The following is a 57,671-nucleotide window of genomic DNA, read 5'->3' on the forward strand; positions in this document are numbered from 1 at the left end:
ACCGCCAACATCGGTGGTGCTGCCCTCGGTTCTCGCACCGCCACGGAGGGGTTTACGGCGCTTCGCCCCAGATATTCGATCATGGCAGGAATGCGGACCTGGCCTGTCGTTCAGCGAGGCCCGCATCGCAGGTGGCTCACGCATGTTCAGTGCTGAGCAGGTTCCCACCACACCAGGTTGGCGGCCACCTGAGCGACGGGCTCGATGATCTCCCACCCCTCGACGATCAGCCCGTCGCCAATCCGCCAGATGTCGACGACCGCGATCTCCGGTCCCGCGTCGGGAAGCCACCGCCGCGAGTACACCACGACGTGATCACCGTCGGCCAGCACCTGATGAATCTCGACCTGAATGCCGGCGAGCGGCACCAGCGCGGCGTCGACGGCGGCGAGCCACTCCGACTTGGTCGAGGTGGTCGTGCCCGGTCGGTGGTGGATGAAGTCGTCGCTGAGGAACGGTGCGAGCGCGTCGACGTCGCCGGTCTCGATCAGTCCTGCCAGCGCCCGTTGGACGATGCTCTTGTTCTCGGTGGTCATGAACGCAGTGTTTCCGCGGCCGCTTCGGTTGTCGATGACATCGGACTTCATGGCGTCCGGCTCGAAGATGAGTACGCTCCATGATCGTGTACACGGTGGGGGAACTCCTGCGGCAGTGGCGTCAGCGCCGAGGGCTCAGCCAACTTGACCTCGCGATTGCCGCGGACGTCTCGGCTCGTCACGTCAGCCTGGTCGAGACCGGCAAGTCCAGGCCGAGCGCCGATATGATCCTCCGGCTCGCGGAGCAGCTCCACGTTCCGCTGCGTGATCGCAACCGGCTCCTGCTCGCCGCCGGCTTCGCACCTCGGCACGATGAGCGTCCACTCGACGACGACGCACTGTCGGCGGCCTTCGACGCGGTCCGGCGGGTGCTTCGCGCGCACGAGCCGTACCCGGCGCTGGTATTCGATCGCCGGTGGAACATCGTGATGACCAATCGCGCCGTCGACCCGTTCTTCGCGCGGGTTGCGCCCGACCTGTTACGGCCGCCGGTCAACCTGGTGCGGCTGGGACTGGATCCGCGCGGGTTCGCGCCCATGGTCGTCAACCTGGCCGACGTGCGAGCGGTGTTCCGCAACCGGATCACGCGCCAGCTCGCCATCGCACCCGACCCCGAGCTCACCGCGCTCTACGAAGAACTGCTCGCGCCCGAACCCACGGGTCCGTCGAGCGAGCGGATCGAGTCAGACGTCGTGATCCCGATGATCCTTCGCATCGGCGGACGGGAGCTGCGGCTGTTCTCGACCATCACCACGTTCGGCACCCCGATGGACATCACGCTGGACGAGGTCGCGATCGAGTCCTACTACCCGGCGGACGCGGAGAGTGCCGCCTACTTCACGGAATAGCGCACTGTCCTGCCGCAGATAAAAGCGCGGTGGTGACGGCCAGCCTGCTCACGAGGCACTTACCCCAGCGGTTCGGGCACCGCTACATCCGGTTTTACGTTGCCCAACTCAGCGCTATTGGTGGGGCGGGCGGGACTCGAACCCGCGACCGAGGGATTATGAGATCAAAATGGACGATCCGTCGACCTGGGCATGTGGTGGTCTAGCAGCGGAAACGCCTCTCGACATCTCTCACCACTCCCCCGCTGTCCGTCGCCCTCTTGCGGACCAGATGCGGACTGCGCCGCCTGGACTCCACCCCCAGGCGATCGTAGGCTCGTTTCGTGGTGTCAGTGATCGAGACGGTGAGGCTTGTTATCGTTGTCGCGATCCTGCTGCCCCTCCTGGTGCTCATGGTGATCGCTCTGTTGAAGCCACGAAGCTCCCGGTCCGACGACGGGCCCCCTGATTTGCTTCACCCTCCGCCGGACGGAGGCGCTGGCGACGATGCAGGTGGCGGTGGGAACTAGTTTCAAGCGGCCCGCGAAGGCAGATCGTCAGTTTGGAAGAGCGTGCTCAACTGGTCGTGATGCCCGAAACGCCTGCACCCAGGGGCCTACCCGTTTGCCTCTCGCGCCCGCTCGTGCCCGATGGGTGCCATGGCTACTGGCCCACCGATGGCCCGTGAGTCCAGGCGTCACCTGGCTTGGAACCGACCAGTCAGGCGATACGCGGCGTGCATTTCCAGGACAACTCGGGTCTGTGCTTGCAGCGGGCCGGGTGGCGTTGCGGGGTCAGCGAAAGCCACTTCGAGCACCTCCGTGCTCTCCGGCTCGATCACGCCTGACCATCGTCGCGCTTCAAAGCACATGGCGAAGCAGTGCATCCGGTCCCCGTTGGGATAGGTGATGACGTGAGCATCCGGCTCAGATAGGCAACCGAAGGCGGCGAGATCGGAGCTGTCGACTATGAGTCCGGTCTCCTCTCGGACCTCATCGATCGCGGTACCGACGAAGCTTCCTCCTGGCTCGGCGGCCCCTGCCGGTATCTCCCACAAACCAGAATCACGACGTCGCTGGAACAAGACGTGCTCAGCCGCGTCGAGGAGAACGACCTGAGCTCCGGGCATGAGCAGCAGTCGAGACCCGACCAACTGTCGAAGTTGCCAGGTGTAGGAACCGACATAACCCATCCGGTGATCAAACCAGAAGCGTGGCGTTGCCGCGCTAACCACGGAGCGGCGGATCTCCTCGTCGGGCAGTCGTAGACCGTCCAGCATCCCCGGACGGGGTCCAGGTGGAGCGCCAGTCTCGCGGTGGCCGAGGGCGCGAACGTCAAGGCGGTGCAGCGGATGCTCGGGCACGCCTCGGCGGCCATGACGCTGGACGTGTACGCGGACCTGTTCGAAGACGACCTGGACCAGGTGGCGGACCGCCTCGACCAGGCGGCAGGTCGTGCTGCTGCGGACTCAGTGCGGACTGAGGGCGTCGGTCCAGACCTCGATGCGGTGCGTCCGGGTCCCCGACAGCATGGCTGACCAGGGCTTTTGCTTGGTGGGGCGGGCGGGACTCGAACCCGCGACCGAGGGATTATGAGTCCCCTGCTCTAACCGGCTGAGCTACCGCCCCGACACCGCGCCGGATCTTATCCCGCCCGGCGGTCAGCGGCCAGCACCGAGCCGGCCGGCGCCCACGCCTCAACCGCACGATGGGCAACAGGAATATAACAGCGCGCTGCCGCCTGTCCGGGGCCGCCGGGCAGCAGCCTGTCACCCGGCGCGCAGTTCCGCCAGGACGGCCCCGGCGGCGCGCCAGCCGCTGGCCAGCGCGCCCTGGATGGACGGGCTGTCCCGGTGGTCACCGGCCACGAACAGGCCCTCCCCGAGCGCCACCGGCTTGCGCAGCCGCCCCTGCGGTGGGAGCGCGGCGGGTAGCGCGTCCGGAACGGCCACGGTGGTGAGGTGCGTCCAGTCGGCGGTGGACCGGCCGTACAGCCGGGTCAACTCGGCCCGTACGGTCGGCTCGGGCGGGGCACTCGGGCCGACCACGGAGGTGGCCACCAGGTGCCGGCCGGTCGGCGCGTACGTCGGGGCGGCGTTGCTGAGCACCACGGTGTTGGTGACGATCTCCCGCCGGTCGCCGTCGACGAGCAGGATCGGCTCGGTCAGCGGTGGCTCGGGCGCGCTGTGGTAGTAGGTGGTGTAGCTGTGCATCCGTACCGTCGCCAGGGTCGGCAGCAGCGCGGACGCGGCGGGCGGGTCGACGGCGACCACGACGGCCCGGCAGCGGATGTCGCCGGTCTGGGTGCGGACCCGGCGGGGTGCGACCTCGGTGACAGGGCTGTCCAGGTCGATCAGGTCGGCCGGCAGCGGATCGGCGACGGCACTGGGCAGCGCCGCCATCCCCTCGGCGGGCAGGCCGATCCGGCCGCGGGCGAAGGACCGCAGCACCATCGCCAGCACGTGACTGGAGGTTGCCAGCTCCCGGTCGATGAACACGCCCGACAGGAACGGCCGCAGCAGTTCCTCGATGATCGCGTCGGAGAGGCCGGCCCGGCGCAGCGCCGTCTCGGCGCTGGTCTCCGGCGCGGTGAGCAGCCGGGATGCGGGCAGGGTGGCGCAGCCGGCGGCGAGCGTGGCGAAGCGCACCCGGTCGAGCAGGGAGCCGACGCCGGCCAACGCGGTGCGCGGCCCGCCGGTCGGTACGCGCAGCGGGTTGACCAGCCGCAGCAGGTCGTCACCCTTGCGCACCAGCACCCCGGGGGTGAAGTACCCGAGGTTGAGCCGCTTGGTGTCCAGCAGCGTGCCGAGCCGAGGGTAGGCGGTGTTGAGCACCTGGAAGCCGCGGTCGATCAGGTAGCCGTCGACGATGTCGGTGGCGACCCGGCCGCCGAGTCGGCCGCCGGCCTCCAGCAGCCGCCAGGGCACGCCGGCGCGGTGCAGGCGGCGGGCGGTGGCGAGGCCGGCCAGACCGCCGCCGACGATGACGACGTCGGTCTCAGCCAGCATCGCGCGCCTCCCGCTCACCGTTGGCCCGGGACAACCGGCCCGGCCACCAGACCTTCGGCCCGATGTCGTACGCGAGCGCGGGCACCAGCAGCGACCGGACGATGATGGTGTCGATCAGCACCCCGACGGCGACCGCGGTGCCCAGCTCGACCAGTACCACCAGCGGCAGGACGGCCAGCGCGGAGAAGGTGGCGGCGAGCACGATGCCGGCGGAGGTGATCACCCCGCCGGTGACCGCGAGGCCGGCCAGCACCCCGGCCCGGGTGCCACGTCTGACCGACTCCTCCCGGACCCGGCTCATCAGGAAGATGTTGTAGTCGATGCCGAGGGCGACCAGGAAGACGAACGCGAAGAGCGGGAAGGACGTGTCCACCCCGGGGAAGTCGAAGGCGTAGCGGAACAGCAGCGCGCAGAGGCCGAGGGTGGCCGCGAAGCTGAGCAGCACGGTGGCGATCAGCAGCAGCGGGGCGAGGAGCGCGCGCAGCAGCAGCGCCAGGATGACCGCGATGACCACCAGCACCACCGGGATGATGACGCTCTGGTCGCGCTTGGCGGCGTCGGAGGTGTCCACGTTGATCGCGGTGAAGCCGCCGACCACCGCGTCCGCGCCGGGCACCTGGTGTACGGCCGCCCGCAGCTCGCGGATGGTCCGCTCGGCGCCGTCGCTGTCGGGTGGGTCGGCCAGGGTCGCCTCCAGTTGGACCCGCCCGTCGACGACCTTCGGTGCGGTGGTCGGGTCGGGCGGGCCGGTCTGCTGGACGGCGCTGACCGGGCGGACCGCGGCGACGCCGGGCACGCCCTGCGCCACCTGAGCCACCTGCCGGGCGGTCTGCTCGGTGGCGAAGATGGTGGCCGGGCTGCCGGTGCCGGCCGGGTAGTGCCGGGAGATCACCTCCTGGCCGTCCACCGAGTCGGTGCGCTGGGTGAACAGGTCGGACTGGCCGAGGGTGGTGGCGCCGAGCTGGGTGAGGCCGAGCGTGAGGAGGGCCAGTACGGCGGCGGTGATCAGCCAGACCGGTCGGGCGTGCCGGGCGACGAAGCCGGCGATCCGGCTCCAGATGCCGTGCTCGGCGCGCGGGTCGGCCTGGTCGGCCCGGGGCCGCCGGGGCCAGAACGCCCATCGGCCGCCGAGCACCAGCAACGCGGGCAGGAAGGTGAGCATCACCAGCAGGGTGGCGGCGATGCCGATGGCGGCGACCGGGCCGAGCGCCCGGTTGGAGTTGAGGCTGGACAGCAGCAGGCAGAGCAGGCTGACGATGACCGTTCCGCCGGAGGCGATGATGGCCGGCGCGGCGCCCTTCCACGCCGTACGCATGGCCTCCCAAGGGTGGTCGTGCCGGTGCAGCTCCTCCCGGTAGCGGGCGATCAGCAGCAGCGCGTAGTCGGTGCCGGCGCCGAAGACCAGCACGGTGAGGATGCCCTGGGCCTGCCCGTTGAGCTTGACCACGTCGGCGTCGGCGAGCAGGTAGACGAAGACCGAGGCCAGCGCGTACGACATGCCGGCGGCCAGCAGCGGGAAGATCCAGAGCACCGGGCTGCGATAGACGATCAGCAGGATGATCAGCACCACGACCAGGGTGACCAGCAGCAGTGGCCCGTCGATGGCGGAGAACACCTCGATCAGGTCGGCGAGCAGGCCGGCTGGTCCGGCGACGTCCACGGTGAGCCCGTCCCGGTCACCACCGGTGATGTCGCGCAGTCGCTCGACGACGGTTTCGATCTCCTCGCCCGCGGCGTCGTCCACCGGCACGACGACCTGGAGCGCCTGGCCGTCCTCGCTGGGGATCGGTGGGGACAGCGGGGTGACCACGCCGGGCACCTGGGCGAAGAGGGCGGCGTCGGCGCTCACCCGCTGCCGGTCCGCGTCGGTGATGCCGGAGGTCCGCTCGTAGACGACCAGCGCCGGCACGGTCTGCCGGTCGACGAACTCGCCGCCGAGGTCCTGGGCGCGGGTCGCCTCGGCGTCGGTGGGCAGGAAGGCGGCGTTGTCGTTGGTGGCGACCTCGCTGAGGCGCCCGGAGTACGGCCCAGCCACGCCGCCGATCACCAGCCAGGCCAGCACGACCGCCACCGCGATCAGCGTGACCCGGCCGAAGCCCCCTCGTCCGGACATCCGCACCCATCCAGGATTCGACGCATCAATCGACGCAGCGGGATTCTAGGTCGACATCGACCATCCTGCCGGGCTAAACCGTCGCAGGAGGGTGAAACCGGATCGAACCGGGACGCAACGTGCTGACGGGTGCGCGGAGTACGAACACGAAGACGCCCGTCGGCGTACTTGCCGACGGGCGCTGAGTGGAGAAGCTCCCCCGATTGGACTCGAACCAATAACCTGCCGGTTAACAGCCGGCTGCTCTGCCAATTGAGCTACAGGGGACCGAACACCGCCCGACCCCGGATCTCTCCGACGCCGTGCGACGGGACAAGAGTACAGGACATCCCCCGGTGGTGGGCCAGTGGGTTCCGCCCCCGGCCACCCTTGATCAAGGCGTCCAGGTCAGCGTCGCGAGCCATCGACAATTCGGGTAAATCGTCATCCCGGCACAAGCAGGCTTGAGCGGAGAGCAGGATGGGTAGTTAGCTGCGGACAGAGGACGCAGGCGCGAATTCGTCGCTCCCGACGGGGCAACTCGCTGGGGCGACAGCGCGTCAGGTACGGAAGGAGCCGCCATGCGCGGAAAGATCATGTTCCTTGGCGGGCTGGCTGCGGGATTCGTCCTGGGCGCTCGTGCCGGCCGGGAAAAGTACGAAGAGCTCGTGGTCCAGGGCCGCAAGGTGCTCGACCACCCGACCGTCCAGGAGGCGGCCGGGGTCGCGCAGGCCCAGGCCAACCGGCTCTACAGCGAGGGCAAGGACAAGCTCGGCCAGACGAAGCTGGGCGAGAAGCTGGGCACGGGCAACGGCAGCACCGGCAAGCAGGAGCTGACCGCCGCCGACGACGCGTTCGCCGGCACGCCCGCCACCGTGGGCGCCAAGGCGGGCTCCGGCTCGTCGGGCACCAGCAGCACGGTCGGCACGACCTCCGGGTCGCCGTCGGCCACCACCCCCCGCACGAAGCCGTCCGGCTCGGGCACCAACGCCAGCACGCTCTGACCACCGCACGTCAACGGGCCGGTCGCCGCAGGGCGACCGGCCCGTGGTCTGTCCGGGTGCGGGTGACCGCCCACCCGGGGAGCGGTCAGTCCTTGCTGCTGAACGCCGCGTCGAAGGCGGCCGTTGGGGCGTCGAAGGCGAGCCGACGGACGAACTGCAACGCCTCCGGGGCACCGACCAGTCGGTCCATCCCGGCGTCTTCCCACTCGATGGAGATCGGGCCGGTGTAGCCGATCGCGTTCAACGCCCGGAAGCAGTCCTCCCAGGGCACGTCGCCGTGCCCGGTGGAGACGAAGTCCCAGCCGCGGCGCAGGTCCGCCCAGGGCAGGTGGGAGGCGAGTCGGCCACGCCGGCCGTCCCCCGTGCGCACCTTGGCGTCCTTGCAGTCGACGTGGTAGATCCGGTCGGCGAAGTCGAAGATGAAGTTCACCGGGTCCAGCTCCTGCCAGACGAAGTGCGACGGGTCCCAGTTCAGCCCGAACGCGGGACGGTTGCCGATCGCCTCCAGGGCCCGCTTGGTCGTCCAGTAGTCGTACGCGATCTCGCTGGGGTGCACCTCGTGCGCGAACCGCACCCCCACCTCGTCGAACACGTCGAGGATCGGGTTCCACCGGTCGGCGAAGTCCTGGTAGCCGCGCTCGATCATCGACGGCGGCACCGGCGGGAACATCGCCAGGGTGTGCCAGATCGACGAGCCGGTGAAGCCGACGACCGTCTTCACCCCGAGCTTCGCCGCCGCCCGCGCGGTGTCCTTGATTTCCTCTGCGGCCCGCTGGCGGACCCCCTCGGGCTCCCCGTCGCCCCAGATCCGGCCGGGCAGGATGTCCTGGTGCCGCTCGTCGATCGGGTGGTCGCAGACCGCCTGACCGACCAGGTGGTTGGAGATCGCGAAGACCTCAAGGTTGTGCTTGGCAAGGGTCTCCCGCTTGCGCTCGACGTACGAGTCGTCGGCGAGCGCCTTGTCGACCTCGAAGTGGTCGCCCCAGCAGGCGATCTCCAGACCGTTGTAGCCCCACTCGGAGGCGAGCCGGCAGACCTCCTCGAACGGCAGGTCGGCCCACTGGCCGGTGAAGAGCGTGATGGGTCGCGCCATTGTCCTTCTCCCCTGTTGTGATGGGGATTCCATGTGCGGACCGGGGCGAGGATGACCGGTCAGACCGGTACGCGGCTGCGGGACGGAACACCGGTGGATGCGGAACGCACCTGGGCCCGGCGGGTTGCGCCTCCCACCGGGTCACCGGCCACCGTCACGGTCGCCGCCCCCACCCTATTTCCGCCGCCCCCATCGCGAAAGCCCACCGCCCGGGGTAGTTCGGGCGGGTTCCGGCGGACGCGCCGCGTCGCGGTGATGCTCGTCGATCCGGGTCAGGACCAGCGCGGGCCGCGCCGGACCGGCGGGCGGCTGCGGCCCCGCCACCGGTTCATCACTCCGCTACCTCTTCGGGCGCGGGTAGGACCGCACGGACGGTGAAGCCGCCGCCGGGGCGCGGGCCGGCGGAGAAGGTGCCGCCGATCCGCTCGGCGCGCCTGCGAATACCGAGCAGGCCGCGGCCGGGTTCGGAGGTGTCACCGCCCACCGGTCCGGGTCCGGCGCCGTCGTCGCGTACCTCGATGGTGATGCCCTTGGCGTCGTAGCGCAGCCGGACCGCTACCGGCCCGCCCGGGGCGTGCCGGCGCGCGTTGGTCAGCGCCTCCTCGATGATCCGGTACGCCGCCACGTCGACCGCGTCGGGGAGCGGCCGGGGCGGCCCGGCCAGGGTCCAGCGCACCGGCTGACCTGCGGCGAAACCCTCCACCAACGCGTCGAGGCGGTTCAGGCTGGGTGCCGGGCCGCCTGACTCGTCGGGCTCCTCAGCCCGGCGCAGCGCCCCGCGCAGCCGGTGCCCCTGCACCCGCGCCATCCGGCGCCACCGCGCGAAACGCCCCATGCCGGTCAAGGTACGGCAGCCGGTTGTGAGCCGGCCCGCGGAGTCCGTGGCCGCGCCCGGCGCGGCGTCCGCCGGCCCGACCCTCGGGGCTCGCCGGTCAAGGTTCGCCGGTCGCGGCGGTGACCGGCCCGCCGGGCGGGGCACGCCCGGCGGGCCGGATCAGCGGGGTCGGATCAGCGAGGGATCAGGGCAGGGTCCACTTCTGGTTGGCCGCGCCGTTGCAGGTCCAGAGGTGCACGATCGTGCTGTCCGCGGAGTTGTTTCCGGAGACGTCGAGGCACTTGGCCGACGACGCGTTGCGCAGGCTGCCATCGGCCTGGGCGGCCCAGTTCTGCGCGCCGGTGCCGTTGCAGGTCCACAGCTGGATCTTGGTGCCATCGGCGGTGCCGCTGCCGGACACGTCGAGGCACTTACCGAGCGCCTTGACCGTCGAGTTCGGCGTCACGGTCCAGGTCTGCGCGGTACTGCCGTTGCAGGTGTAGATCTGGATCTGGGTGCCGTCGGCGGTGCCGCCGGAACGCACGTCCAGGCACTTACCGCCCAGGCCCTTGATCGGGCCGACCCCGGGGGTGCCGCCCCCGCCGCCCCTGACCAGGGTGAAGTCGTCCACGTCGAAGAGCCCTGTGCCACTACCGGTGAAGGTGAGGTAGAGGTTCTGGGCGCCGGACGGGACGCCGGACAGTGCGGTGGTGACGTTCGCGAAGGTAGTCCAGCTTCCGGTGTTCGGCACCGCGACCGAGCCGAGCACCGGACCGGTGGCCGAGCCGGTACGCACCTGGATGGTGCCGCCCGCACCGCCGGAGACGACCCGGGACGTGAACGAGGTGACGCCGGTCAGGTTCACACCGTTGTACGCGGACCAGTCGCCCGGGTCGATGTAGCCGATGGTCTGGCCGCCGTTGGCGCCCGCCTTGGTGAACGGGGTGACCCCGTTGGCCGAGCTGAACGCCTCGGCCTGGATGGTGGTGTTCCCGGTCGGCGGTGGCGTGGTGCCCAACTCCTTGATCCGGATGTTGCGGAACGAGGCATCGTCGCCGGTGCCGTGGTTCTGGATGCCGATGTGGCCGGCCAGCGAACGGACCGGGTTGGTGTTGGTGAAATCGTTGATCTTCACGCCGTTGAGGAAGATCTGCAGCCGCTCGCCCTCGACCAGCAGCTCGTAGGTGTTCCACTCCCCCGCCGCGTTGAGCGCCGCGTCACGGGCCGCGATGTCCGCGGACTTGAAGGTGTAGACCGACCCGGTGGTGCGATCGGCCGCGTCGGTGGCGTCGATCTGGATCTCGTAGCCGTTGTCCACTGCCGACCACGGGTCACTGGACGGTGGGAAGCCGATGAACACGCCCGAGTTATCGTCGCCGGCCAGCTTCCAGTCCAGCTTCAGCGAGTAGTTGGTGAACTGCTTGGCGTTGTACCAGAGCATCCCCATGCCACCCACCGAGGTGAGGGTGGCGTCGGAGTTGGTGAAGTTGCCCGGGCCGGCCTGCGACCAGCCGCTGGTCGAGCCGTTGTAGAGCGGGGTGTAGCCGGTCTCGGGCCGGCAGTCGGCCTTGCTCCGACCGGCCGCGTACCGGATGCCGCCGAGCAGGTGGGCCCGGAACGCGGGCTCCGCGTACGACGACTGGGTGTGCCCGCCGCCGGTGTAGAAGGACCGGCCGCCGTTGTAGCTCTTGCACCAGGAGTGCGGGTGGTCCGCGCCCATCCCGCCACCGGAGTACGACGACTCGTCCAGGGTGGCCAGCACGTGGGCGGTGGACCGGGCGTTGGTCCGGTAGTTGTACCACTCGTCGGTGCGGGTCCAGGTCTGCGGCAGGTGCGCGGTGGCCGCGTGCCCCCGGTCCTCCACCTTGACGTTGGCCTGCTGGATGGCCGGGTGCGAGGCGAACCACGCGCCGACCAGGTTGCCGTAGAACGGCCAGTCGTACTCGGTGTCGGCTGCGGCGTGCACACCCACGTACCCGCGACCCGACCCGATGTACGACTCGAAGACGGTCTGCTGGCTGGCGTTGAGCACGTCGCCGGTGGTGTTGAGGAAGACCACCGCCTCGTACTGGTTGAGGTTGGCGGTGGTGAACGCCGCGGCGTCCTCAGTGGCGGTGACGGTGAAGTTGTTCGCCGCGCCCAGGTCCCGGATGGTCTGGATGCCGACCGGGATCGCGTCGTGGCGGAAGCCGGCGGTCTTGGAGAAGACCAGCACGTCGTAGGGGGCGTCGGCGGCGCTGGCCGGGGTGGCCGGGGTGGTACAGGCGATGACGGCGAGGACGGCGGTGGCCGCGCCGAGGACGGGTCGCAGGAGTCTGCGCATGTCGCTCTCCTAAGAACGGTTAGGAGGGGTCCCTTGCACCACACTAGGCGTTGACAAGGGGCCCCTCCTGTCAACTCAGGGCAGGGTCCACTTCTGGTTCGCGGCGGCGGTGCAGGTCCAGAGGTGCACGGCGGTGCTGTCCGCCGAGTTGTTTCCGGAGACGTCGAGGCACTTGCCGGACTGCGTGTTGCGCACCGTGCCGTCGGCCTGCGCGGCCCAGTTCTGCGCACCGGTCCCGTTGCAGGTCCAGAGCTGGATCTTGGTGCCGTCGGCCGAACCGCCGCCCGAGACGTCGAGGCACTTACCCAATGCCTTGATCGTCGAGTTCGGCGTGACCGTCCAGGTCTGCGCCGTACTGCCGTTGCAGGTGTAGATCTGGATCTGGGTGCCGTCGGCGGTGGCGCCGGAGCGCACGTCCAGGCACTTGCCGGCCAGGCCCTTGATCGGACCGGCCCCGCCGGCGGGTGGTGCCCCGGTGGTGAAGGTGAACGCGTCCACGTCATAGAGCGCGCCGGTGCCCGACCCGGCGAACGTCAGGTAGAGCGTGGTGGTGCCGGTCGGCGGGTTGGTGATCGCCCCCGTCACCGTGGTGAAGGTTTCCCAGCCCCCGGTGACCGGGACGGTGGCCGAGCCGAGCACCGTGCCGGTGGCCGAGCCGGCCCGGACCTGGAGCGTGCCGCCGGCACCCGCCGAGGAGACCCGGGCGCTGAACGAGGTCACGTTGCCCAGCCGGTACGGCTGGAACGCGATCCAGTCGCCGTTGTTGATGTCGCCGACGGTCTTGCCACCCTCGGCTGGGGTCTTGCTGAACACGTTGATCCCGGACGAGGTGCCGAAGAACTCGGCCTGCCGGTGCCGCGGCGGCAGCGTGTGCTGGGTGTGCGTGGTCAGCCCGCCGGCGTCGGTGTACTCGGCGTCGAAGATGGCGAAGATGTTCGCCGCGTCGTCGTGCTCACCGTCGACCGGGATGGTGATCGTGCCGGAGCAGCCGGTCTTGGAGGTGATCTGGTGCCCGTGCTGGTCGTGCCCGAGCACGTAGGTCATCTTGACCTTCGTGCAGTCGCTCGTGCCGTCCTCCGGGTCGGTGACGGTGATGCTGAACGGCACCGTGTCGCCGAAGCTGAACAGTTGCCCGTTGCCGGGGCTGTTGATGGTCACCGTGGGCGCGGTGTTGCCGACGTTGATCACCACGCTGGCGCTGCCGGTGGCGCCCTGCGGGTCCCGCACGGTCAGCGTCGCGGTGTAGGTGCCGTTGGTGGTGTACGTCTTCGACGGGTTGGCCGCCGTGGAGCTGGTGCCGTCACCGAAGTTCCACGAGTACGTCAGTGCGCCGCCCTCGGGGTCGGACGAGCCGGCCGAGGAGAACGTCACCGCCAGAGGTGCGGCACCGGAGGTCCTGTTCGCGCTTGCTGTGGCGTTGGGCGCCCGGTTGCCGCCCCCGACGTAATCGAAGCGGTAGAGCGCGGAGTTGGCGTCACCGTTGAAGTAGCCGGTGCCGTAGTCGAGCACGTAGTACGCCCCGTCCGGGCCGAAGGCCGAGTCCATCACCTGCTTGCCGACCCAGGGGAAGGCGTCGATGGTGCCCCGGGAGCCGTCGGCGTTGACGTGGATCGGCTTGATCCAGCCGCGGCCGAACTCGGTGGCGAAGAACTGCCCGTCGAACGACTGCGGGAACTTCGTCGTCGAGGTCGACGAGGCGTTGTACCGGTAGACCGGGCCGCCCATCGGCGACTCGGAGCCGCCGCCGAACTCCGGCGGGGTTCCGGCGTCGCCGGCGTACCGGATCCAGGCCGGCTTGGCCGCCGGCAGGGTGCCCAGGCCGGTGTTGCGGAACGAGTTGTTGGTCGGCCCGCCGGTGCAGTTGTACTTCGCCCCGCCGGTGTTGGCCGCGAAGTCCCACTCGTTGTACGTCTCGGTGCTGGTGTTGGTGCCGGTGCAGTACGGCCAGCCGTAGTTGCCCGCTGCGTCGACCCGGTTGAACTCCACCTGGCCGGACGGCCCGCGGGTGGCGCTGGTGGTGCCGGCGTCCGGCCCGTAGTCACCGACGTAGACGACGCCGGTGGCCTTGTCCACGCTGATCCGGAACGGGTTGCGGAAGCCCATCGCGTAGATCTCCGACCGGGTCCTGGCCGTGCCGGGCGCGAACAGGTTGCCCGCCGGGATGGAGTACGTGCCGTTGGCGTTCACCTTGATCCGCAGGATCTTGCCGCGCAGGTCGTTGGTGTTGCCGGCACTGCGCTGCGCGTCGTACGCCGGGTTGCGGTTGGTCCGCTCGTCGATCGGGGAGTAGCCGGCCGAGTCGAACGGGTTGCTGTCGTCGCCGGTGGAGAGGTAGAGGTTGCCGGCGGCGTCGAAGTCGATGTCCCCGCCGACGTGGCAGCACATCCCGCGATCGGCCGGCACGTCGAGCACGTCGACCTTGCTGGCCTGGTTGATCGTGAAGTCGGCGTTGAGGGTGAACCGGGAGAGCCGGTTGACGCCCTGCCAGGCCGAGAAGTCGGTGCCGGTGGCCGGCGCGTCGCCGGCGGGCGTGGCGAGCGGCGGGGCGTAGTAGAGGAAGATCTGCCGGTTGCTGGCGAAGTTCGGGTCGACCCCGACGCCCTGCAGCCCCTCCTCGTCGTGGTTGTAGACCGGCAGGGTGCCGATCACGGCGGTGGTGCCGTTCGCGTCGGTGCGGCGCAGTGTGCCGTTGCGGGCGGTGTGCAGGACCGAGCGGTCCGGCAGCACGGCCAGCGACATCGGTTCGCCCATCTCGGCCACGCCGCGGGCGAGCTCGACCTGCTGGAAGTCGGTGGCGTTGATCGGGTGCGCCTGGGCGGGGGTGGGGCCGCCGAGCGCGGCCGGGCCGGCGCCGAGTGCGACCGTGCCGGCCGCGGCCACCAGCAGCAGGGCCGATCCGGCGGAGAACCATCGTCGGGATCGGTGGGTGGGAGCATCCTTCATGGACATCGTTGTGCTGTCCCTTCCTGACGAATGACTGCCAGGCCGGGCGCGCGCCGTCGCGCCGGATGCCGTAGCGGTGGTGGGGTGGGGTCGATGGGTTACCGCGCCGCCGGTTCACCTCGACGAAACATTGTCGTGTTGGCCACGACACTAAGTTGCGAGTGTCGATGTGTCTATACCTTCCGGCGAACCGGCGTGAACTTTCGTCGATTCGGCTGAAAGTCACCAGGCAGCGCCGTTCCCCAAAGACGGCGGACGATGTCCGGGGGGCCGAGGCCGACGAACGCCGACGAATCAGGCGCGGCGGTCGATCGCTTGTGCGGCCAGCGCGACCAGCGCGGCGCGGGCCTCGTCGGCCACCGTCGCGGTCTCCAGCGCGACCAGCGCGGCCTCGGTACGGACCCGGATCATCTGCTCGATCCGTTCCCGGGCGCCGGTCGCCTCGATGATCCCGCGAAGCTCCGCCGCGCCGTCAGCGTCCAGCGCGGGATTGCCGAACAGCTCGCGCAGCCTGGCGGTCTGCGGCCGGTCGGCGGCGCTACGGGCCAGCGCCATCATCACCGTCGGCTTGCCCTCGCGCAGGTCGTCCAGGACGGACTTGCCGGTGACCGCCGGGTCACCGAAGACGCCCAGCACGTCGTCGCGGAGTTGAAACGCGTCACCCAGCGGGTCACCGAACTCGCCCAGCGCGGCGATCAGCTCCGGCCCCGCACCGGCCAGGGCCGCACCGATCTGCAACGGCCGGGTCACCGTGTACCGGGCCGCCTTCATCCGGATCACGGTCAGCGCGCTGGCCACCGAGCCGTCGCCCACCCCGGAGACCAGGTCCAGGTACTCCCCCGCGATCACCTCGGTACGCATCAGCGCGAACATCCCGTACCCCCGGTGAACCTGCTCGGTACTCAGGCCGCACTCGTGGAACATCTGGTCCGACCAGGCGGCGCAGAGATCCCCGCAGAGCAGCGCGGTGTTGCGTCCGTACGCCTCGGGGTCGCCACGCCACGATGAGCGGGCGTGCAGGTCGGCGAAGAGCCGGTGCACGGACGGCTCACCCCGGCGGCGGTCGCTGCCGTCCAGGATGTCGTCGTGGATCAGCGCGAACGCGTGGAACAGCTCCAGTGCCGCCGCGGCCACGACGATCGGGGTGCCGTCGGCCGCCCCGGCACCGCGCCAGCCCCAGTAGCAGAAGAGCGGTCGCAGCCGCTTGCCGCCGGCCAGCACGAACCGGTACAGCGCGGTGAACACACCGCGCGGCGCACCGTCCGGCCAGTCCGGGCCCTGCCGGTCGAGGAAACCGGCCAACTCCGCGTCGAAGCGAGCCCGCAGCCCGCTGGCGTCGGTGGGCGCGACGGTGACCGTCATGACCCCTCCCCCGGCCGGCCCGCCTCCGCGCCGCCCCCGGAGGTCAGCCCGGCCAGCTCCAGCAGCAGTGCCTTGACCTCGGTGGCGGCGATCCGCTCCCGGGCGGCGGCCGGGTCGGAGCAGAGCAGCACCGGAGCGTCCGCCGGGTCGGTCGGCAGTCGCCCGTGCGAGCCGCGTACCGCCCGCGCCCCGGCGTCCAGGCCGACCGCGCTCATCAGGTAGCGCATGCCCAGCTTCTTGCGGGCCAGCGCCACCCCGGCGCGACGCTTGGCCGCACCTGGCGCGGCCGGATCGAAGAACAGCTCGGCCGGGTCGTAACCCGGCTTCCGATGGATTTCCACCAGCCGGGCGAAGTCCGGTGCGCGGGCGTCGTCCAGCCAGTAGTAGTAGGTGAACCACGCGTCCGGCTCGGCCACCAGCACCAGCTCCCCGGCGCGTGGATGATCCAGCCCGTGCGCGGCCTTGCCCTCGGCGTCGAGCACCTCGGCCACACCGGGCAGCCCGGCGCAGAGCTTCGCCACCGCCGGCACGTCGGCCGGGTCCCGGACGTAGACGTGCGCGACCTGGTGATCGGCGACGGCGAACGCCCGGGACGTCCACGGGTCGAGGTACTCCATGCCGGCCTGGGTGTGCACCCGCAGCAGCCCTTCGGCGCGCAGCAGCCGGTTGACGTCCACCGGCCGGGACACGTCGGTGATGCCGTACTCCGAGAGCACCACCACCGTGGCACTGCGGGCCCGGGCGGCGTCCAGCAGCGGCCCGAGCACCGTGTCCAACTCGGCCGCCGCGGCCGCGGCCTGGGCCGAGGACGGGCCGTACCGTTGCAGGTCGTAGTCCAGGTGCGGGACGTAGACCAGGGTCAGGTCGGGCGACACGTCGGCCAGGATCTGCTCAGCCGCCTGGCAGATCCACCGTGACGAGGGCAGCCCGGCCGTCGGCCCCCAGTAGGTGAACAGCGGGAAGGTGCCCAGCCGCCCGGTGAGCGCGTCGTGCAGCTCCGGCGGGTCGGTGTAGCAGTCCGGCTCCTTGCGGCCGTCGGCGTAGTAGACCGGGCGCGGGGTGACCGTCCAGTCGACGTCCGCGCCCATGGCGTACCACCAGCAGACGTTGGCGACGGTGTAGCCGGGCTCGGCCCGACGGGCCGCCTGCCAGAGCTTCTCCCCGCCGACCAGCGCGTTGTGCTGCCGCCACAGCAGCACCTCACCCAGCTCCCGGAAATACCACCCGTTGCCGACGATCCCGTGCCCGCTCGGCGGCTCGCCGGTGAGGAAGGTGGACTGCACCGAGCAGGTCACCGCGGGCAGCACGGTGCCCAGCTCGGCCCGGAAGCCGCCGTCGGCGACCCCCCGCAGCCGGGGCATGTGCGCCAGCAGTCGCGGGGTCAGCCCGACCACGTCGAGCACCACCAGTCGCCGGCTCATCGCGGCACCCCCGCGCAGGCCGTCGTGGTCAGTTCCGGCGTCAGGCCCAGGCCGACCAGCTCGGCGCGGGCGAAGGCCAGCTCGGCGGCGATGCCGGCGGCCAGCTCCGCGTCGGTGCCCGTCCGCCGTGCGGCCGGCAGCACGCCCCAGGTGTACGTCTCCACGTCGAGGTGGTCACAGCCGGCAGCCGGGCCGGCGTAGAGCGCGGCCAGCGCGGCGCGCAGCACCGGCAGGGTGGAGCCGAGCGGCTCTTCGGGTGGGGCGTGCAGGGGCACGTGGTAGTGCACCCGCCACGGGCCGGGCAGCGCCGCGTCGAGCGCCGCGTCCAGGTCGTCAGCCGCGTACGCCGGGTCGGCCGGGTCGACCCCGCCCGCGCAGCCGGCGCTCCGAGTCTGGTGCAGGAAGCGCGGCTCCACCCAGCGGCGCAGCGCGTCGGCGCCGCCGGCCGGGTCGGCCGCCTCGACGGCGGCGGAGACCTGGACCTTGACCACCGGCAGGCCGGCCGTCCGCAGCCGGTCCAGCGCCGCGCCGGGCTCCTCCCACGCACAGGCCAGGTGGGCGAGGTCGAGGCAGATGCCCAACCGCTCAGTGTCCATACCGGACAGTAGCGTGGCGGCCTGGCCGGTGCTCTCCACCACACAGCCAGGCTCCGGCTCGAAGCCGACCCGCACCTGCCGGCCGGTGTCCCGCTGCACCGCGGCCAGGCCGGCGGCGAGCTGGTCCAGCCGACGTCGGGCGGCATCGGCCTGGTCGGCGCCCCAGGGCTGCCGCCAGGCCAGCGGCAGGGTGGAGATCGAGCCCCGGGCGGCGTCGTCGGGTAGCAGGTCGGCGAGCACCCGGGCCAGATCCAGGGTGTACGTCAACCGCTGCTCGGTGGTCCAGTCGGGGCGGTAGACGTCGTGCTTGACCACCGGCGCCTGGAAGGCCGCGTACGGGAAGCCGTTGATGGTCACCACCTCCAGGCCGCGCGCGTCCAGCTCGGCGCGCAGCCGGCGGCGCAGCGCCGGATCGGCGGCCAGCTCGGCGGCGACCGGTGCGGCCAGCCACAGGCCGAGGCCGAGCAGGTCGGAGCCGAGCGCCGTGCGTACCGGCACGGCGTAGGTGTCCAGTTGAGCGAGGATGCCGGCGAACTCCTCGGCGGGGTGCACGTTGGTGCAGTAGCCGAGGTGGACGGTCTCGCCGCCGGCATGCCGCAGCCGCATCAGCTACCACCGCGCAGGATCGAGTTGCCGGTCTGCGGGTCCACGGCGGCGGCGGAGTCCAGGTCGCTCAGGTCGAGCCGGCCGGACTGCCCGTAGAACTCCACCGGGTTGCGCCACAGCACCCGGTCGACGTCGTCGTCGGTGAACCCGGCCAGCAGCATCGCCTCGCCGGTGGCCCGGGTCAGCAGCGGGTCGGAGCGCCCCCAGTCGGCGGCCGAGTTGACCAGCATCCGCTCGGTCCCGTACTCCCGCAGCAGCTCCACCATGCGGGGCGGGGACATCTTGGTGTCCGGGTAGATGGAGAAGCCCAGCCAGCAGCCGGTGTCCCGGACCAGCTTGACGGTCACCTCGTTGAGGTGGTCGACCACCACCCGGCCCGGCTCGATGCCGGACTCGTTGACCACGGCGAGGGTGCGCTCGACGCCCCGCGCCTTGTCCCGGTGCGGGGTGTGCACCAGCGCCGGCAGGTCGTGCGCCACGGCCAGCGCGAGCTGCGCGGCGAACGCCTCGTCCTCCTCCGGGGTCATCGAGTCGTACCCGATCTCGCCGACCGCGACCACCGCGTCCTTGTCCAGGTAGCGGGGCAGCAGGTCGAGCACCGGCCGGCAGCGCGGGTCGTTGGCCTCCTTGGGGTTCAGCGCCACCGTGGCGTGGTGCCGTACCCCGAACTGCCCGGCCCGGAACGGTTCCCAACCGATCAGCGAGTCGAAGTAGTCGGCGAACGAGGCGGCGCTGGTGCGCGGCTGGCCCAGCCAGAACGACGGCTCCACCACGGCCCGGACCCCGGCGGCGGCCATCCGTTCGTAGTCGTCCGTGGTGCGTGAGGTCATGTGGATGTGCGGGTCGAAGATGCGCATCACGCCTCCGTGGGGGTGGGCCGGTCGACGGTGCCGGTCCCGCCGCTGTGCGCGGTGAGCCGGTCGAGCAGGGCGGTGGCGTCGGCGGGCAGCTCCCGGCCGGCGGCGTGCCGCTCGGCGGCCAGCGCGGCCAGCATCGCGGCCAGTTCCCCGTCAGCGCGGGTGTCGAGATCGGCCACCACGGCCAGCGGCACGCCGGAGAACACGCACTTGAGCACCGCCTGCCGCCAGGCCGCCGGATCGAGGTGCCGCGCGTACGGGCCGAGCGCGGCGGCGACCAGCCGGGTGTCGTTGGTCCGGATCGCGTCGTGCAGCAGCGGCACCCCGGCGGCGCCGATCGGCAGCAGCGGCAGGGCGCGCAGCACGGCCCGCCGTTCGGCGGCGTCGCCGTTCCGGTAGAGGGTGTCGGCGTACTCGCCGTGCTCGGCGGGCAGGGCGGTGAGCAGCAACACCCGGGCCGCGTCGTCGGCGGTCCAGCCGGGGACGTCGGGCAGCGCGGCCCGGCCGCAGCGCCGGCCGGCGGCCGGGAACAACCGGGTGATCGCGGCGGGCTCGGCCCCGACCCGGCGCAGCGCCGTGTCCAGCCAGTCAGGGTCGGGTACGCCCCGCAGCGCGGCCCGTAGTGAATCCGGTGTCATCCCGTCTCCTCCCTCGTGCTGCTCCGCAGGTGCCCCAGGGCACACCCTCCGCGCTGCTTCAACCCATACGACGGCCACTGCCCGGATAGGCGACCATGGCTGCCGCGTCCGCTGACGCAGAGCGGAGGGTGCCGGCGGGCACCTCGTCCTCGGTGCGGCCGCCCATCGCGGCGGCGCGCAGGAACTCGATCGACCGGGCGGCCACGGCGGGCGCGGCGTGCGAGTCCCGGGGCAGCTCGACGGCGACCAGCCCGCGGTAACCGGCCTGGGCCAGGGCCGCCAGCACCGGGGGGAAGTCGATCTCGCCGGTGCCGAACTCCAGGTGCTCGTGCACCCCCCGGCGCATGTCGTCGATCTGCACGTTGACCAGATGCCCGGCCACCTCGGCGACGCACTGCGGCACAGGCCACGGTTCGAGGCAGCGGCAGTGCCCGATGTCGAGGGTGATGCCGAAGCGTGCCGGATCGCCGAGCGCGGCACGCAGCCGACGCCAGCCGGCGATGTCCTCGACGAGCATCCCCGGCTCCGGTTCGAAACCGAGGGTGACGTCGGCGGCGTCGGCGGCGTCGACAACGGCGGCGCAGCCGGACACCAGCCGGTCCCAGGCGGTCTGTGCCGGCACCGGATCGGGGCGGACGCCGGCCCAGAAGGAGACCGCCTCCGCGCCGAGGTCGGCGCCGATCCGGACGGCCCGGCGCAGGAACTCGATTCGCCGGGTCGGGTCGTCATGCAACAGCGTCGGGGCGTGCTTGTGCCACGGGTCGAGCAGGTAGCGGGCTCCGGTCTCGATCACCACCGCGAGGCCCAGCGCGCTCAGCCGCCGGCTGACGGCGGCCGTCCGGCGGGTGAGGCCGGGCGCGAACGGGTCGAGGTGGTCGTGGTCCAGGGTCAGCGCCACCCCGACGTACCCGAGGTCGGCGATGACGGCCAGCGCGTCGTCGAGCCGGTGGTTGGCGAAGCCGTTGGTCCCGTAGCCGAGGCGCAGCGTCGAGGCGTCGGCCGGTGGCCCGGGGCGGGGCTGCGGGGCGGTCATGTCGGGGAGACCTTCCGGGCCAGCCGCCGGCCCAGCGGCGCCGCCGCCGCGACCGCCAGCCCGAGCAGGCCAGCGCCTCCGCGCGCAGTGAGCGCCCCCTGCAGGGCGGGCAGTCCGGTGATCCCGGCGCCGACCGCAGCGCGTACCCGGCCGGCCGACGGGTCGCGGACCACCTGGGCCTGGGCCGCGCCGTAGCGAGCGGCGTACCAGCCGGCGAGCACCGCGGGCAGCGCGGCGGCGAGCCGGACCGGCCAGGCAGGGCGGTCACCAGCAGCGGACGGGCCGTCGGTCGGGGTCGGCTCGGCGCGCCGGGCGGCGGCCCCAGGTGCCGCGACCGCGGCGCTGGCGGCGACCAGGGCGGTGCCGGCCAGCGTGCGCAGCGGCAGGGCGGCGTCGGCGCCGGTGACCTCCCGGCGGGACAGTGCGGTGACCGTCCAGGTGTGCGCGGCGACGGTCACCGCCGCTGGCAGCGCCCGGGTCAGCCGACCGCCGGACGCGCCGAGCAGCACGTCCAACCCGCGACAGGCGGCCATCACGGCCGGCCCGGCGGCGGTGTTCTTGGCCAGCAGGTCGTACCCCCAGATGGTGGCCGCCAGCGGCACGGCGAGCGCGGCGGCGCGGCGACCGCCCACGGCGGCGGCCAGGCCCACCCCGGCGGCCGTGAGGCCGGCGGCGAGCCCGACCGCGGCGACCGGGGCGACCCGACCGCTGGGGATGGGCCGCTCGGGCCGCTCGACGGCGTCCAGCCGCCGGTCGGCCCAGTCGTTGGCGGCCATGCCGGCCCAGTAGAGCAACACCGAGGCACCGGCCAGGGCGGGGGTACGCCGGCTCAGCGCGCCGGCCGCCGCCGCGCCGGCGACCACGTCCCCGGGCACCGAGAGCGCGGCCGGCGCCCGGACCAGCTCGGCGAGGTCAGCCAACGTGGTCATGGGCACCGTCCCCGCCGGCGTGCAGCCGCTCGGTGAAGCCGACCAGCCGGGCCCACTGCTCGGCCAGCGAGTGGGTGGGCGTGCCGAGCGGGTCCTTGAAGAAGAAGCCCAGCTCGGCCAGCGGCCCGACGTGACCGGCGGCGTGCGCGGCGGCGGTGAGCCGGGCCAGGTCGAGCACCAGGGGCGCGGCCAGCGCGGAGTCGCAGCCGTGCCAGGTGAACTCCATCCGCATCCCGGTGCCGAGGAAACCGGCGAAGGTGATCAGATCCCAGGCGGTCTTGAAGTCGCCCAGCTCCTCGACGTACTCGATCCGGGTGCCGCCCTGCGGCACGTAGCCCAGCGTCTCGCCGAGCACCCGCTGCTTGCTCTGCACCTTGGCGGCGTTGGCGGCCGGGTCGGCGAGGGTGGCGCCGTCACCGCCGCCGAGCAGGTTGACCCCGGACCAGGACCGCACGGCCAGGTTGCGCATCGCGAACATCGGCGCGAGCACCGACTTGACCAGGGTCTCGCCGGTCTTGCCATCGTGCCCGGCGTACGGCAGTCGGGCCTGTTCGGCCAGCGCGGTCAGCGCCGGCAGCCGCAGCCCGGTGGACGGGGTGAAGTCGACGTACGGGCAGCCGGCCAGCAGCGCCGCGTACCCGTACAGGGAGCTGGGTGGCAGCACCTCGTCCGGGCCGGTGAGAGCGGCGCGCAGCGCGTCCGGGTCGGCGTGCCCGGGGTGCGGTCGGGGGGCCGGTTCGGTGGCGGAGACGTTGACCACCACCACCCGGTCCAGCCCGTGCCGCTCGCGGAAGGCGGTGAGATCGCGGACCACGGCGGCGGCTCGGTCGGCCTGGGTGGCGCCGGCCGGTGCCGGACGCAGCTCCTGCTCGACGGCGGCCAACTCGTCGGGGAGCGCGGCGACCAGCCGCCCGGGGATGACACCGGTGTCGGCCAACGCCTCGGCCCGCTTGCACAGCGGAGTGGTGGCCAGGTCGTGACCGCCGAAGACCAGATCGGCGAAGGACGGCAGGGCGGGGCCGCGCAGCTCCGGCAGCTCGGTGACGCAGCCGGTCGGCCCGGCCAGGCCGGCCCGCAACGCGAGCCCTCCGACGATGCTGGTGGTCGCGACGGAACCGCGCGCTCCTACCAGCCAGACACCCGTTCGCATGGTGCTCCTTCCCGTTCAGGAGGAACCGTCGGTGCAGTTAAATATAGGAATATCAGAATATTCTTCGGAAAGATACGGCCTGGGTGGATGGGCCCCGTCCGCCCGCGCCCCGCACCGGGACGGCACCGGGTTCCGACGTCGGCGTCGGCGGCGACGACACCGGACCGGTTCCCGGTACGGAGGCGGGCGGACGGGGTTGGTAGGCAGGGTCGGTCGGCGTCTCGACCCTGCCTCCCCCGCATCCGGCCGACCGGGGCGTTGGCCCGCCCCGGCCGGACGTCTCAGGTCGCCGTGCCCAACGGACCACCGACCGGAGTGCGGCACGCCGAACGTCGGCGGACGGAAGCGGTACGGGTGGAGGCAGCGGCGGGCGGTTCCATGGGGTCCTCCGGATCGCCGGGGGTGGTGGCGGTCCTCCGGTGCGGCCGGGGAATCCCGGTCCGGTCGCACCGGACGACCGTCCTGCTCGTGCGCCACCGGGCCGTACGGCCCGGCTGCACGCCCTCCGGTGCCGACCTCGTCCCGACCGCGGGGCGCAAACCGCGGCCGGTCCCTCGCCGGTCGGCTCCGGAAAGCCGGTCGGGCGATGGCGGCGCGAGCACCGCCATCGCGGATGAACATGGGTCAGACGGCCGCCACGGCCAGCGCCGGTTCCACCTCGGTCCAGGAGGAGCCGATCTCCGCCGAACGGGTCACCGCGTCCAGCACGAGCTGGACCTGCAACCCGTCGGCGAACGACGGAGCCGGGTCGACCCCGGTGGCGATCGCCTCGATGAAGTCGCGCATCTGGTGGGTGAAGGAGTGCTCGTAGCCGATGATGTGGCCGGGTGGCCACCACGCCGACATGTACGGGTGCTCGCCCTCGGTCACCAGGATGCGGCTGAAACCCTGTTCCACGCTGGGCCGGGTGGCGTCGTAGAACTCCAGCTCGTTGAGGCGTTCCAGGTCGAAGACCACGCTGCCGAGCGAGCCGTTGATCTCGACTCGCAGGCCGTTCTTGCGGCCGGTGGCGAACCGGGTCGCCTCGTACGTGGCCAGGGCGCCACCGTCCAGCCGGGCCACGAAGACCGCGGCGTCGTCGACGGTGACCGGCCCGGTGGCCGCGCCGGTGCCGTCGACCGGACCGCCGCCGTCCACCGTGGCCGCCAAGCCGCTCGACCCGGCCGGCAACGGTCGTTCCTTGACGAAGGTCTCGGTGACCGCGCTGACGCCGGTGATCCGCTGGCCGGTGACGAACTGGGTCAGGTCGATGATGTGCGCACCGATGTCACCCAGCGCGCCGGAGCCCGCCCTGTCCTTCTGCAACCGCCAGACCAGCGGGAACTGCGGGTCCACGATCCAGTCCTGCAGGTACGTCGCCCGGACGTGCCGGATCACCCCGAGTCGTCCGTCGGCGACCAACTGGCGCATCATCGTGACCGCGGGAACCCGGCGGTAGTTGAACCCGCACATCGACCGCACCCCGGCGGCCCGGGCGGTCTCCGCCGCAGCGGTCATCGCCCGCGCCTCGGCCACCGTGTTGGCCAACGGCTTCTCGCACAGCACGTGCTTGCCGGCGGCCAACGCGGCGAGGGCGATCTCGGCGTGGCTGTCGCCCGGTGTGCAGATGTCCACCACGTCGATGTCGTCCCGGTTGATCAGGTCACGCCAGTCCGTCGTGTACGCGTCCCAGCCGAGCCGGTCGGCGGCGTCGGCCACCTTCGCGGTGTCCCGGCCGCAGATCAGCGCCATTCGGGCCCGCGCCGGCAGGTCGTACACGCGGTTCACGGTGCGCCACGCCTGTGAGTGCGCGGCGCCCATGAACGCGTAGCCGACCATGCCGACCCGCAGTTCTTTGTCTGTCGTGGACAAGGTGGGTCTCCCCCCGTGTGTCAGAACCCGAGCTTCTCGTAGCTGCCCGCGTTCTCCTTGGTGATCGTCTCGGAGGCGAGGGTCACTTCCTTGGGCACCTGCAGCTCCGTGAGGTCCCCGAGGCCCCGGCCCTGGGCGACGAGCCGGGCGAGCGAGATCGCCGAGGAGGCCATCGACGGGTTGTAGGTGACCGTGGCCTTGAGCACGCTGTTGTCGGCCTTGATCGCGTCGATCGCGAGCTTCGAGCCGGCGCCGCCGACCATGAAGAACTCCTTGCGGCCAGCCTGGTTGATGGCGGCGAGCACGCCGATGCCCTGGTCGTCGTCGTGGTTCCAGATGGCATCGATCTTGGGCAGCGCCTGGAGCAGCTGGGCCGCCTCGCGCTGGCCGCTGTCGGAGGTGAACTCGGCCGAGCGGCGGTTGGAGACCTTGAAACCGTACGTCGCCAGGGCCGCCGTGAAGCCGGCGCTGCGCTCGACGGTCAGCGGGATCTCCAGACCGGCGATCTCGCCGATGACCGGGTTGGTGACGCCCTTGTCCTTGAGCTGCTTGCCGATGAAGTGGCCGGCCGAGACGCCCATGCCGTAGTTGTCACCCTTGATGACCAGCCGCGAGGCCAGCGCGTCGGGGAAGACCCGGTCGAGGTTGACGATCGGGATGCCCGCCTGCATCGCCTGGAGGGCAACGGCGTTGACCTCCTTGCCGTCGTGCGGCAGCACGACGATGATGTCCGGCTTCTGGGCGATCAGCGTGCCGAGCGTGGAGCGCTGGGCCTCGGAGGTCGTCCCACCGTCGACCTCCTTCAGCTCCACATCGGAGTACGCGGCAGCCTGGGCCTTGGCGTTGGCGTGGATCGCGCCCATCCAGCCGTGGTCGGCCGCGGGGGCGGAGAACCCGATGACGACCTTCTTGCCCGGGGCGTTGTTGCCGGCGCCGTCTCCGGCGGCCTTGGTCTGGGTGCTGGCGGCCGGGGTGTCGTTGCTTGTGCATGCTGTGAGCAGGGTGGCGGCGCCGACGGCGGCCCCGCCGAACAGCAACCGACGGCGCGACAGGTCGCGACTGTGCTGGGTCATGACGACCTCCTGGGAGCGGGTTTGAGTGGTGAGGGTGTGCGAGGTCCGGCCACTGTCGAATATCTCGACGTCGCCAGGGACAACGGTGCGGTGCGTCAGGTTGCGGTGGTGACCCTGTTCCGCGCGAGGAGCCGAGTGAAGGACTTGAACTGGAACTGCTGGACCAGGACGGCGGCGACGATAATGCCGCCCTTGACCATGTTCTGCGCCTCGATGGAGAGGCCGTTGATGGCGAAGAGGTTGGTGATCGTGGCGAAGATGATGACGCCGAGCAGCGAGCCGACAATCGTGCCCCGGCCACCGCTGAGCAGTGTTCCGCCGATGATCGCGGCGGCGATCGCGTCCAGCTCGTAGAGGTTGGCCATCGCCGCCTGGGCCGAGGTGGCCTGGGAGGTGAGCATGATGGCGGCGATGCCGCAGCAGAGGCCGGAGAGCGCGTAGAGCAGCATGGTGTGCCGGCGGACGTTGATGCCGGCCAGCCGCGCGGCCTCCGGGTTGCCACCGACGGCGATCGTCCGCCGACCGAAGGTCGTCCGGTTGAGCAGGATCCACCCGGCCAGGACGACCGCGCCGAGGATGTAGACGAGGATCGGGATCCCGAGCACCTTGCGGGCCGCGATGTCGTTGATGAAGGTGCTGCTCGACACCTGGGTCTGCTTGTTGGAGATCGACGCGGCGAGCCCGCGGGCGGCCACCAGCATCGCCAGCGTCGCGATGAACGGCACCAGCCGCCCGTACGAGATGAGCACGCCGTTGACCAGACCCACGCAGATGCCGACCACGATCGCGGCGAAGATCATGCCGCCGGCGCCGTAGCTCTGGGTGGCCACCGTGGTGCACCAGACCCCGGCCAACGCGACGATCGCACCGACCGAGAGGTCGATCCCCCCACCGATGATCACGAAGGTCATGCCCACAGTGACCACGCCGACGACGGAGGCCAGTTGCAGGATGGCCAGGATGTTGTTCCAGACCCAGGTGGGGTCGTCGTAGAGATCAGGCTTGGTGATCGCCCCCACCACGATGAGCGCGGCCAGCACCCCGATCAGGCCGAGGTTGCGCTTGGCGCCGTCGCCGCCGTCGCCCCGCCACCAGGAGAGCCGGTTTCCGGTCGAGGCCGCCCGGTCGCCGGTCGCCGCCGTCTCGGCCGGGGACTGCGCCGGCACGTGTGGGCGCTCCGGTGTCGCGGTGGGAGTGGGAGTCGCGTCGCTCATGCCGGTGCGCCTTCCATCAGGGACCCCGCCATCACGAGGTCGAGCACGGTGTTCTCGTCGAGTTCGCCGGCGGGGGCCTCGCGGATGACCCGCCCCTCCCGCATCACCAGCACCCGGTCGGCCAGGCCGAGCACCTCGGGCACCTCACTGGAGACCAGCAGCACCCCGACACCGCGAGCGGCCAGCCCGCGGATGACCTGGTACAGCTCGGCCCGGGCGCCGATGTCCACGCCCCGGGTCGGCTCGTCCAGCAGCAGCAGTTTGGTGTCGCCGAGCAGCCAGCGCCCGACCACCACCTTCTGCTGGTTGCCGCCGGAGAGGGTGCGTACCGGCCGGCGGACGTCGCGCGGTCGCAGCTCCAGGCTCTCGGCGATCCGGTCCGCCTCGGCCTGCTCCGCGCCGGCGTTGGTGAAGCCGAGCCGGGCGTACCGGCCGAAGGTGGCCAGCGTGACGTTGCGGTAGATCGGCTCGCCGAGCAGCAGCGCCTGGCTCTTCCGCTCCTCCGGCGCCATGCCCATCCCGGCCCGGACCGCCGCGCCCACGCTGCCGGCCCGCAACGCCTTGCCGGCCATCCGGACCGTGCCGGCCTCGGCCCGCCGCGCGCCGTAGATGGTCTCCAGCAGCTCGGAGCGGCCGGAGCCGACCAGCCCGGCGATGCCCACGATCTCGCCGGCCCGGACGCTGAGTGACACGTCGGCGAACTCGCCCGGCCGGGTCAGCCCGTCGACCTGGAGCAACTCCACCCCGGCCGGGTCGTCCGCCGGGCGCTCCGGGAAGACGTACTCGATGCTCCGGCCGGTCATCCGGCTGACCAGGTCGCGGGTGGGGGTGTCCCGAGCCGGCAGGTTCGCCGCGGTGGTCCGGCCGTCCTTGAGGACGGTGACCCGGTCGCCGATCTCGCGGATCTCCTCCAGCCGGTGGGAGATGTAGATGACGGCGATGCCCTGGGCGGTCAGCTCCCGGATGATCCGGAACAGGTTGCCCACCTCGTCGTGGGCCAGCACGGCGCTCGGCTCGTCCATGATGATCAGTCGTGCCTCGTGCGACAGCGCGCGGGCCATGCTGACGATCTGCTTGCCGGCCGCCGGCAGCGCCCGGACCATCCGGCCCGGTGGGATCTCGGCGTGGCCGAGCCGGCCGAGGATCTGCCGGGTCCGCCGGGCCATGTGCCCACGGCGGACGAAGCCCAGCCGGCGCGGCTCGTGGCCGAGGAAGGCGTTCTCCCCCACCGACAGGTCGTCGACCAGGTCCAGTTCCTGGTAGATGGTGGCGATGCCGGCGCGCATGGCGGCCTGCGGGTTGGCGAAATTGACCGGCTCGCCCCGCCACTCGACCTGGCCGGAATCCGGCTGGTGCACCCCGGCCAGCACCTTGATCAGGGTGGACTTGCCGGCGCCGTTCTGCCCGAGCAGGCAGTGCACCTCGCCGGCGCGCACCTCCAGCTGCACGCCGTCGAGGGCGCGTACCCCGGGGAAGGTCTTGACCAGGTCGGTGAGGCGCAGGACCACCTCGCCTGCGACGGTGTCGGCGGGGGCTTCGACCAGCGGCGCCTCGGCGGCGGCGTCCGCCGGACCGGTGGCGACGTTCTCTTCGGGCTGGGCCACGGTCTCCTCCTCGCTCACGACGGTTGTTCGGTTGGCGACTGCGGGCTCGCGGGCGTCGTCCCGGTCTGCGACTGGGGGTTCATGACGCCTCGCCGAAGGCGACGTCGCTGGCGAGCACGGCCGCGCCGGCGACGCCGGCACGGCCGCCGAGCTCGGACAGCACGACGGGGAGGTTGCCGGTGGCCAGCGGCAGCGACCGGCGGTAGACGACGCTGCGGATCTCGGCGAGCAGGATGTGCCCGAGCTGGGCGAGCCCGCCGCCGATCACGATCATCGACGGGTTGGTGAAGCTGACCAGGCCGGCGAGCACCCCGCCGACCCGCCGTCCGCCGTCGCGGATCAGCTGGATGCAGGTCACGTCCCCCTCGACGGCGCCCTCGGCGACGTCCAGCGCGGTGACCACACCGCGCAGGGCCATCCGCTCGGCCAGCGCCGGCGACACCCCGCTGCGGGCGGCGGCGATGGCGTCCTTGGCCAGTGCGGCACCGCTGAACAGTGCCTCCAGGCAGCCGACGTTGCCGCAGGAACACATCGGACCGTGCGAGTCGACCTGGATGTGGCCAATGTCCCCGGCGCAGCCGTCGGTGCCCCGGTAGACCTCGCCGGTGAGGTAGATGCCGCACCCTATTCCGGTGCCGATCTTCACGAAGAGGAAGTCGTCCACCGAGTGGGCGACCCCGCCGTGGCGCTCGCCGATCGCCATGATGTTGACGTCGTTGTCGACCACCGCGGGGCAGCCGTGCTCCCGGCTGAGCAGCTCGCGCACCGGGAACCGGTCCCAGCCGGGCATGATCGGCGGCGAGACCGGGACGCCGTCGCGGAAGCTGACCGGGCCGGGCACCCCGATGCCCACCGCGTCCAGCCGCTCGTACGCGCCGTCGACCCGGGCCTTGTGCAGCAGCTCGTTGACCCGTTGCAGGGTCACCTTCGGTCCGTTGCGGATGTCGGCCGGTTCGGCGTAGTGGGCCACCGGTTCGAGTCGGCCGTTGACCACCTCGACGTCCATCGAGCTGGCGCCCAGGTCGACGGCCGCGAACCGCAGCTTCGGGTTCAGCTCGACCAGAGTGGAGCGGCGCCCGCCCCGCGACGCGGCGAGCCCGGCCTCGGCGACGTAACCCAGAGCGACCAGTCGGTCCAGCTCGGCCAACAGGCGCGGGCGTGGCATCTGGAGCCGGTCACCCAACTCTGCCCGGGACACGGCCCCCTCGTCGCGGAGTAACCGCAACAGCCGGACGTGCAGGGGGTCGACGGTCCGCACCGGGACTCACCTCTTCATCGGACTCGTTCACATCGGCGCAATGCCGATGTGTTGTGTCCGACACAGTAGGAGCGTTCCGTACCGCGTGTCCAGAGCTTCAACCGTTCTGATCCCAACTTTTGTCCGAAAGAACAAAAGCTACTAGTCGATCAAGAAAAGGATCACCTGCCGCCCGCATCCGCTCGCCGGCTGTACCGCCGCAGGACACGGGACCGCCCCGCCAGCCGTTCTCCGGCGGCGGGGCGGTCGGACCGTCGATCAGCGGCGGCCGGCGGCGTTCCGCTTCTTCCTGAGCTTGCGGTCGTCGCGCAACTCGACGTACGGCTCGTCGTCGACCGGGTGGCCGGCCGAGATGGCCCGGCCGCGCTCCAGCTCTGCGTCAAACTCGGCGCCCAACAGGATTGCGATGTTGCTCAGCCAGAGCCAGACCAAGAAGATGATCACCCCGGCCAGCGCCCCGTACGTCTTGTTGTACGAGCCGAAGTTGCTCACGTAGAAGGCGAACAGGCCGGAGATCACCAGCCAGATCAGAACGGCCAGCACGCCACCCGGGCTGACCCAGCGGAACCCGCCGTGCCGCGCGTTCGGCGAAGCCCAGTAGAGGATCGCGAACATCAGGCTGACCAGGATCAGCAGCACCGGCCACTTGGCGATGTTCCAGACCGTGACCGCCGTCTCGCCCAACCCGACCGCGTTCCCGACCAGTTCCGCGAGGCGGCCGGTGAAGACCACGATCACCGCGCAGGCCAGCAGCAGCACGCCGATCACCGCCGTGACGCCGACCCGGATCGGCAGCGTCTTCCAGATCGGTCGCCCCTCCGGCACGTCGTAGATGGTGTTGGAGGCGCGCATGAACGCGCCGATGTACCCGGAGGCGGACCAGAACGCGGCCAGCAGACCGATGATCGCCGCGATGCTGGCCAGCCCGCCGTTCTGCTGGGCCTGGTTGATCGCGTCCGTGATGATCTGCTGGATGTTCCCCTCCGGCACCGCCTGGTTGACGGTGTCCTTGACGCCCTCGGTGGCGCCGTCGCCGAGCAGGCCGAGCAGGGAGATCAGCACCAGCACCCCGGGGAAGATGGACAGCACCCCGTAGTAGGTCAGCGCCGCGGCCCAGTCGGTCAGGCTGTCGTCCTGGAACTCTGTGACCGTCCGGCGCAGAGCCGCCTTCCAGCCGCTGCCGGGCAGGTCGGTGGGGCTGTCCGGCCCGGCGTCGGGACCGACCGGCGCGCTGGCGGAGTCACGCTCACGCCCGCTGTCGGCGGAAGACTCGTCGGAGGCCATTGCCCCTCCCCACTGTCGGCGATGTTGCCTCCGACATGCCCCGCAGGAGGCGCCGGGTAACCCCTACTTGTAGAGCAACCTGCCCATCCGGCGCGAGGCGACCAGCAGGCCGAGCGCCATCATCGCCAGCAGGTAGAGCACGTCGAGCAGCCAGGACCAACCACTGCCACCCAACGCGAGACCACGGATCAGGTGCACCGACCGGTAGAGCGGGGTGACCTCGATCAGCCAGTGCAGCAGGGTCGGGTAGGCCTGCGCCGGCACGAACGTGCCGGAGAAGAGGAAGAGGGTGAACTGGGCGGACCCCATCAGGTCGAAATCCTGCCAGCTACGCATGAAGGTGGAGAGCGCCATGCCGAGCGCGCCGAACGCGAACCCGACCAGCACGGCGGCCGGGAGAGCGGTCAGCGCCCGGGGGACGGTGGTCAGGCCCAGCGCGATCATCACCCCGAGGAACGCCGCCGAGTAGGCGCTGCCGCGCAGCATCGCCCAGCCCAACTCTCCGACGGCGATCTCGAACGGCCGTACCGGGGTGGCGATCATCCCGTCGTACAGCTTCATGTACTTCATCTTGCCGAAGAAATTGAAAGTCGTCTCCGCGAGCGCCCCGGTCATCGCCGAGGAGGCGAGCATCGCCGGGGCCACGAACTCGGCGTACGAGACCAGCCGCCCGTCGGGCAGCGGCAGGTCGCCGACCAGCGTCCCGACGCCCACCCCGATCGAGAACAGGTAGAGCAGTGGCTCCACGAAGCCGGAGAGCAGCAGCAACCAGTAGACGGACTTCAGGGCCGCGACGTTGCGCTCGACCACCGACGCCGAACGCCGGGACGCGGCGGAGACGTCGACCAGCCGAGGCAGGATCAGCGTGACCACGACATTCTCCCTAGACGACGAGCTTGCGACGGAACGCGCGCAGCGCCAGCAACCAGCCGCCGAGGGCCCAGGCCGCCAGGTAGAGCAGGTGCCCGGCGATCGACCACTGTGGTGCGACGCCGAGCGTGGCCGCGCGGCAGAGGTCGACGGCGTGCCAGAGCGGTGTCAGGTACGCCAGCCAGCGCAGCGCCTCGGGCAGCGACTCGACCGGGAAGAACACCCCGGCAAAGAGCGTCATCGGGATGACCGCGAACCGGAACAGCATCGCCAGCCAACTGTCGCTGGACACCGACGCGGTGTACGCGAACGTCGGCGCGGCCATGGCCAGCCCGAGCAGTGCCACCACCGGCAGGGTGGCCACCGCCCAGGGCGACCGCAGTGCCCCGAACAGCCCGGTGACCAGCAGGAACGCCGCGATCGTGGTGAGCACCCGGAACAGCACGAAGGCCAGGTGCCCGGCCACGATGTCGCCCACCCGCAGCGGCGACGCGCTCTGCGCGAAGTATGTCTTGACCCACTGGAAGTTGCTGAACACCGGCCACGTCGAGTCGCCGACGGTCACCTGGAGGGCGGTCGAGGCGATCAGCCCGGGGACCAGCCAGTCGAGGTAACGCACGCCGCCGACGCCCTGGTCGATGTAGGCGCCGACGCCCACCCCGAAGCCGAGCACCGTCAACACCGGCAGCAGGAACGAGGAGAACACCCCGGCCCGCCAGGTGCGTCGTAACCCCACCAGGTAGTGCTCGAACACGGCGTACGCCGGGACCCAGGGGAACCCCGGCCGAGCCCGCTCGCGCGCCGATCCCGCCACGCTCACCACGACCACCCCCGCCCCACCGTGCCTGCCACCACGACCTTCCTACCCCCGGGGTACGACAGGCCGCCGGTCACCCTACGGCGACCTCCCCCGACCTGTCCCCCCGTTTCCGCCGGCCCCGCCAAGCACGATGGGGCGCGTCTCGCACCCACCGTCGGACAGGTGCGAGCCGGCGGCGGGGCGGGTGCACGCCGAGGCGGGTGCGGCGGCGGGATCAGCCGCGCCGGGGGGCGCGGACCAGCGCCTGTACGGCGTAGCCGAGCAGCAGCACCCCCGCGCCGGTGCCGACCACCACACCGGCCGACACCGCCGAGGCGAGCGCGACGACGAGCCCCGCCGCCGCCAGCACGCACATCGCGATGCCGAGTGGCCGGAGCAGCGGGTCTCGCAACAGCGGGGCGAGCGGGAAGAAGTGCAGCCCGACCACCGCACAGACCAGCACCGGGATGTACTCGGACCAGTCGGCGGCGGCCAGCAGGACGGCGCCCACCCCGGCGGCGGCGAACTCTACGACGACGATGAGCACGTACCGCCGGTTGGTCGCCCGGTCCCCCGCTCCGCCGCCGGCGCCCCGGGGGCGGCCCGACACCACGCCACCCACCACAGCCGTGATCATGGAGGCCACGCTGCCCACCACCAGCAGTGCGCGCCACGGCTGCTCCGCCGCCGGCACGCTGAACCAGACCGTGGCGAAGATGCCCAGGTACAGGGCGGTCAACCCGGCCTGGTGCCGGCTGTTGGTCGGCAGGTTGGACATGAAACCCCCCATGGTTCTGCTGCCGGTCGGGCGGACGCGCTCACCGGGCTGCCGATGCTACGCAAGATCACAACGTGCCACTCACCCGACCGGCGGGCTCGGGCGCGGGTCAGTCGACCAGGGTGCGGCCGGTCAGGTGCAGGAAGACGTCCTCCAGGCCGCTGCGCCGCACCAGCACGTTGGCCGGACTGAGCCCCAGCGCGGAGACCTCGGCGACCGCCGCGTCGCCGTCGGCCACGTACAGCAGGATGCGGTCGGGTAGCACCTCGACCCGCTCCCCCAGCCCGTCGAGCTTGCCGGCGAACGGCTCCTGCGACTCGGCGGCGAAGCGCAGCTCGACCACCTCGCGCGTGGAGTGCTGCTCGATCAGCGCCCGGGGCGAACCCTCGGCGACGATCCGCCCGCCGTCCATCACCACCAGCCGGTCGCAGAGCTGCTCGGCCTCGTCCATGTAGTGCGTGGTGAGCACCAGCGTGACGCCCTGCTGCTTGAGCCGGAACAGCCGCTCCCAGACCAGGTGCCGAGCCTGTGGGTCGAGCCCGGTGGTCGGCTCGTCGAGCAGCACGATCTCCGGATCGTTGACCAGCGCGCGGGCGATGGTCAACCGGCGCTTCATCCCGCCGGAGAGTGGCTCGACCTTGCTGTCGGCCCGCTCGGTGAGCTGGACGAAGTCGAGCAGCTCGGCGGCCCGCTCCCGGGCCGCCCGGCGCGAGATGCCAAAGTAGCGGGCGTAGACGGTCAGGTTTTCCCGGACCGTCAGCTCCGGGTCGAGATTGTCCAGCTGCGGGCAGACGCCGAGCCGGGCCCGGATGGCCGGCCCGTCGCGGACCGGGTCCAGGTCGAGGATGCGCAGCTCACCCCCGCTCGGCGGGGAGGTGCAGCCGACCATCCGCATGGTGGAGGACTTGCCGGCGCCGTTGGGCCCGAGGAAGCCGAACGCCTCGCCCGAGCGCACCTCGACGTCGATGCCGTCGACGGCGGTGAAGTCGCCGAACCGCTTCACCAGCCCGCGAGCCTGAATCAGTGGTCGCCCCGAAGTCACCGCCCGACCCTAGCGGCCAGGTCCGACAGCTCTCCAGGCAAATTCGACGCCGGTCGAGGCGGCGGCGCCGACACCCGACCTGCCCGCGGCGAAACGCCCGTCGATGCCCCACCTGATAGTCGATCGACGTGTATCGTCCCCTCGTGTCGCCCACCCGTTCGCCCGACGGTTCGCCACCACCCGCACAACCAGCCGACTTCCACACCAGCGAGCCCGCTCCGGGCACCGGCGGTGCACCACCCCGGCAGGCTGCGCCAGCCGAGACCGAGACCGTCGCTGCGCCAGCCGAGACCGAGACCGTCGCTGCGCCAGCCGGGGCCGAGACCGCCGTGGCCGACCCGCCCGGCAGCGCCGGCCGGGCCGGGCGCATCGACGGCGACGATGCGCGCACCGATCCCGAGCGGACGGCGCGCGACCTGGCCGCCCAGTTCGAGGACGAGAAGCCGGGCCGGGTGTTGTCCGGGCCGGCCGGCCTGCTCCTCACCGCGGCGGCGCTGGCGGCCAGCGGGCTGGCCCTCTGGCAGGTGTTCCGCCCGCTGGCGCAGGGCAGCAAGTACTACTTGATCATCTTCCTGGCGCTCGTACTGCCGCTGGTCTTTCTGGCCTACCCGGCCGACCTGCGGCTGCGGGCCCGGCTGCTGGCCTGGCGGCGCCGCACCAGCCGGCCGGTCGACCCGGGCCTGCCGCGTCCGGCCCCGACACGACCCACCGCGGTGGACTGGGCCCTGGTCGCGCTGGCAGTGGCCGGTTGCCTCTACCCCGTGCTGCCGATCTGGATCGGTACGGGTGGCGGCGGCTACAACGCCTTCCTCGACCGGCAGGGCCTGCTCGTGCCGCTGGACCTGGTGATGGGCACCCTCCTGCTGCTCCTGCTGCTGGAGGCGTGCCGGCGGACCACCGGGTGGATCCTGCCCGCGGTCTGCCTGCTGTTCCTCGGCTACGGCTACTACGGCGGGCTGCTGCCGCAGTCCTGGCCGGTCGCCCACTCCGGGCTCGACTTCAGCCAACTGGTCGACGCGTTCTACAACTCCGACAGCGGCTTCTACGGCACCCCGCTGGACGTGGCCGCCTCGTACATCGTGCTGTTCACCATCTACGGCGCGGTGCTGGAGCTGTCCGGTGCCGGGCGGTTCTTCGTCGAGCTGTCAGCGGCAGCGTTCCGCCGCTCGCGCACCGCCGCCGGGCGGACCGCGGTGGCCTCCGGCTTCCTGCTCGGCACCGTCTCCGGCTCCGGTGCCGCGACGACGGTGAGCATCGGCGCGGTCACCTGGCCACTGCTGCGCCGCGCCGGCTATCCCCCAGAGCGGGCCGGCGGCATGCTGGCCGCGGCCGGGGTGGGCGCGATCCTCTCCCCACCAACCCTGGGCGCGGCGGCGTTCATCATCGCCGAGTACCTGGGCGTCTCGTACCTGCAGGTGCTCGGCTGGGCCACCGTGCCGACGGTGCTCTACTACCTCGGCATCCTGCTCGCCGTGGAGATCGACGCCCGGCGCTCCGGCGTACGCCCGGTGGTGATCGACGTCGCCTCACCGTGGCGCCTACTGGGCCGGTTCGGCTACCACTTCGCCTCGCTGATCGCCATCATCGTGCTCCTCGCCGTCGGCGTGTCCGCGACGAGAGCGGTCGTCTTCGCCACCCTCCTGGCGGCTGCGCTCTCCTTCCTGGACCGTACGCACCGGCTCACCCCGGGCCGGCTGACGGCCGCGCTCGTCACCGGCGTACGCGGCGTGCTCGCGGTGACCGCCGTCTGCGCCGCCGCCGGCATCATCACGGCGACCACGACGAAGACCGGCCTCGGGCCGCAGGCCGCGGCGCTGCTGGTCGGCGGGGCGAAGGCGGTCACCTCGGACCCGACCCTCGTGCTGGCGCTCACCGCGCTGCTCGCGGCCGTCGCCCTCACCCTGCTGGGCCTGGCCGTGCCGGTCACCGCCTCGTTCGTGATCGGTTGGGTGATCGTCGGCCCGGCACTGCTCGACCTGGGCGTGACGGCACCGGCCGCCGCGATGTTCGTCTTCTACTTCGCGGTCCTGTCCGAGGTGTCCCCACCGACCGCGCTCGCGGCGGTGGCCGCCGCCGCGGTCACCGGCGGTCGGCTGGTGCCGACCATGTGGCAGACCCTGCGCTACGCGCTGCCGGCCTACCTGACCCCGATCGCCTTCGTCAGCACACCGGCCGGGCTCGGCCTGCTCGGCATCGGCGGCGTGCAGCGGATCGTCTTCGCCGGCCTGGTCACCGCGCTCAGCGTGGCCGTGCTCGCCGTCGCCGCCGGTGGCTGGCTGCCCGGCGTTGGTCCCGCCGGCGCCCCGGAGCGTGTGCTCGGTGCACTCGCCGGCGTGACGCTGCTCTGGCTCGAACCCGTACCGGTCACGGTCGGCGCCGCGCTGGCCGCCGTCGCGGTGGCGGGAGTGTTCGTACGACGCGGATCCGCCGGCCGGGCCGGCGGGCGGCCAGCCGGTTCACCAGCGAACCTCCGGGAGGAGAAACTGTGAGACGAATCGATGTACGGCTCGTGGCGGGTCTGAGCGTGGTCGCCCTCGTCGCGGTCGGAGCCACGGGTTGCGGGGGCCAGCAGGGCGGTGCCGCCAAGGACGACGCGGCCAGCGAGGTCACCTGTGAGGTGACCCGGGAGACCCGCGTCGGCATCGCCACCGGCAACGCGACCGGCGTCTACTACGTGGTCGGCAACGCCCTCGCCGGGCAACTGTCCGGAGCGACCGGTGGCAAGCTCACCGGCACGGCCGCGGAGACCGGCGCCTCGGTGCAGAACGTCGAGCAGTTGGTCAGCGGCCAGTACGACGTGGCGTTCTCCCTCTTCGACACGGCGGTCAACGCGGTTCAGGGCAAGGGCAGCTTCACCGCGCCGCAGCCGGTCGAGGCGCTCGCACGCATCTACGACAACTACACCCAGGTCGTGGTCCGCAATGACGCCGGGATCAACTCGGTGGCCGACATGCGGGGCAAACGGATCTCCACCGGTTCGCCGAAGTCGGGCACCGAGGTGATCGCCAACCGGCTGCTGGAGGCCGCCGGCCTCGACCCGGCCAAGGACATTCGGGCGCAGCGGCTCGACCTGACCAAGACAGTCGAGGGGATCAAGGACGGCAGCATCGACGGCTTCTTCTGGTCCGGCGGCCTGCCCACCGGAGGCCTGACCGACCTGTTCACCACCGCCGGCGACCGGGTGAAGTTCATCGACATCGCGCCCCTGCTGCCGAAGATGACCGAGTTGAGCCCCGCCTACCAGGCCGGGACGATCGGCCGGGACGCGTACCGGACGGCGGCGGACACCCCGACGATCGTCGTGCCGAACGTGCTGCTGGTCCGCAAGGACCTGGACGCCAACGTCGCCTGTGCGATCACCCGAACGGTCTTCGACAAGCGGGACACCCTGGCCCAGGCGAACCCTGCGGCCAAGGGCATCTCCCTGGAGACCGCCCGGAAGACCGAGCCGGTTCCGCTGCACCGTGGTGCCGCGAAGGCGCTGGAGGATCTCGGCGCCAACTGACCCGGCCAGCGGGCCGGGCCGCGGCGGGCCGGGCGGCCGGCTACCCGTCGACCGGTGCGGTGGCGGCCCGGGCCGCGGTGACCAGGCGGTCGGTCTCGGCGAGCAGTGCCTCCTCGTCCGGCGGGGTGCCGGGGTCGAGGCGGACCGTCCAGGTCAGACCGTCCACCCCGGCCGCGCGCCGGGCCGCGACCCGGGCCCCGCCACCGGGCACCGGGTGGTGTTCGGTGTACGCGACCGAGCGGGTCACCCGGGCCCGCACCTGGTGCGGCAGCTCGCCCGGGTCGAGCAGCAGGTACGACTCGGCCGGGCAGTCGGTGACCACCGTGTACCCGTCGCGTTCGACGAGGGTCTCGGCGGGCGTGACGGTCAGCTCGCGGCCGGACCAGACGGCCTTGAGGATGTCGTGCCAGCCGAGCCGGTGCCCCCGACCGGGCAGCCACAGACCGAGGTTGGTGGCCACCACCACCCCGTCGCCCTCGCCGTTGCCCGCCGCCGCCCAGGCCAGCACCCGTTCGTCGGCGGCGAGCGGCGGCCGGTCGGCCGGGGGGAGCTTCGGCTTGCGGCTGAACAGTCCCATCTAAAGGCCTCCTGCGGCCTGCTCGCGCAGCGCCCGGGCGTGCTGCTCCAGTGACAGCAGCTCGCCGAAGGCGGCGAAGTACTCGTCCTTGTTGTTGACCGGGTTGATCCGCTGGATCCGCGACTTGAGGTCCCGGATCCGGGCCGTCACCGACCCGAACTGCACCCGGGCCATCGTGATCGACACGTAGCGCGGGTCCGGTTCACCGTCGATCCGTAGCGGCTCCACCGCCAGCTCGCCCACCAGCGCCGCCGACGCCAGGTCGTCGCAGGCGTCGCGGACCAACTCGATCCAGACGGCGCCGCCGGTCGCCGACACGGCCCCGCCGGCCGCCGCGATGGCCGCGCGCACCGCGACGTGCACCGGGTGCCGGTACTCCGTGGCCTCGACGGCGTCGAACATCGGCCCGGCCAGCACGGGCTGCTGCAGGGCGAGCTTCAACGCTTCCCGCTCGACCATCGACTGCGGGCTGTCCAGTGCCGGCTCGGGGCGGGTCGGCGCGGGCCGGCCGGCGGGGGCGGCGTCCCGGGCGCCGGGCGGCGGGGCGTTGGCGGCGGCGAGCACCGCCCGCTGCACCGGCTCGATCTCCATCCCGAGGTCCATGGCGAGCTTGCGGACGTACTCCGGGCGCTTCTCCCGGTCCTTGAGTTGCGCGACCAGCGGCGCGGCTCGGCGCATCGCCTCGACCCGGCCGTCGACGGTGTCCAGGTCGTACCGGCTGATCACGTGCCGCAGCGCGAAGTCGACCAGCGGCTCGCGCCGGGCCACCAGGTCGCGCACCGCCAGGTCACCCTTGGCCAGCCGCAGCTCGCACGGGTCCATGTTGTCGGGGCTGACGGCGATGAACGTCCGGCCCACGAAGCGCTGGTCGTCGGAGAAGGCGCGCAGCGCCGCCTTCTGGCCGGCGGCGTCCCCGTCGAAGGTGAAGATGATCTCCCCAGCCACCGAGTCGGTGTCCAACAGCAACCGGCGCAGCACCCCGATGTGGTCGGCGCCGAACGCCGTGCCGCAGGTCGCCACCGCCGTGGTCACCCCGGCCAGGTGGCAGGCCATCACGTCGGTGTAGCCCTCGACGATCACCGCCCGGCCCTGCTTGGCGATCTCCCGCTTGGCCTGGTCGATGCCGTAGAGCACGTGCGACTTCTTGTAGATCGGCGTCTCGGGGGTGTTCAGGTACTTCGGGCCGTCATCGTCGTCGAAGAGCTTGCGGGCGCCGAAACCGATCACGTCGCCGGCGAGGTCGCGGATCGGCCAGAGCAGCCGCCGGCGGAACCGGTCGATCAGCGTGCCGGAGCGGGACTCCCGAGACAGCCCGGCGGTGACCAACTCCTGGTGGGTGAAGCCCTGCTGGCGCAGGTGCTTGGTGAGCAGGTCCCAGCCCTCCGGTGCGAAGCCGCAGCCGTAGCGCTCGGCGGCGGCCCGGTCGAAGCCACGTTGGGCCAGGAACTCCCGTGCCTGGCGGGCACCGGCGGTGCTGAGCTGAGCCTGGTAGAACTCGACGGCGGCGGCGTGCGCGGCAACCAGGCGCTGGCGCTGGCCCTGCTGGGGTCGGGGGCGCGGGGTGCCCTTGTCGTCCTCCAGGTAGCGCAGCTGGATGCCGGCGCGGCCGGCCAGCCGCTCGACGGACTCGATGAAGCTGAGGTGCTCGGCGTCCATCAGGAACTTGATCGCGTCGCCACCGGCCCCGCAGCCGAAGCAGTACCAGACGTTGCGGGCCGGGGAGACGTTGAAGGACGGGCTCTTCTCGTCGTGGAACGGGCACAGGCCCTTGAGGTTGCCGCCGCCGGCGGACTTCAGGGTGACCGTCTCGGAGATCACGTCCCCGATCGAGGTGCGTTCCCGGACCAGTGCGATGTCCTCGTCCCGGATTCGCCCAGCCATGCGCCACCCCCTCGGCGTACATCCTGCCCTGCCGGACCGGCGGCACGCCGGCCGGGGCACGCCGGATGTGGCGGCCACCGCTGCCGGCTCGACGGTTCCCGCCCGGGAGCCGGACCCGCGCGGGGACCATGACCAGATGCGGAGGGTACGGACCGTCGGCGCCCGCTTGCCGGGATGGTTGTCCGGTCGGCTGGGCGTACGCGGGCCGGCACCGCTGGAGGACGAGGCCGGGCACCGCCACGCCACCTGGCTGGAGCTCTTCCTCGACATCATCTTCGTGTACGCGCTGGCGGCGGTGGTGGCCCGGCTGGGCACCGACTCGACCCCGTCGGTGGGCGGCATACTTGCCGTGAGCGGGCTCTTCGTGGTGGTCCAGTGGGCCTGGATGGGTCAGGTCTACTACGACACCCGGTTCGACCCGGACGATCTGCCGCACCGGCTGCTGGTGCTGGTCGCGCTGGTCGGCGCGGGCGCGATGACGCTCGGCGTGGACGAGGTGCCGGAGAGCGCGCTGCTGCCGGTCGGGTACCTGATCGTCCGGGGCGTGCTGCTCCTGCTCTACCTGCGGGCCCGGCCGGCCAGCCCGATCGCCCGCACGGTGATCTCGGTCTACCTGGTCGGCTTCGGGCTGGGCTGGCTGATCTGGCTGGTCTCGCTGGCCGTGCCGATCGCGCTGCGCCCGGCGCTGTGGGTCGTCGCGATGGCCATCGAACTGGCCACGCCCTGGGTCGGCCGACGCCGGCTCGAGCAGTGGCCGGTGGACAACCGGCACCTGCCGGAACGGATCGGCCAGTTCACCATCATCGTGCTGGGCAGCGCGCTGGCCAACCTGCTCTTCGCGGTGCCGGACCACCCCCGGCCGCACATGATCCTCACCGCCGGGTTGGCCTTCGTGGTGCCGGCCGCCGTCTGGTGGGTCTACACCACCTTCGTCACCACCAACCTGTCGACGACCCGCCTGCGTGCAGGGCAGGCGTACACCTATCTGCACATCCCGCTCAGCGGTGCGCTGCTGCTGCTCGGCTGGTCGCTCGGGCAGGCGGTACGGCTGGTCGACAGCGGCGCGAGCCGGCTGCCGCTGGAGCTGCGGCTGCTGTTGGCTGCCTCGGTGGTGGTCTGGGTGCTGTGTGGGCTGGGCCTGTTCACGCTCGCTACCCGGCCGAGCGCCTCCCGGCTGGCGATCACCGCCTACGCGGTGATTTCGGTCAGCCTGATCGGCGCGACGGTACGCGAGGCCCGGCTGCTGTTGCTGCTGCTGCTCGCCCCGGCGATCGTCGGGTACGCCGTGCTGCTCAACCGGCGACTCACCGCGGTCCGTGAGGAATGGGACCGGCAGACCGAGGGCTGAACCGCGCTCAGGCAGCGGTGGGCTCCTCGGCCGCCACCTCCCGGTTCCAGTCGGCCTTGGCGGAGCGCCAGCCCTCGTCGTCCATGCCGCGCCGCCAGTAGCCGGAGATGGAGAGCCGATCGGCGGGTACGCCCCGCTCGGCGCGCAGCAGCCGGCGCAGTTCCCGGACGAAGGTCGCCTCGCCGTGGACGAAGGCGTGCACCCGGCCCGGCGGGAACTCCAGATCCCGCACCGCCGCCACCAGCGCGGCACCCACCGGGCGCTCGCCGCGGTGCAGCCAGGTGAGCTGGACCGCGCCCGGGCTGAGCAGCTTCTGCTCCTCCGCCGGGTCGGCGATCTCCACGAAGACATGGGCCGGGGCGCCCAGCGGCAGCCGTTCCAGGGCGGCGCCGATCGCCGGCAGGGCGCTCTCGTCGCCGACCAGCAGGTGCCAGTCCGCATCCGGGCTCGGGGCGTACGCCCCGCCGGGTCCGACGAAGTGCACCGGGTCGCCCGGGCGCAGCGCGGCGGCCCACGGGCCAGCCAGCCCCTCGTCGCCGTGGTGCACCACGTCGACGGTCAGCTCCTCGGCCAGCGGGTCCCACTGCCGCACGGTGTACGCGCGCAGCCGGGGCCACTGCTCGCGGGGCAGGTCACGGCGGATCTCGGCGAGGTCCAGCGGCTGCGGGTACGCGACGCCGGGCTGCGGGAAGACCAGCTTGATGTAGTGGTCGGTGAACTCGCCCACCGGCAGGCCGGCCAGCTCGTCCCCGCCGAGGACGAGCCGGATCAGATGCGGGGTGGGTCGCTCGGTGCGCAGCACTCGGACCGAGGTGACGTTCCTGGGGCGTTCCGTCATACCACTTAGGCTAGCCTAAGCTGCGCCGCCCCCGGACGGCGGTGCTCCACCTCCCACCAGGCGGGTGTGCCAGGTCACCGCCGCCGGGTCGGTGAGTGAGGCGACCTGATCGATCACCACCCGCAGCCGGGCGGCGTCGTCCGGCGCGGCCCGCCACAGCGGGGCGAAGATCGGGTCGAGCCCGTCCGGCGCCCGCCGGACCAGCGCGCCCACCAGCTCGGCCAGCATCGCCCGCTGCCGTTCGTAGCGGCCCCGGAAGCCGGAGCGACGCATCACGTAGCGCAGCGCGATGCCCTTGAGCAGGGCGCACTGGGCCCGGACCAGCCGCGGCACCACCAGGTCGGCGGCGTAGCGGCGATGCGGGCCGGCGCCGAACCGCTCCTCCGTGGCGGCCACCGCCGCGGAGACGAACCGGCCGGTCAACCCGCTGGTGGTGGCCTTCAGCGCGGCCTGGGCGCGGTGGCTGCCGTCGTACCCGACGAGGGGGGCCAGCAGTGGGTCGGCCAGCAACTCGACCAGCACCTCGGCCAGGTCACCCGGGGACTCCCCGGAATAGGTGGCGGCCACGTCGGTGCAGAGCGCCGCCCGTTCGTCGGCATCGTCGAGCAGCGGACGCAGCGTGACGTACCCGCCGTGGATGCCGTCCTCCACGTCGTGCACGGAGTACGCGACGTCGTCAGCCCAGTCCATCACCTGCGCCTCCAGGCAGCGCCGGTCGCCGGGCGCGCCGGCCCGGATCCAGCCGAAGACGGCCGCGTCGTCGGCGTACACCCCGAACTTGCGCTGCCCGGGGCGGCGCAGCCAGGGGTACTTGCCGATCGCGTCGAGCGAGGCGCGGGTCAGGTTCAGCCCGGCGGACGAGCCGTCCGGGAGGAGCACCTTCGCCTCCAGCCGGGTCAGCACCCGCAGCGTCTGGGCGTTGCCCTCGAAGCCGCCGCAGGGCGTGGCGAGCAGGTCCAGCGCCTCCTCGCCGTTGTGCCCGAACGGCGGGTGCCCGAGGTCGTGCGCGAGCCCGGCGACGTCCACCACGTCCGGGTCGCAGCCCAGCCGGGCGCCCATCTCGCGGGCGATCTGGGCGACCTCCAGCGAGTGGGTCAGCCGGGTGCGCAGGAAATCGTCGGTGCCGGCGGTGTGCACCTGGGTCTTGGTCGCCAGCCGGCGGAACGCCGCTGAGTGCAGCACCCGGGCGCGGTCCCGCTCGTACGGCGACCGGCGGTGGCCGGTGTCCTTGGGCGGCTCCTCGACCAGCCGGGCGTCCGCCGCGACGGACGGCGGTGCGGTCAACCGGTCACCGGCTCACTCCTCGCGCTCGCGAAGCCACATCTTGCTCGCGACTGCGGGGCTCGCAAACCCGGCTCACTCCTCGCGCTCGCGAAGCACGCAGAACTCGTTGCCCTCCGGGTCGGCCAACACCGTCCAGTCCACCTGGCCCTGGCCGATGTCGACGTGCCGGGCGCCCATGTCGACGAGCCGTTCGACCTCGGCCTCCTGGTCGGCCGGGCGAAGGTCGAGGTGCAGCCGGTTCTTGCGTTCCTTGCCGTCGGCCACCGGCAGGAAGACCAGGCCGGGGAGCTTGTCGACGGACTGGCGGATCTCCACCTCGTCCGGCTTCTCAGTGATGATCTGGTAGCCGAGGGCTTCGGCCCACCAGCGGGCCAGTCGGGCCGGATCGCGGGCGTCGACGGTCAGGCTCTCCCAGACGCTGGTCATGCAGTCACCCTTCCCCCTCGACGGCGTGCGCAATCGGCGGTGTGCGAAGGAGCCAAGATTACGCCGCTCGGGGCCGCCCGGCCCGCCCGCGACGCCTCGTCCGCAGGCCCACAACCGCCGATTGGCCGGGAGTTGTCAACCGATTGCCGAGGGTTACGGGCTCGCGAGCGGAGGTCGCTACCGGTAGCGTTCCCAGCGCGGAACGTGACCAGCCGATCGACACGCAGAGCCTGACCGGTAAGGGGACGCTCGTGGACGCCGACACCGTGGTGGGAACGGAGCTACGCGGGTTGCGTCGGCGCCGTCCCGAGGTCGCCGGGGCCGTCCTGGCCGGCACCGACGGGCTACTCATCTCCAGTGACCTGCCCAGCACCGACGCCACCCACCTCGCCGCGCTCGCCGCGGCCAGCTTCGGGCTCGGCCACCGGATGGCCGACACGGCCCAGCAGGGCGAGTTCCGGGAGTCGGTGGTGCGCACCACCGCCGGCTGCGTGGTGACCTACCCGGCCGGGCGCAACGCCCTGCTGACCCTGGTCACCGTCGCGGCCGCGGAGGACCTGGAGGCGCTGCACGAGGAGGCCCGGGCGGTGGCCCATCGGGCCGGCTCGGTGCTGGACATCCGCGGCGGCGGGATCGGCAACACCGCCATGCCCGACGCGCACGCCCCGCTGGCCGTGCGTACCCCGATGGCCACCCTGCCGGCGCAGCTGCACCGCTCGGCCCGACCCACCTGGCGGCGCCCGCCGATCTGATCGCTGGTGCCGGCGGTGGCCCGGGAGCCCGGTCCACCGCCGGCCCTGCGTCAGCGGCTGTCCGACCCGCCGGTCTCCACCGCCGCCCGACCGGCCTCCAGCCGGGCCACCGGCACCCGGAACGGCGAGCAGGAGACGTAGTCCAGACCGACCTCGTGGAAGAAGTGCACCGAGTCGGGGTCGCCGCCGTGCTCGCCGCAGACACCGAGCTTCAGCCCGGGCCGGGCGGCCCGGCCCTCCTCGGCGGCGATCCGCACCAGCCGGCCCACGCCGTCGCGGTCGATCGACTCGAACGGCGAGATGCCGAAGATGCCCAACTCCAGGTAGCGCCAGAAGAACGCGCCCTCGACGTCGTCGCGGGAGAAGCCCCAGCCCATCTGGGTCAGGTCGTTGGTGCCGAAGGAGAAGAACTCCGCCGCCTCGGCGATCTGACCGGCGGTCAGCGCCGCCCGGGGCACCTCGATCATGGTGCCGATCAGCACCTCGACCCCACTGTCCCCGACCACCTCGGCGATGATCTTCTCGGCCTCGGCGCGGACCGTCTCCAGCTCCTGCACGGCGCCGACCAGCGGCACCATGATCTCCGGCTTGGCTGTCCCGCCGCCACGGGCGCAGGTGACAGCCGCCTCGGCGATGGCCCGGACCTGCATCGCGAACAGGCCGGGGATGACCAGGCCGAGGCGGACGCCCCGCAGCCCGAGCATCGGGTTCTCCTCGTGCATCCGCCGGACGGCGGCGAGCAGCGCCTCCTCCTTGGCCACGTCCTCGCCGCGCTCCTGGGCGACCGCGACGTTGACCGCGAGCTGCTCCAGCGGCGGCAGGAACTCGTGCAGTGGCGGGTCGATCAGCCGGACGGTGACCGGCAGCCCGTCCATCTCGCGGAAGATCTCCTCGAAGTCGGCCCGCTGCAACGGCAGCAGCGCCGCCAGCGCTGCCTCGCGCTCACCCTCGGCTCGGGCCAGGATCAGTCGCTCGACCAGCTCGCGCCGGTCGCCGAGGAACATGTGTTCGGTGCGGCAGAGCCCGATGCCCTCGGCGCCGAAGCGCCGGGCCCGGGCGGCGTCCGCGCCGGTGTCGGCGTTCGTGCGGACCGCGAGCCGCCGCTTGTCGTCGGCGTGCGTCATGATCCGGTGTACGGCCCGAACCAGCGCGTTGTCGATGTGCGCGGGGTCGAGACTGCCCTCGAAGTACTGCACCACCTCCGACGGCATGACCGGCACCTCGCCCAGGTAGACCTTGCCGGTGGTGCCGTCGATGGAGACGACGTCGCCCTCGCCGACGGTCTGCCCGGCCACGGTGAACCGCTTCGCGGGCACGTTCACGTCGATCTCGTCGGCGCCGGAGACGCAGGTCTTGCCCATCCCCCGGGCCACCACGGCGGCGTGGCTGGTCTTACCGCCGCGCGAGGTGAGAATGCCCTTGGCGGCGATCATGCCGTTCAGGTCGTCCGGGTTGGTCTCCCGGCGGACCAGGATCACCGACTCGCCCTCGGCGGCCAGCTCGACGGCCCGGGCGGAGGTGAAGACCACCTTGCCCGATGCCGCGCCGGGCGAGGCGCCGATGCCCTTGGCGACCGGCTGGAAGTCGTGGTCGAGCTGGAAGCGCGGGAACATCAGCTGGGCCAACTGCGCGCCGTTGACCCGGTGCAGCGCCTCGTCCAGGTCGATCAGGCCCTCGTCGATCAACTGCCCGGCGATGACGAACGCGGCGGCGGCGGTGCGCTTGCCGACCCGCGTCTGCAGCATCCAGAGCTTGCCGCGTTCGATGGTGAACTCGATGTCACAGAGGTCCTTGTAGTGCTCCTCCAGCCGGGCCATGATGCCGAGCAGCTCGTCGTAGGAGGACTTGTCGAGCTGCTCCAACTCCTGCAACGGCACCGTGTTGCGGATGCCGGCGACGACGTCCTCGCCCTGGGCGTTGGCCAGGTAGTCGCCGTAGATGCCCTGCGCGCCGCTGGCCGGGTCCCGGGTGAACGCGACGCCGGTGCCGGAGTCCGGGCCGAGGTTGCCGAAGACCATGGAAACCACGTTGACCGCGGTGCCGAGGTCGGCCGGGATCCGCTCCTGGCGGCGGTAGAGCACCGCGCGCTCGGCGTTCCACGACTCGAAGACCGCCCGGATGGCCAGGTCGAGCTGTTCGCGTGGCTGCTGCGGGAACTCCCGACCGGTGTGCTTGACGAAGATCTTCTTGTACGAGTCGACCAGCCCACGCAGGTCGTCGGCGTCCAGGTCCAGGTCGTTGTGGGTGCCCTTGGCGCGCTTGACCTCGTCGAGGGCGTGCTCGAACTCCTCGCCCGGCACGTCGCAGACGGTCTTGCCGAACATCTGGATGAGTCGCCGGTAGGAGTCCCAGGCGAATCTGTTCGCGCCGCCGGAGGCGGCCTGGTCAGTGGAGCCGCCCGCCTGGGCGGAGAGCCCCAGCACGCTCTGGTCGTTGAGGCCGACGTTGAGGACGGTCTCCATCATGCCGGGCATGGAGAACTTGGCGCCGGAACGGACGGAGACCAGCAGGGGGTCCTGCGGGTCGCCGAGGCGCTTGCCCATCGCGCGCTCCAGCGATTCCAGGTGCGCCTCGATCTGGCCGGCGAGCCCGTCCGGCTCCCGGCCGGTCGCGAGGTATGCCTGACAGGCCTCGGTGGTGATGATGAAGCCGGGGGGCACCGGCAGCCCGAGGTTGGTCATCTCGGCCAGGTTTGCGCCCTTGCCGCCGAGCAGGTCCTTGAGGTCCTTGTTGCCCTCGGAGAAGTCGTAAACGTACTTGTGATCGACGGTCTCTTGCGCTGCCACCAGAGCCTCCCACGCGCGCCGGATTGACACTTAACGAAGGTTCAGTTTCCTCATACCCCGGGACGGACCACCGGTAATCCCGGGGTTGACATCGATCGGTGGGCGAAGGTTAAGCGAACATCGAGCGGCCGGGGACCGTTCGGTGACAATAGGCACAGCCATCACGACTATCCGCGTTCGTACCGGTTTTTGGGAACGCTTCCACGCGCACGATCACGCATCCCGCCCTCTCGCCGTACTCTTGATGGCAACGCAGCCAGCGAAACTCACTTTTGCCATATTCGGCGCGAATACACCCCCGGAGCCGCCGCCGTGTCGACCTTCTCCTCCCCCGGATCCGCCGCCACCCCCGGCGCGGCCGAATCCACCGACCCGATCTCACTGTCGGGGCACGAACCGGACGCGGCCACGCTGGCCCGGGCCGCCGAACGGGCCGCCGGTGAGCTGCTCGCCCCGCCGGCCCCGGTTCGCCTGGCCGACGTCGTGCCCGCCCCGCAGGAGGTCGAGCCGAACCCGGCCGAGGACTGGCTGCTGCCGGCCGAGGCGGTCATCGTGGCCAGCGCCGATCCCGCCGCGCTGGCGGTCGCCGAACAGCTCGCCGAGCTGCTGCGTCCGGCCACCCGATACCCGCTGCCGGTGACCGACGCCGCCGGGCCGGCACCGGTCGACGGCATCGCGCTGGTCCTGACCGACGACGACGGCCTGGGCGCCGAGGGGTACCGGCTGGCCGTGACCCGGACCGGGGTCACCATCACCGCCGTCACCGCCGCCGGCCTCTTCTACGGCGCGCAGACCCTGCGTCAACTGCTGCCACCGGCGATCGAGAGCCCGGTCCCGGTCGCCGAGCACTGGATGCTGCCCGGCGGGTCGATCGTCGACCGGCCCCGGTTCCCGTACCGGGGCGCGATGCTCGACGTGGCGCGGCACTTCTTCGCCGTCGCCGACGTACTCCGGGTGATCGACCACCTGGCCCGGTACAAGCTCAACCACCTGCACCTGCACCTGACCGACGACCAGGGTTGGCGGATCGCCGTCGACTCCCGGCCACGATTGACCGCCGTCGGCGGGACGACCGAGGTCGGCGACGGCCCCGGCGGGTTCTACACGAAGGCCGACTACCGCAGGATCGTCGAGTACGCCGCCGCTCGGCACATCACCGTGGTGCCGGAGATCGACCTGCCCGGCCACACCAACGCCGCGCTGGTCGCGTACCCGGAACTGGCACCGGACAAGGTCGCACCGCCGCCGTACACCGGCACCGAGGTCGGCTTCAGCTACGTCGACCCGGCCGACGAGCGGACGTACGACTTCATCGCCGACGTGCTGGGTGAGCTGGCCGCGCTCACCCCGGGGCCGTGGCTGCACATCGGCGGCGACGAGGCGTTCAAGGTCAAGGGCGAGGTGTACACCGGTTTCGTCGAGCGGGTGCAGCGGATCGTCGCCGACACCGGTAAGACCGTCGTCGGCTGGCACCAGCTCGCCCCGGCCGCGCACGCCGACGGACGGGTGCTCCAGTGGTGGGGCACGAACGGCGAGGACTCGGCCATCACTGCCGAGGCGGTACGCCAGGGCGCCCAGCTGATCGTCTCCCCCGGCAACCACGCCTACCTGGACATGAAGTACGCCCCGGACACCCCGGTCGGGCAGGACTGGGCCGGCCTGATCGACGTGCGACGCGCGTACGACTGGGATCCCGGGTCACACGTGACGGGCGTGCCAGAGGCGGCGGTACTCGGCGTGGAGGCCCCGCTCTGGACCGAGTCGATCACCTCGCTGGCCGAGATCGAGTTCATGCTGTTCCCTCGGCTACCCGCCATCGCCGAGCTGGGCTGGTCGCCCCGGGCTACGCACGACTGGGCCGGTTTCCGCGACCGGCTGGCCGGACACGGCCCGCGCTGGAGTACCGCCGGGATCACTTTCCACCTCTCCCCCGAAGTCCCCTGGCCCGCTGAGGGGATCGGCTCCGCCCAGCCGACCCGCCCACACCTCCCGACCCAGCCCGGCCCCGGCACCGCCCCCGCCCCAGTCGCCGACCAGCTCTGACCGCCCCGCACCCGCGACCTCGCCCCACCCGTCACCCAGGCCCCTCGCGGGCCGCGAGTCGGCCGGGAGACCGACGCTCGGGCGGGTCGACGGCGGCGGGACACCCGCACTGTTGAGCGTGATACCTGAGAGTCATATTGATACCTCAGAGTCATCACGCTCAAAGGCACGCACCCGGCCGACGCACGGCGGCGGCCTCCTAGGTCTGCGCACTTTCCGGGAAGGTGTGGCCTCGGCGCGTCTGGAGGCAGCACTTTCCCGGAAAGGGCGTGGCTAGACGCCGGTCGACGTGGGCGGCCACGTGGGTGTGGTGTCCGGTTCGGGATGTAAGCCGGATGGGTCGGTGTCTGGTTGTGGGGTGGGTCGTCCCGTGGTCGGGGCCACCTTCAGCGTGGAATCGGGGGCCGGCCCGGGTCGTTATACCTGGCATGCGACCGTGGCCCCCTGGCCCGGTGCGCGGCAGCCGCCGGGAACACCGGCCAGGCCGCCCCGGTTACATCCCCCTGTAGCCAGCCGCCAGCCGTTGGGAACACCCGACCGGCCGCCGCGGTTACATCCCCGGAACCCCGAGCAGGTCCCCCCCGGATCGCCGGACCGTTCCCCCCTTCTTGAACTTCCTTGACGCGGCATCCCCCTGCCGCGTGCACCCCCGATGCAGAGGAGCACGCCATTATGCGTACCGATCTGATTCGTAAGACCGCTCTGACCGCTGCTGGGCTCGCCTTCACCGGCGGCGCGATCGCCGGTCCGGTGACCGCCGCTTACGCCGCGTCGGATGCCAAGCCCGCTACGCAAAACCAGTCGGATCGGAAGTCGTCGGGTGAGCGTCAGCTGGGTGTGCGCTACGAGGCGCAGCCGAACTTCTACTACTGCGGTCCCGCCGCCGCCCGTAACGCCCTGTCCGTGCAGGGCAAGGACATCAGCGTGGACGCGATGGCCAAGGAGATGGGCACCACCGAGGCCGGCACCAACTCCATCAACGACATCACCCCGGTCCTGAACAAGGAAACCGGTAAGAACGACGCCTACCGCAGCGTCGAGATCAGCACCCCCGCCGCTGACAGCAAGCAGACCGACAAGCTGCGCGCCGACGTCGTGAAGACCGTGGATGACGGTCGGGCTGTGGTGGCGAACATCGCCGGCACCAGCGTCGACGTCGACGGCACCAGCCACTCGTTCGAGGGTGGGCACTACATCAGCGTCGTCGGCTACCGCGACAACGGCAACATCGTGAAGATCGCCGACTCCGCCGATCCGAACCAGGCCTCCTACGAGGTCACCGTCGAGCACCTCGCCGACTGGATCGCCACCCGCGGCTACGCCACCAGCTGACACCCAGCAACCAACGACGAAGGGCCGGACCCCTAGCGGGGTCCGGCCCTTCGTCGTCATTCGGTCAGCCGCCGGAGTCGTCCATCTCCGCGCCCTCGGGTACGACGTCATCGTCCCGGCTGGCCAGCCAGCCGTCCGGCAGGAAGACCTTGCCCGGGGAGTTCGTCCGCCCGCGCGGCTGGCCCAGGGCTGCCACCGGGAACGGCTCCGCCGGGTCAAGCTTGCCAAGCAGATCGTCGAGCTGAGCCAGGCTCTCGATCATCGCCAGCGAGCGGCGCAGCTCGCCGCCGACCGGAAAACCCTTGAGGTACCAGGCGACGTGCTTGCGGAAGTCGGTGCAGCCGTCCCGCTCGCCCCGGGCTGGGTTGCGCGCGCCCGCGACGAACTGGTCGACCAACAGCTCGGCGTGCCGGCGCATGGTCACCGCCACCTCGCCGAGGGTGGGCAGCCGCCGCTCCGGCCGGCCGTTGAAGGCGGCCTCCAGGTCAGCGAAGAGCCACGGGCGGCCCAGGCATCCGCGCCCGACCACCACGCCGTCGACCCCGGTGTGGGCGACCATCCGCAGAGCGTCGTCGGCCTCCCAGATGTCGCCGTTGCCGAGCACCGGCACGTCCAGGGCCTGCTTGAGGGTGGCTATCGCATCCCAGTCGGCGGTGCCCGAGTAGCGCTGCCCGGCCGTCCGCCCGTGCAGGGCGACCGCGGCCACCCGAGCGTCCTGCGCGGCGAGCCCGGCCTCGACGTACGTCAGATGGTCGTCGTCGATTCCCTTGCGCATCTTCACGGTGACCGGCACGCCGGCCGGTGTCGCGGCGTCCACCGCGGCCTTCACCAGCCGGGCGAAGAGCCGGCGCCGCCACGGGAGCGCCGCGCCGCCACCCCGGCGGGTCACCTTGGGCACCGGACAGCCGAAGTTGAGGTCGATGTGATCGGCCAGGTTGCGCTCGACCACGATCCGCACCGCGGCGGCGGTGATCTCCGGGTCGGTGCCGTAGAGCTGGAGGCTTCGCGGCTGCTCGTCCGCGCCGAACGCGATCATGTGCAGCGTCTTCGGGTTCCGCTCGACCAGCGCCCGGGTGGTGATCATCTCGCAGACGTAGATGCCGCCGCCCTGCTCCCGGCAGAGCCGGCGGAATCCGACGTTGGTGATCCCGGCCATCGGCGCGAGCACCACCGGCGGCCACACCTGGTACCGCCCGAGAGTCAACGGGCGCAGCGCAGGGACGGTCGAGGCGGTCACCGGACAAGTGTACGGGGCCTCGGCCGGCGCTTTCCGCGTCGGCCGAGGCCCCGTAACCACCGTCTCAGCAGCCGGGGAGGCGCTCGATCAGGTAACGCTCGACCTGGTCCAGGGAGATCCGCTCCTGGGCCATGGTGTCCCGGTTGCGGACCGTCACGGCGTTGTCGTCCAGGGTGTCGAAGTCGACCGTCACACAGAACGGCGTGCCGATCTCGTCCTGCCGGCGGTACCGGCGGCCGATCGCCTGCGAGTCGTCGAACTCCACCACCCAGCGCTTGCGCAGCAGCGCGGCGAGATCCTTCGCCTTCGGCGACAGCGCCTCGTTGCGGGACAGCGGCAGCACCGCCACCTTGACCGGGGCCAGCCGCGGGTCGAACCGCATCACGGTGCGCTTGTCCACGCCGCCCTTGGTGTTCGGCGCCTCGTCCTCGTCGTACGCCTCCAGCAGGAAGGCGAGCACCGCGCGGGTCAGACCAGCGGCCGGCTCGATGACGTACGGCATCCAGCGCTCGCTCTTGGTCTGATCGAAGTAGGACAGGTCGACGCCGGAGTGCTTGCTGTGCGTGGAGAGGTCGAAGTCGGTGCGGTTGGCCACTCCCTCCAGCTCGGCGAACTCGGTGCCGCCGAACTGGAAGCGGTACTCAATATCCACCGTCCGCTTCGAGTAGTGGGAGAGCTTCTCCTTGGGGTGCTCGTACAGGCGCAGGTTGTCGGCCGACAGGCCCAGGTCGAGGTACCAGTTCCAGCGCTCCTGGAGCCAGTACTCGTGCCACTGCTCGTCGGTGCCCGGCTCGACGAAGAACTCCATCTCCATCTGCTCGAACTCGCGGGTCCGGAAGATGAAGTTGCCCGGGGTGATCTCGTTGCGGAACGACTTGCCGGTCTGCGCGATGCCGAACGGCGGCTTCTTGCGGGCGACCGTCTCGACGTTCTTGTAGTTGACGAAGATGCCCTGGGCGGTCTCCGGGCGCAGGTAGTGCAGCCCTTCGTCGCTCTCCACCGGGCCCAGGTAGGTCTTCATCAGGCCGTTGAACATCTTCGGCTCGGTGAAGGTGCCCTTGTTGCCGCAGTTGGGGCAGTTCAGCTCGGCGAGCGAGGTCAGCGGCTTGCCGTGCTTCTCGGCGTACGCCTCCTCCAGGTGGTCAGCCCGGAACCGCTTGTGGCAGAACTGGCACTCGGTGAGCGGGTCGACGAACTCGGCGATGTGGCCGGACGCCTCCCACACCTTGCGGGCCAGGATCACCGCGGAGTCGAGGCCGACCACGTCGTCGCGCTGCTGGACCATGGTCTTCCACCACTGCCGGCGGACGTTCTCCTTCAGCTCCACGCCGAGCGGACCGTAGTCCCACGCCGATCGGGTGCCTCCGTAGATCTCGCTGGAGGGGAAGACGAAGCCTCGGCGCTTGGCGAGGCTGACGACGGCGTCGATACGGTCGGCTGGCATGTTTCCTCCTACGCCGGCTGGCGGTCGGCGGGGGCGAGATGTGGATGGAACGGTCGGTTCGGGACAACGGTACGACCACCGTCGCCCCGAGCCCAGGAGAATACCGGGGGCGGGTCAGCTCACCCCGCAGACCTCCATGCCGCCGGTCTGACCGTCCTGGCCCAGGCTCACCTGCTGCTGTTCCCGGTCGCCGCCGTCGAGCGTCACGTCCACCGGAACGGTCAGGTTGGTGGTGTCCACCTCACCCACCCGGAAGGCGGCGACCTGCGGCTCGGCGGCCGCCCGCCGCTCGAACTCGGGGCGGGACTCGCGCCGCTGCGCGTCGTCGCAGAGCTGGTCGTAGGCCCGCCCGTAGTTCCGCTCGACCAGCGCCTGGTAGTAGTCGCCGGTCACGGTGCGGCCCTGTTCGCGGATCGCCTGCACACCGCTGACGGCCAGGCCGACCACGGCCGCGCCACCCCCGCCGCAGCAGAGCAGCACGGCGAGCGCGCCGACGCCGAGGCCGATCCAGAGCCGGGTCCGGCGGCCCTCGGTGGGCGGCGCGGCGAACGGCGGAGCCACCCCGGGACCGGGTGGCGGGGCGGGTGCGGTCATAGGAGCAGGGTAGTGCCAGACGGCTCAGCGGTAAGGACCAGCAGCCCGATCACTCTCGGCGATGACCACGGCCCCACCGGGCGCCGCACTGGCCAGCCCCTCGTACGCGGACGGCTCGTCAACGGACTCGGCGAGTAACGGCACGGCGCTCACCTTGACCTCGAAGGCACCCAGCGCCCGCCGGTAGGTGCCGACCGACTCCCACTCGGTGACCAGGGACCAGTACCGGGGGTCGTCCAGCGCCCGGACCAGTTGACCGCGCAGGTAGCCGGGCCGGGCGGCCAGCGCGGTGAGGGCGGCGTGCGCCCGTTCGGTGAAGTCGTCGGCGACATCGACGTCGACCACGAACCGGTTGGTCACCAGCACCGGGGGTTCCTCCTCGTAGAGTCTGTGGGATGCAGCGTACGCAGCGCCCTCTGCTCGCCCGGTTGGCCGGGGCGAACCCGACGTCGGTGTTCCTGCTCACCCTGGTGGTGGTGCTGGTCGCGTTCTTCACCCCCGGCGTGATCGGCGGGCTGCTGACGCTCGCGCTCGCCGCGGGCCTGATCGCCCTGATGGTCACCACCTGGCCGGTTCAGGCCCCGCAGACGCGGTTGATCCGGCTGCTGATGCTGACCCTGCTGGTCACGGTGGGTCTGGCGAAGCTGCTCTGACATGCACTCATGCGTTTTTGACAATCATTATCGTTACGACGGACAGTTGGCGGCATGACCAACCGCACCACGTCCCGTGTCCTGGCCGCCGCCACCGCTGTGCTCGCCCTGAGCGCCGGGGCCGGCTGTTCCACCGGCGGTGCCGCCGGCGCCGATCCCCAACGGGTCGACGTGGTGGCCGCGTTCTACCCACTCCAGTTCCTGGCCGAGCGGATCGGCGGCGACGCGGTCCGGGTCACCAACCTCGCCAAGCCCGGCGCCGAGCCGCACGACCTGGAGCTCAGCCCGAGCCAGGTCGGCCAGGTCAGTGAGGCGGAGCTGATCGTCTACCTGAAGGGTTTCCAGCCGGCGGTGGACGACGCCATCGCGCAGAGCGGTGGCGACCGGGCGTTCGACGTGACCAGCGTGCAGCCGCTGCTGGACGCGACCGCCGGGGGGCACAACCACGAGGGCGAGGAGGAGCACGGCGAGGAGGAGCACGGCGGCGGCAAGGACCCGCACGTCTGGCTCGACCCGACCCGGCTGGCCGGCATCGGCGACCAGCTCGCCCAGCGGCTCGGCAAGGCCGACCCGGACCACGCCGCCGACTACACCGCCCGCTCCGCGGCACTGCGCGCCGACCTGACGGCCCTGGACGGCGAGTTCAACCAGGGATTGCAGACCTGCCAGCGGCGGGAGATCGTGACCAGCCACACCGCGTTCGGCTACCTGGCCGACCGGTACAAGCTCGACCAGGTCGGCATCACCGGGCTGACCCCGGACGTCGAGCCCTCGCCGCAGCGGCTCGCGCAGGTGATCGAGGAGGCGAAGGAGCACCAGGCCACCACGATCTTCTTCGAGACGCTGGTCAGCCCGAAGGTCGCCGAGACCATCGCTGGTCAGGTCGGCGCGAAGACCGCCGTGCTGGACCCGATCGAAGGGCTCGCCGCCGGCAGCGGCGCGGACTACCTTTCGGTGATGCGTACCAACCTGCAGACCCTGCGGACGGCGTTGAGCTGCTCGTGAGCGCACCCGTCATCACCGTCGAGCACGGGGTGGTCGGCTACGACGGCCGCCCCGTGCTCCGGGACGTCTCGCTCACCGTGACCGCCGGGGAGGTGGTCGCGGTGCTCGGGGCCAACGGCTCCGGCAAGTCCACGCTGATCCGCGCCGTGCTCGGGCTGGTGCCGCTCAGCGCCGGCTCGATCACCCTCTTCGACCGGCCGTTGCGCCGCTTCCGGCAGTGGGAACGCATCGGGTACGTCCCGCAGCGGCTGGGCGCGGGCGGCGGCGTGCCGGCCACCGTCCGCGAGGTGGTGGCCTCGGGCCGGCTGGCCCGCCGGGGGATCCTCCGTCCGCCGGGTGCGACCGACCGGGCCGCCGTCGACGCCGCGCTGCACGCGGTCGGGCTCGCCGACCGGGCCGCCGACCCGGTGTCCACCCTCTCCGGCGGCCAGCAGCAGCGCACCCTGATCGCCCGCGCGCTGGCCGGCCAGCCGGAGCTGCTGGTCCTCGACGAGCCCACCGCCGGGGTGGACGCGGCCAGCCAGGAGGCGTTCGCCGCCGCGCTGCGCGGCTTCGTGGCCGATGGCGGCACGGTGCTGCTGGTGGCCCACGAGTTGGGCCCGCTGCGACCGGTGATCAGCCGGGCGGTCGTCGTCCACCAGGGCGGGATCTGTCACGACGGCGCCGTGCCGGATCCGGCCGGCCATCACGCGGAGCCCGACCACGACCACGTGCACCCGCACGGTCCCGACGAGCCCGCCGGGCTGTGGAGCAACTGACCATGGAACTCTTCCAGTACCCGTACATGCAGCGCGCCCTGATCGCCGCCCTGGTGATCGGCCTGGCCGCGCCAGCGCTCGGCATCTACCTGGTGCAGCGCCGGCTCACGCTGATCGGCGACGGCATCGGGCACGTGGCGTTGACCGGCGTCGGCGCGGGCCTGCTGCTCAACCGCTCGCCGGTGCTGGTGGCGGTGATCGTCG

General features: G+C 71.7%; 47 protein-coding genes, 2 tRNA genes and 2 pseudogenes (1 of these 51 running past the window's edge). 13 read left to right on the forward strand and 38 right to left on the reverse strand.

The genetic code is table 11. From position 1 onward, the window contains the following. Positions 1-146: 146 nt before the first annotated feature. A complete protein-coding gene (locus tag ACFY29_RS08610) occupies positions 147-536 on the reverse strand; it encodes a nuclear transport factor 2 family protein (RefSeq protein WP_386984387.1) in 390 nt (129 codons plus the stop codon). Between the two features lie 80 nt (positions 537-616). On the opposite strand from ACFY29_RS08610, the gene ACFY29_RS08615 reads away from it, so the two are divergent. Further along, complete coding sequence (locus tag ACFY29_RS08615; protein ID WP_386984389.1) at positions 617-1,384, forward strand: helix-turn-helix domain-containing protein; 768 nt, start codon at positions 617-619, stop codon at positions 1,382-1,384. 676 nt (positions 1,385-2,060) lie between these two features. Here the strand turns inward: ACFY29_RS08615 and ACFY29_RS08620 are convergent. Next, positions 2,061-2,642, reverse strand: a complete 582-nt coding sequence (locus ACFY29_RS08620; protein WP_386984390.1) for an NUDIX domain-containing protein — start codon at positions 2,640-2,642, stop codon at positions 2,061-2,063. Between the two features lie 36 nt (positions 2,643-2,678). On the opposite strand from ACFY29_RS08620, the gene ACFY29_RS08625 reads away from it, so the two are divergent. Further along, entirely contained in the window at positions 2,679-2,900 is a 222-nt protein-coding gene (locus ACFY29_RS08625; protein WP_386984392.1) for a hypothetical protein, read from the forward strand. A 14-nt stretch (positions 2,901-2,914) separates the two neighbouring features. On the opposite strand, the gene ACFY29_RS08630 is transcribed toward ACFY29_RS08625, so the two are convergent. From ACFY29_RS08630 to ACFY29_RS08645, 4 genes are all read right to left on the reverse strand, one after another. Then, positions 2,915-2,991, reverse strand: a tRNA-Ile gene (locus ACFY29_RS08630). Between the two features lie 140 nt (positions 2,992-3,131). Further along, a complete protein-coding gene (locus ACFY29_RS08635; RefSeq protein WP_386984394.1) occupies positions 3,132-4,370 on the reverse strand; it encodes an NAD(P)/FAD-dependent oxidoreductase in 1,239 nt (412 codons plus the stop codon). After that, on the reverse strand, positions 4,360-6,483 hold the full coding sequence (locus ACFY29_RS08640) for an MMPL family transporter (RefSeq protein ID WP_386984396.1): 2,124 nt from the start codon (positions 6,481-6,483) through the stop codon (positions 4,360-4,362). The genes ACFY29_RS08635 and ACFY29_RS08640 overlap by 11 nt, the downstream gene beginning before the upstream one ends. A gap of 194 nt (positions 6,484-6,677) precedes the next feature. After that, positions 6,678-6,750: transfer RNA gene (locus ACFY29_RS08645), tRNA-Asn, on the reverse strand. Positions 6,751-7,043: 293 nt separating this feature from the next. Between ACFY29_RS08645 and ACFY29_RS08650 the strand changes: the two genes are divergently transcribed. Then, entirely contained in the window at positions 7,044-7,466 is a 423-nt protein-coding gene (locus ACFY29_RS08650) for a hypothetical protein (RefSeq protein WP_328419212.1), read from the forward strand. 85 nt (positions 7,467-7,551) lie between these two features. On the opposite strand, the gene ACFY29_RS08655 is transcribed toward ACFY29_RS08650, so the two are convergent. From ACFY29_RS08655 to ACFY29_RS08760, 22 genes are all read right to left on the reverse strand, one after another. After that, the gene (locus tag ACFY29_RS08655; protein WP_328419214.1) at positions 7,552-8,559 is read right to left on the reverse strand and encodes a sugar phosphate isomerase/epimerase family protein; all 1,008 of its coding nucleotides are present in this window, start codon (positions 8,557-8,559) and stop codon (positions 7,552-7,554) included. Between the two features lie 331 nt (positions 8,560-8,890). Next, entirely contained in the window at positions 8,891-9,394 is a 504-nt protein-coding gene (locus ACFY29_RS08660) for an ATP-binding protein (RefSeq protein ID WP_328419216.1), read from the reverse strand. 184 nt (positions 9,395-9,578) lie between these two features. After that, entirely contained in the window at positions 9,579-11,696 is a 2,118-nt protein-coding gene (locus tag ACFY29_RS08665) for a ThuA domain-containing protein (protein ID WP_386984398.1), read from the reverse strand. A gap of 75 nt (positions 11,697-11,771) precedes the next feature. Further along, positions 11,772-14,645: a PQQ-dependent sugar dehydrogenase gene (locus ACFY29_RS08670; protein ID WP_386984400.1), complete on the reverse strand. Its 2,874-nt coding sequence runs from the start codon at positions 14,643-14,645 to the stop codon at positions 11,772-11,774. A gap of 288 nt (positions 14,646-14,933) precedes the next feature. Further along, on the reverse strand, positions 14,934-16,001 hold the full coding sequence (locus ACFY29_RS08675) for a polyprenyl synthetase family protein (RefSeq protein ID WP_328419222.1): 1,068 nt from the start codon (positions 15,999-16,001) through the stop codon (positions 14,934-14,936). Continuing rightward, on the reverse strand, positions 15,998-17,422 hold the full coding sequence (locus tag ACFY29_RS08680; protein ID WP_386984403.1) for an alkaline phosphatase family protein: 1,425 nt from the start codon (positions 17,420-17,422) through the stop codon (positions 15,998-16,000). Before ACFY29_RS08680 ends, ACFY29_RS08675 begins: the two co-directional genes overlap by 4 nt. Beyond that, positions 17,419-18,624, reverse strand: a complete 1,206-nt coding sequence (eboE, locus tag ACFY29_RS08685; RefSeq protein ID WP_386984405.1) for a metabolite traffic protein EboE — start codon at positions 18,622-18,624, stop codon at positions 17,419-17,421. Before eboE ends, ACFY29_RS08680 begins: the two co-directional genes overlap by 4 nt. Beyond that, a complete protein-coding gene (locus ACFY29_RS08690) occupies positions 18,624-19,481 on the reverse strand; it encodes a TatD family hydrolase (protein ID WP_328419228.1) in 858 nt (285 codons plus the stop codon). Before ACFY29_RS08690 ends, eboE begins: the two co-directional genes overlap by 1 nt. After that, positions 19,481-20,119, reverse strand: a complete 639-nt coding sequence (locus tag ACFY29_RS08695; RefSeq protein WP_386984407.1) for an EboA domain-containing protein — start codon at positions 20,117-20,119, stop codon at positions 19,481-19,483. The genes ACFY29_RS08690 and ACFY29_RS08695 overlap by 1 nt, the downstream gene beginning before the upstream one ends. 58 nt (positions 20,120-20,177) lie before the next feature. Then, positions 20,178-21,152: a sugar phosphate isomerase/epimerase family protein gene (locus ACFY29_RS08700; RefSeq protein WP_386984409.1), complete on the reverse strand. Its 975-nt coding sequence runs from the start codon at positions 21,150-21,152 to the stop codon at positions 20,178-20,180. Next, positions 21,149-22,081, reverse strand: a complete 933-nt coding sequence (locus ACFY29_RS08705; RefSeq protein ID WP_386984411.1) for an SCO3242 family prenyltransferase — start codon at positions 22,079-22,081, stop codon at positions 21,149-21,151. Before ACFY29_RS08705 ends, ACFY29_RS08700 begins: the two co-directional genes overlap by 4 nt. After that, entirely contained in the window at positions 22,065-23,231 is a 1,167-nt protein-coding gene (locus ACFY29_RS08710; protein WP_386984413.1) for an inositol-3-phosphate synthase, read from the reverse strand. Before ACFY29_RS08710 ends, ACFY29_RS08705 begins: the two co-directional genes overlap by 17 nt. Before the next feature lie 624 nt (positions 23,232-23,855). After that, complete coding sequence (locus ACFY29_RS08715) at positions 23,856-25,049, reverse strand: Gfo/Idh/MocA family protein (protein WP_386984696.1); 1,194 nt, start codon at positions 25,047-25,049, stop codon at positions 23,856-23,858. Positions 25,050-25,102: 53 nt separating this feature from the next. After that, entirely contained in the window at positions 25,103-26,155 is a 1,053-nt protein-coding gene (locus ACFY29_RS08720) for a substrate-binding domain-containing protein (protein WP_355609611.1), read from the reverse strand. Between the two features lie 95 nt (positions 26,156-26,250). Beyond that, on the reverse strand, positions 26,251-27,369 hold the full coding sequence (locus ACFY29_RS08725; protein ID WP_386984416.1) for an ABC transporter permease: 1,119 nt from the start codon (positions 27,367-27,369) through the stop codon (positions 26,251-26,253). Then, positions 27,366-28,877: a sugar ABC transporter ATP-binding protein gene (locus ACFY29_RS08730; RefSeq protein ID WP_355609636.1), complete on the reverse strand. Its 1,512-nt coding sequence runs from the start codon at positions 28,875-28,877 to the stop codon at positions 27,366-27,368. The genes ACFY29_RS08725 and ACFY29_RS08730 overlap by 4 nt, the downstream gene beginning before the upstream one ends. A gap of 175 nt (positions 28,878-29,052) precedes the next feature. Further along, positions 29,053-30,231, reverse strand: coding sequence for an ROK family protein (locus tag ACFY29_RS08735; protein WP_328419243.1), 1,179 nt, complete (start codon positions 30,229-30,231; stop codon positions 29,053-29,055). A gap of 258 nt (positions 30,232-30,489) precedes the next feature. Continuing rightward, positions 30,490-31,515, reverse strand: a complete 1,026-nt coding sequence (locus ACFY29_RS08740) for a YihY/virulence factor BrkB family protein (protein ID WP_386984418.1) — start codon at positions 31,513-31,515, stop codon at positions 30,490-30,492. A gap of 63 nt (positions 31,516-31,578) precedes the next feature. Then, a complete protein-coding gene (locus tag ACFY29_RS08745; RefSeq protein ID WP_328419247.1) occupies positions 31,579-32,388 on the reverse strand; it encodes an ABC transporter permease in 810 nt (269 codons plus the stop codon). A gap of 10 nt (positions 32,389-32,398) precedes the next feature. After that, positions 32,399-33,199 carry an ABC transporter permease gene (locus ACFY29_RS08750; protein ID WP_328426836.1) on the reverse strand — a complete coding sequence of 267 codons (801 nt, stop codon included), beginning with the start codon at positions 33,197-33,199 and terminating at the stop codon, positions 32,399-32,401. Between the two features lie 220 nt (positions 33,200-33,419). Next, positions 33,420-33,962: a hypothetical protein gene (locus ACFY29_RS08755; RefSeq protein WP_386984420.1), complete on the reverse strand. Its 543-nt coding sequence runs from the start codon at positions 33,960-33,962 to the stop codon at positions 33,420-33,422. A 109-nt stretch (positions 33,963-34,071) separates the two neighbouring features. After that, on the reverse strand, positions 34,072-35,004 hold the full coding sequence (locus ACFY29_RS08760) for an ABC transporter ATP-binding protein (protein ID WP_386984422.1): 933 nt from the start codon (positions 35,002-35,004) through the stop codon (positions 34,072-34,074). A gap of 143 nt (positions 35,005-35,147) precedes the next feature. Between ACFY29_RS08760 and ACFY29_RS08765 the strand changes: the two genes are divergently transcribed. Both ACFY29_RS08765 and ACFY29_RS08770 read left to right on the forward strand, forming a co-directional pair. Then, a complete protein-coding gene (locus ACFY29_RS08765) occupies positions 35,148-37,493 on the forward strand; it encodes a TRAP transporter fused permease subunit (protein WP_386984424.1) in 2,346 nt (781 codons plus the stop codon). Further along, a complete protein-coding gene (locus tag ACFY29_RS08770) occupies positions 37,490-38,509 on the forward strand; it encodes a TAXI family TRAP transporter solute-binding subunit (RefSeq protein WP_328419252.1) in 1,020 nt (339 codons plus the stop codon). Before ACFY29_RS08765 ends, ACFY29_RS08770 begins: the two co-directional genes overlap by 4 nt. Positions 38,510-38,549: 40 nt before the next feature. Here ACFY29_RS08770 and ACFY29_RS08775 read toward each other — a convergent pair whose 3' ends face one another. Both ACFY29_RS08775 and dnaG read right to left on the reverse strand, forming a co-directional pair. Next, the gene (locus tag ACFY29_RS08775; protein ID WP_386984427.1) at positions 38,550-39,086 is read right to left on the reverse strand and encodes a hypothetical protein; all 537 of its coding nucleotides are present in this window, start codon (positions 39,084-39,086) and stop codon (positions 38,550-38,552) included. Beyond that, positions 39,087-40,989 (reverse strand): annotated as a pseudogene (gene dnaG, locus ACFY29_RS08780) (DNA primase). It lies immediately after the preceding gene. A 114-nt stretch (positions 40,990-41,103) separates the two neighbouring features. Here dnaG and ACFY29_RS08785 point away from each other — a divergent pair. Beyond that, positions 41,104-42,315: a low temperature requirement protein A gene (locus tag ACFY29_RS08785; RefSeq protein ID WP_386984429.1), complete on the forward strand. Its 1,212-nt coding sequence runs from the start codon at positions 41,104-41,106 to the stop codon at positions 42,313-42,315. A 7-nt stretch (positions 42,316-42,322) separates the two neighbouring features. On the opposite strand, the gene ACFY29_RS08790 is transcribed toward ACFY29_RS08785, so the two are convergent. The 3 genes from ACFY29_RS08790 to ACFY29_RS08800 all read right to left on the reverse strand — a co-directional run bounded on the left by ACFY29_RS08790 (position 42,323) and on the right by ACFY29_RS08800 (position 44,863). Next, on the reverse strand, positions 42,323-43,153 hold the full coding sequence (locus ACFY29_RS08790) for a siderophore-interacting protein (protein ID WP_386984431.1): 831 nt from the start codon (positions 43,151-43,153) through the stop codon (positions 42,323-42,325). A gap of 15 nt (positions 43,154-43,168) precedes the next feature. Further along, positions 43,169-44,437 (reverse strand): deoxyguanosinetriphosphate triphosphohydrolase, encoded by a 1,269-nt coding sequence (locus ACFY29_RS08795; RefSeq protein WP_386984433.1) that lies wholly within the window; start codon positions 44,435-44,437, stop codon positions 43,169-43,171. Positions 44,438-44,509: 72 nt separating this feature from the next. Next, on the reverse strand, positions 44,510-44,863 hold the full coding sequence (locus ACFY29_RS08800; protein ID WP_328419262.1) for a VOC family protein: 354 nt from the start codon (positions 44,861-44,863) through the stop codon (positions 44,510-44,512). A gap of 251 nt (positions 44,864-45,114) precedes the next feature. Here ACFY29_RS08800 and ACFY29_RS08805 point away from each other — a divergent pair, with 251 nt between their 5' ends. After that, positions 45,115-45,615 carry a roadblock/LC7 domain-containing protein gene (locus ACFY29_RS08805; protein ID WP_328419264.1) on the forward strand — a complete coding sequence of 167 codons (501 nt, stop codon included), beginning with the start codon at positions 45,115-45,117 and terminating at the stop codon, positions 45,613-45,615. A 50-nt stretch (positions 45,616-45,665) separates the two neighbouring features. Here the strand turns inward: ACFY29_RS08805 and ppdK are convergent, their stop codons facing one another. Continuing rightward, positions 45,666-48,401 carry a pyruvate, phosphate dikinase gene (gene ppdK / locus ACFY29_RS08810; RefSeq protein WP_328419265.1) on the reverse strand — a complete coding sequence of 912 codons (2,736 nt, stop codon included), beginning with the start codon at positions 48,399-48,401 and terminating at the stop codon, positions 45,666-45,668. 402 nt (positions 48,402-48,803) lie between these two features. On the opposite strand from ppdK, the pseudogene ACFY29_RS08815 reads away from it, so the two are divergent. Together ACFY29_RS08815 and ACFY29_RS08820 are read left to right on the forward strand one after the other, a co-directional pair. Then, positions 48,804-50,424: pseudogene (locus ACFY29_RS08815) on the forward strand (beta-N-acetylhexosaminidase); the annotation flags it as partial. 692 nt (positions 50,425-51,116) lie between these two features. Further along, the gene (locus tag ACFY29_RS08820; RefSeq protein WP_386984436.1) at positions 51,117-51,776 is read left to right on the forward strand and encodes a C39 family peptidase; all 660 of its coding nucleotides are present in this window, start codon (positions 51,117-51,119) and stop codon (positions 51,774-51,776) included. Positions 51,777-51,840: 64 nt separating this feature from the next. Here the strand turns inward: ACFY29_RS08820 and dusB are convergent, their stop codons facing one another. The 4 genes from dusB to ACFY29_RS08840 form a co-directional block, all read right to left on the reverse strand. Further along, complete coding sequence (dusB, locus tag ACFY29_RS08825) at positions 51,841-53,013, reverse strand: tRNA dihydrouridine synthase DusB (RefSeq protein WP_386984438.1); 1,173 nt, start codon at positions 53,011-53,013, stop codon at positions 51,841-51,843. Positions 53,014-53,077: 64 nt separating this feature from the next. Next, positions 53,078-54,457: a glycine--tRNA ligase gene (locus ACFY29_RS08830; protein ID WP_328419271.1), complete on the reverse strand. Its 1,380-nt coding sequence runs from the start codon at positions 54,455-54,457 to the stop codon at positions 53,078-53,080. 114 nt (positions 54,458-54,571) lie between these two features. Further along, positions 54,572-55,051 carry a hypothetical protein gene (locus ACFY29_RS08835; protein ID WP_355609013.1) on the reverse strand — a complete coding sequence of 160 codons (480 nt, stop codon included), beginning with the start codon at positions 55,049-55,051 and terminating at the stop codon, positions 54,572-54,574. Positions 55,052-55,075: 24 nt separating this feature from the next. Continuing rightward, positions 55,076-55,417 carry an antibiotic biosynthesis monooxygenase gene (locus ACFY29_RS08840; RefSeq protein ID WP_386984441.1) on the reverse strand — a complete coding sequence of 114 codons (342 nt, stop codon included), beginning with the start codon at positions 55,415-55,417 and terminating at the stop codon, positions 55,076-55,078. A 29-nt stretch (positions 55,418-55,446) separates the two neighbouring features. On the opposite strand from ACFY29_RS08840, the gene ACFY29_RS08845 reads away from it, so the two are divergent. The 4 genes in view from ACFY29_RS08845 to ACFY29_RS08860 are tightly spaced (at most 54 nt apart) and all read left to right on the forward strand, a layout consistent with a single transcriptional unit that may run on beyond the window. Continuing rightward, entirely contained in the window at positions 55,447-55,704 is a 258-nt protein-coding gene (locus tag ACFY29_RS08845; RefSeq protein ID WP_328419274.1) for a hypothetical protein, read from the forward strand. Positions 55,705-55,758: 54 nt separating this feature from the next. Continuing rightward, the gene (locus ACFY29_RS08850) at positions 55,759-56,709 is read left to right on the forward strand and encodes a metal ABC transporter substrate-binding protein (protein ID WP_328419276.1); all 951 of its coding nucleotides are present in this window, start codon (positions 55,759-55,761) and stop codon (positions 56,707-56,709) included. Beyond that, complete coding sequence (locus ACFY29_RS08855; RefSeq protein ID WP_355609022.1) at positions 56,706-57,467, forward strand: metal ABC transporter ATP-binding protein; 762 nt, start codon at positions 56,706-56,708, stop codon at positions 57,465-57,467. Before ACFY29_RS08850 ends, ACFY29_RS08855 begins: the two co-directional genes overlap by 4 nt. A gap of 2 nt (positions 57,468-57,469) precedes the next feature. After that, positions 57,470-57,671, forward strand: partial view of a metal ABC transporter permease gene (locus ACFY29_RS08860; protein WP_386984444.1) — the 5' portion only. 665 nt of this gene lie beyond the right edge of the window; the window shows 202 of its 867 coding nt (coding positions 1-202); its start codon is at positions 57,470-57,472; its stop codon lies beyond the right edge, outside the window.

This window comes from Micromonospora sp. NPDC000668 (assembly GCF_042897975.1).
GTDB lineage: Bacteria > Actinomycetota > Actinomycetes > Mycobacteriales > Micromonosporaceae > Micromonospora.

Bases quoted from the DNA above. Each gene is read 5' to 3' on its own strand.
- ACFY29_RS08610 (WP_386984387.1), bottom strand. From the start codon at position 536: ATGACCACCGAGAACAAGAGCATCGTCCAACGGGCGCTGGCAGGACTG.
- ACFY29_RS08615 (WP_386984389.1), top strand. From the start codon at position 617: ATGATCGTGTACACGGTGGGGGAACTCCTGCGGCAGTGGCGTCAGCGC.
- ACFY29_RS08620 (WP_386984390.1), bottom strand. From the start codon at position 2,642: ATGCTGGACGGTCTACGACTGCCCGACGAGGAGATCCGCCGCTCCGTG.
- ACFY29_RS08635 (WP_386984394.1), bottom strand. From the start codon at position 4,370: ATGCTGGCTGAGACCGACGTCGTCATCGTCGGCGGCGGTCTGGCCGGC.
- ACFY29_RS08640 (WP_386984396.1), bottom strand. From the start codon at position 6,483: ATGTCCGGACGAGGGGGCTTCGGCCGGGTCACGCTGATCGCGGTGGCG.
- ACFY29_RS08650 (WP_328419212.1), top strand. From the start codon at position 7,044: ATGCGCGGAAAGATCATGTTCCTTGGCGGGCTGGCTGCGGGATTCGTC.
- ACFY29_RS08655 (WP_328419214.1), bottom strand. From the start codon at position 8,559: ATGGCGCGACCCATCACGCTCTTCACCGGCCAGTGGGCCGACCTGCCG.
- ACFY29_RS08660 (WP_328419216.1), bottom strand. From the start codon at position 9,394: ATGGGGCGTTTCGCGCGGTGGCGCCGGATGGCGCGGGTGCAGGGGCAC.
- ACFY29_RS08665 (WP_386984398.1), bottom strand. From the start codon at position 11,696: ATGCGCAGACTCCTGCGACCCGTCCTCGGCGCGGCCACCGCCGTCCTC.
- ACFY29_RS08670 (WP_386984400.1), bottom strand. From the start codon at position 14,645: ATGTCCATGAAGGATGCTCCCACCCACCGATCCCGACGATGGTTCTCC.
- ACFY29_RS08675 (WP_328419222.1), bottom strand. From the start codon at position 16,001: ATGACGGTCACCGTCGCGCCCACCGACGCCAGCGGGCTGCGGGCTCGC.
- ACFY29_RS08680 (WP_386984403.1), bottom strand. From the start codon at position 17,422: ATGAGCCGGCGACTGGTGGTGCTCGACGTGGTCGGGCTGACCCCGCGA.
- eboE (WP_386984405.1), bottom strand. From the start codon at position 18,624: ATGCGGCTGCGGCATGCCGGCGGCGAGACCGTCCACCTCGGCTACTGC.
- ACFY29_RS08690 (WP_328419228.1), bottom strand. From the start codon at position 19,481: ATGCGCATCTTCGACCCGCACATCCACATGACCTCACGCACCACGGAC.
- ACFY29_RS08695 (WP_386984407.1), bottom strand. From the start codon at position 20,119: ATGACACCGGATTCACTACGGGCCGCGCTGCGGGGCGTACCCGACCCT.
- ACFY29_RS08700 (WP_386984409.1), bottom strand. From the start codon at position 21,152: ATGACCGCCCCGCAGCCCCGCCCCGGGCCACCGGCCGACGCCTCGACG.
- ACFY29_RS08705 (WP_386984411.1), bottom strand. From the start codon at position 22,081: ATGACCACGTTGGCTGACCTCGCCGAGCTGGTCCGGGCGCCGGCCGCG.
- ACFY29_RS08710 (WP_386984413.1), bottom strand. From the start codon at position 23,231: ATGCGAACGGGTGTCTGGCTGGTAGGAGCGCGCGGTTCCGTCGCGACC.
- ACFY29_RS08715 (WP_386984696.1), bottom strand. From the start codon at position 25,049: ATGGTCGGCTACGCGTTCATGGGCGCCGCGCACTCACAGGCGTGGCGC.
- ACFY29_RS08720 (WP_355609611.1), bottom strand. From the start codon at position 26,155: ATGACCCAGCACAGTCGCGACCTGTCGCGCCGTCGGTTGCTGTTCGGC.
- ACFY29_RS08725 (WP_386984416.1), bottom strand. From the start codon at position 27,369: ATGAGCGACGCGACTCCCACTCCCACCGCGACACCGGAGCGCCCACAC.
- ACFY29_RS08740 (WP_386984418.1), bottom strand. From the start codon at position 31,515: ATGGCCTCCGACGAGTCTTCCGCCGACAGCGGGCGTGAGCGTGACTCC.
- ACFY29_RS08755 (WP_386984420.1), bottom strand. From the start codon at position 33,962: ATGTCCAACCTGCCGACCAACAGCCGGCACCAGGCCGGGTTGACCGCC.
- ACFY29_RS08775 (WP_386984427.1), bottom strand. From the start codon at position 39,086: ATGGGACTGTTCAGCCGCAAGCCGAAGCTCCCCCCGGCCGACCGGCCG.
- ACFY29_RS08785 (WP_386984429.1), top strand. From the start codon at position 41,104: ATGCGGAGGGTACGGACCGTCGGCGCCCGCTTGCCGGGATGGTTGTCC.
- ACFY29_RS08790 (WP_386984431.1), bottom strand. From the start codon at position 43,153: ATGACGGAACGCCCCAGGAACGTCACCTCGGTCCGAGTGCTGCGCACC.
- ACFY29_RS08800 (WP_328419262.1), bottom strand. From the start codon at position 44,863: ATGACCAGCGTCTGGGAGAGCCTGACCGTCGACGCCCGCGATCCGGCC.
- ACFY29_RS08820 (WP_386984436.1), top strand. From the start codon at position 51,117: ATGCGTACCGATCTGATTCGTAAGACCGCTCTGACCGCTGCTGGGCTC.
- ACFY29_RS08830 (WP_328419271.1), bottom strand. From the start codon at position 54,457: ATGCCAGCCGACCGTATCGACGCCGTCGTCAGCCTCGCCAAGCGCCGA.
- ACFY29_RS08835 (WP_355609013.1), bottom strand. From the start codon at position 55,051: ATGACCGCACCCGCCCCGCCACCCGGTCCCGGGGTGGCTCCGCCGTTC.
- ACFY29_RS08845 (WP_328419274.1), top strand. From the start codon at position 55,447: ATGCAGCGTACGCAGCGCCCTCTGCTCGCCCGGTTGGCCGGGGCGAAC.
- ACFY29_RS08850 (WP_328419276.1), top strand. From the start codon at position 55,759: ATGACCAACCGCACCACGTCCCGTGTCCTGGCCGCCGCCACCGCTGTG.